This window comes from Nonomuraea sp. NPDC049646 (genome assembly GCF_044465525.1).
GTDB lineage: Bacteria > Actinomycetota > Actinomycetes > Streptosporangiales > Streptosporangiaceae > Nonomuraea.
Map to the genome: position 1 here is coordinate 1 of NZ_JBITLU010000009.1, position 55,838 is coordinate 55,838.

Consider the following 55,838-nt stretch of genomic DNA (forward strand, 5'->3'; position numbering starts at 1 on the left):
AAGTGCATCGGCCCCGCAAGGTCGACCATGTTTCCTAGATCACCTGTCGCCTATGTCCTGGGACAGAAACGTCAGGCATCTCATGGGACTAGACAGCGAAGCACTTCGGCTGACCTGCTGTTTTGTCGAGTTCTCCCGTGCTAGCGATGCGTTCGGGCTGGGAGTGCCCCCTCGGCTGCAAGCCGATCTGAGTCAGCCGGCCCCTTCGACGTACGACGCCAGGTTGGCCAGCGAAGAGGCGATCCCAGCCTCGTGCACCGCTTGGTCGATGCCGGGTGGTACGCCCGTGGCGGTGACGGTTACCTTGGTCCCCTCGCCGACGGGAGTCAGGTGCCAGGTCATCGTCATGGTGCCCGCGTACGACGGGTCATCGGCCTCGAACACCGCCCGCTGCACCACGCGCTCTGATGGAACCAGTTCGGCGAACCCGACGTCGACGACGTCCGTCGCGTCTGACGACTTGCCGGGGCTGTCAGTGGGGTCAAGGTATGTGAGGACCATCCGGAACCCGCCACCAGGCCGGGGATCCCACCGCTCGATCCGCCCACGCATGCCGTCCGGCGGCAACCAGGCTTCGAGCGAATCCCGATCAAGGAGGGCGCCGTAGACCGCTGCCGGTGGTGCCGCGATCAGCCGGCTGGCGCGGTCAGTCCTGGCCATGGCCCGAGTCTAAGGCCGAAGCTCTCCAGGCCCATCCCCGTCGAACGACAGCCAGACCAGCGCCTTTGAAGGTGTCGTGGACAGATCCTTCATCAGGGTGTCGCCCGAGATGGGCAGGCATGACTACTGCGGGGACACGATGGAGCCCTTGCCGGGCTTTGTGGTGATCAGCCCTCGTTCTCTGAGCGCTTCCATCGCCTTGCGGATGGTCACTCGTGCGACGTCGAACTCCTCCTGCAGCTTCACCTCGGAGATGAGGGTGAGGGGCGGGTAGGTGCCGTCGCCGATGCGCTCGGCCACGACGTTGGCTATCTGCTCCCACTTGTAGAGCCGCGGGTCCCATTCGATCACGGGACGACTCTAGGTATCCCTACAGCTAACGGCATAGAACAGGCATTGCTAGTAATGCTATAGACAGGTTAAGACATGCTGGGATAGGTTGTGGTCATGGCGTTGGTGAGCGGCTGTGCGGAGTCCCGCCGGGTGGGGCTCTGTTCGGGCGGTTCGGTCTGCCGCTCCGCGAGGACGCGTTGTGCGGTTGGAGACGGCTCGTCGCTCACCAACGCCTGTTCATCGATCGCGACATCCGCGAGCACTGCCGGGACGCGCCGGCGATCGCGCGTTACGAAGGACGGTGAGCCTGGTGATAGAAGTCGGAGACCTTCACGGTACGCACCCCGCCTCGCCTCGACCGCACGCGGTGTTGGTGAGGTGGCTCCCAGACTCGTGAAGAGACTCACGAGAAGTGGCTCAAGCTCCACGAGCTGGCCCGCAAGGGTCCTGTGGCCACCAAGTCGCCGAAGCTCTCGGACTACCTGACGTACTGGCTCAAAAACGTCGTGGAACCCAACCTCGCGCCCAAGACGACCGCCAACTACGAGATGTTCGCCCGGCTCTACATCACTCCGGCGCTCGGCAGTAAGCGGCTCGACAAGCTGACCGTCCGGGACGTTCAGGCGTGGGTGACCAAGATGCGCCGCTCCTGCCAATGCTGCGACCAGGGCAAGGACGCCGCCCGCCCCAAAGCCCACAGCAACCCGAAGCGCCGCCAGCACTGTTGCGCCGTAAGTAAGTGCTGTAACGCCGTCCCCTCCGACTGGACCGTCCACGACGCCTACATGACCCTGCGCGCGGCCCTGAGCAACGCCGTACGCGAGGAGGTGCTGACCCGCAACGTCGCCGCCAACATCAAGATGCCGGCTCCTCGCAAGCGCAAGGTCAAGCCCTGGTCGGTCGAAGAGGCACGGGCCTTTCTGGAGTCCGCCCGCAAGAACGAGGATCCGATGTACCCCGCCTACGTCCTGGTGCTCGTCCTCGGGCTGCGCCTTGGTGAGACACTCGGGCTGCGTTGGGAAGACGTGGACCTCGACCAGGCCGAGATGACGATCGGCTGGCAGCTCCTGCGTGTCGGCGGAAAGCTGCTGCACCGCCAGACGAAGACGGACGCGTCCGACGCCACGCTGCCGTTCCCAGAGATCGTCACAACGGCCCTTCATGCCCGTCAACGAGCACGCGACGCCGCCCGGGAAGCGGCTGGAGACGGCTGGCAGGACACAGGATTCGTCTTCACTACCGCCAGTGGCCGGCCGATCGAGCCATCCAACTTCCGGCGCAGCTTCGCGAACGCCTGCGCCAAGGGGGGAGTCCGGAAAGTCCACGTCCACGCGACTCGCAAGACCTGCGCATCCTTGCTCGTCGCCCTTGACGTCCACCCGCGGGTCACCATGCAGATCCTTCGCCACTCACAGATTTCCGTGACCATGAACGGGTACAGCGAAGTCTCGTCCGCAGAGACGCGCCGAGCACTCAAGAAGCTCGGTGATCAGTTGGAGTCGTAGTAGCGTCCAGCTCTGGCGAAGGTCAATCAGGCCATTCCCTTGATCACGGGGGGATGGCCTTCCACGTTCGCTGGTGTTCGCGATCGTCGCCGTTGGTTGTCACGCAGACGTTTGCAAACTTACTATATCACACGAACACTCTCTGCTTGAGGCCCCTTCTGCCCTTGCGTTATCACGAACTCAACACGTTGACCCTGTTCAAGGCTTCTGTACCCGTCCATCAGGATGGCCGAGTAGTGGACGAAAGCGTCCTTACCACCATCCACAGCGATGAATCCGTATCCCTTATCTACGTTGAACCACTTCACAGTCCCCGTTGATGTACCGGAGGAGGACGTATGAACGTGACCTGCCCGTAGCCGCTGCCGATCTCCAGGCTCTCCTGAGCGGGCGGGTAGCCACTGAAGGAGCGCGCCTGCAATCCGGTCTGCGTCCGCTTCAGCTATCGGACGTCTTTCTGACAACTCCACAATGAAGTTCGCGAGGTTTTCAGCATTATCTGAGGGAACCTCTGGACAGGCGTCAGCGATCAGGCCCTCCAAGACCTTCGCCATGCTCACACGCTCTGCCATGATTCCAACCTAACTCGCCATAGCGCCGACGAGAAGCTCCCGGTCAGCCACACCATGGGCAGCGACCCACCTTCGCAAGTCCCCACAGGAAGCCTTGAGCAACCGTTTCGGCCTTGCGGACGGCTTCTCTTCGACTGAGCTTCTCCATCTCCTCGGACCTGTGCAGGAGCTCCCGCACGGTACGCTCCCAGTGATCTTCTGCGATCGTCCATCTACCGCCGTGTGGATTTCCAGCAAAGAGTTCTGCGAACTTCTTCCCGCCTTCGCCCTCCCTGTGAAGGTCACGGAGCGACCTCATGGTCTGCCTCCACGCCCAGCAGGCTTGTTAGCACGTGCGCGCTTTCGCAGATCTTGAAGCACGTCGGCTTCAGACTCAGTCCGTCGAGCGTCGATCTGCCTGGTAACGAGATAACCAACCAGCCCGCCCACGAAGGCCGGAGCGATGAGCCAGCCAATCAGCGAGACTGCCCAGCTCACCGGCCCGTAGCCAACTTCCGCCGGAGACTTAATACCGATCAGCACTTCGTAAGCTAGCGACCAGCCAATCAGGTATCCGTCTAGTGCGAACAGTATTCCAACGGCCAGCAGAACCCACACTGCTCGTGTCACGAGCCAGTACCGAGGTCGGTTTAAACCCGCAAGTGACCGAAGCCGACGACGCCCCCTTGCAACGAGGGACCCCTTAGATGGAGGCGGAACGGCGGCAGCCATGGCCAGAAGATATCGGATACATCCTCACCTGGGCAGTAGTTCTGTCATGCCAACGTTCAGAGGCAATGGGAGCCCCCTCCGTCCCAGGTCGGCGTCTGGCACATATCTCAGCAAGGGGGGAGAGGGAGGCCGTTAGAGCCGTGTCAGTGGAGGCTCCGGTCAAGGGCGAATGATCTTTCCGCAGTCCGTTCCCATCTACGAGAACCGCACCTTGGAACAGCCTTCGATGGAAGGCGGAGCTGTGGCTGTACTTTGCGGCTGCACAAGATCGAAAGGGCCACTTCCCGATCATAGGAAGTGGCCCTTCACCTGCAGTGGAGCCTAGGAGATTCGAACTCCTGACATCCTGCTTGCAAAGCAGGCGCTCTGCCAACTGAGCTAAGGCCCCTTCGACGAAGATAGCTTACCGGGCCGGGGAAGCCACCCGCGTCGTCCCGAGGTCGTCGCTCAGCACCAGGCCTGGGAAGTCCGCGATGGAGTCCAGGATGTGCGTGGCGCCGCCCTTGAGCAACCGTTCTCTGCTGTGCACGCCGGTCATCACCCCCGCCACCACGGAGGCTCCGGCCCGGCGCCCGCAGAGCATGTCGCTCTCCGAGTCGCCGACGACCGCCACGTGCCGTACGTCCGCCACGCCGAGTCGCAGCACGGCGTGCAGGACCATGTCCGGCCAGGGACGGCCGCGGCCGCCCGCGTCCTCCGGGGAGATGGCCAGGTCGACCTTGTCGTGCCAGCCGAGGACGCCGAGCACGCGGCTGAGCGTCGTACGGCTGAAACCGGTGATCAGGGCGAGCTTGACCCCGGTGCCGCGGAGTTTGTCGAGCATCTCCAGGACCCCGGGCATGGGCTCCAGTCCGGCACGTTCCAGCGCGCCCTCGTAGGAGCGCTCGAACGTCAGGTTCGCCGCCTGGGCCTGGGCCTCGTTGCCGGGGAAGATGCCCCGGAAGACATCGATCTTGGGACAGCCCCGGGACCGGTGCACGTGAACCATGGCACGCGCGTACGCTCCGGTCCCGGGCACTATGCCCTGGGTGGCGATCGCCTCGGCGAAGGCGCGCTCGACCATGGCGATGTCACCGACTGTGGTGCCTGCCAGGTCCAGGCACGCCAGCTCGATGGGGACGACGTCACTCATCGCCTCGCCGGTCGGTTAGTTCTCGCTGCCGGTCGCCTCGGTCCAGAGATCGAGCTCGGCGCGGTCGGCCTGCACCTTACGCCAGATCAGCAATCCCCCAAGGGCGATCAGCGCCAGAACGAGCAGCTTCTTCACGGTGTGACCCCACTTCTTCGACGGTCTCACCTGCCGGGGTGAGACCCAACGGTTGACATGCAGCCTAGCAAGGGATGGCTGCGCTCCTTGTGTTGCGCACGAACCTGATGTGCGGCTTGTGCGTAGAACGAGCCTTCAGCTCGGCCTGGATCACCCTCTTCGACCCCGGCCTGTCTCCATCCCGTCCTGGGCAAACCTGCCAATCACTTCGGACAACATCCCGATCATGCCAAATATCCGGACGTCCTGCGCGCGCGGTATACCCCCGCAGGTATGTTACATCCCCCCGCCGTCCAGTTCATGGTGATCGCGGGACGCGTTCGACATCGGCGTCGCGTTGCCGAGGGGGTGCTGGGCGAGCTCGTACTTCGCTGGGCCGGGAGGTCGGCGGGTCGCCGGACTGCGTCCCCACGAGGACGTCCGCCATGACCGGGAAGGCGCGTCCGGAGGGGGCTGGTTCTCCGGCGGTTCTCCGGCGGTTTTCAGGCTGCCTTTCCGGGCAACGCGGTGGGGGCCGCCATGGGGACCGGAGGCGCGGGACGTCCGTACGCGAAAACCGTGAGCTGGATCTCATGCCCTCCGGAATACCCTAGGGGGGTACCGTGTTAGAGTATTCGGCAGGAACCGGAAACGCGTTGAAGGAGACCGTAATGAGCACCGCCACCTACACCGTCAAGGGCATGACCTGCGGCCACTGCGTGAGCTCGGTGAAGGAGGAGGTCAGCGGCGTGGCCGGCGTCACCGGCGTCGAGGTCGACCTGGCCAGCGGCCGGCTCACCGTGACCAGCGAGAGCCAGGTCGAGGAGTCCCAGATCGCCTCCGCGGTCGAGGAAGCCGGATACGAGCTGGTCGGGCAGTCATGAACACCGCCGCCAAGCTCGGCTCCTACGCCCTGGGGCTCGCCGTCGTCTTCGGCGGGGCCCTGGGCGTGGGCCGGGCCGTCGGCCCCGTGGCCCAGGACCCGCCGACACAAAGCCACACCGCCATGGCGAAAGGCCAGGAGAGCCAGGAGGCTCAAGAGAGCCAAGAGGGGCACGAAAGCCAAGACGCCCTCAAGGGCCAAGAGGGCCATGAGAGCCAACAGGGCCACGAAGGCGAGAAGAGCGAAGGCGAGAAGGGCCAGGAGCAGACATCCGGCGACACCCCCGGAGGGCTGCAAGTGTCTCAGAACGGATACACCCTCAACCCCCTGACCCCGATCGAGACCGGCAAGGCCACCGACTTCCGCTTCGCGGTAACCGGCCCGGACGGCCGCCCGGTAACCGCCTACCAGGTGGAACACGACAAGAAGCTGCACTTCATCGTCGTCTCCCGCGACCTGACCACCTTCCTCCACCTTCATCCGGAGATGACCCCCGACGGCATCTGGTCGGTAGGGCTGACGCTGCCGGAGGCGGGCGCGTACCGGGCCTTCGCCGACTTCGTCCCGACCGGCGGTGAGAAGCTGACGCTCGGCGCCGACCTGCAGGCGGCCGGCGACTACCGTCCGAAGCCGCTGCCCGAGGCGAGCCGCTCCTCGAAGGCCGGCGACTACACTGTGAGCCTCGACGGAGACCTGGTCCCCGGGCGGGCGAGCAAGCTCACCCTCTCGGTGGGCAAAGACGGCGAGCCGGTCACCGACCTGCAGCCCTACCTGGGCGCGTACGGCCACCTGGTCGCCCTCCGCGCCGGCGACCTGGCCTACCTGCACGTGCACCCCGAGCAGAGCGAGAAGGCCGGTCCGCAGATCACCTTCTACGCCGAGGTGCCGAGCATCGGCGACTACCGGCTGTTCCTCGACTTCAAGCACGGGGACGAGGTCCGTACCGCAGATTTCACCGTGCGCGCCACGCAGGGCGACGCGGAACCGCCGTCCCCCAAGGCCACTGAGAAGCACTGAGACGCTGAGAAAGGAGAGGTGATGTCTTCCCTCACCGAGGAAAAGGCCGTCGAGCTCACGATCGGCGGAATGACGTGCGCGTCCTGTGCCAACCGCATCGAGCGCAAGCTGAACAAGCTTGAGGGCGTGACCGCGACGGTCAACTACGCGACGGAGAAGGCGAAGGTCACCTTTCCCGACGGGCTTGACCCCCAGGCGCTGATCAGCGAGGTGGAGAAGGCCGGGTACACCGCCGCGCTCCCGGTCGTCCAGAAGCGGGAGGAGCAGGCCGAGCCCGCCGACGAGCTGCGTCCGCTGCGCGACCGGCTGATCGCCGCCGTCACGCTGAGCGTGCCGGTGATCGCGATGGCGATGGTCCCGGCGTTGCAGTTCACGAACTGGCAGTGGTTGTCGCTGGTGCTGGCCGCGCCGGTCGTCGTCTACGCGGGCTGGCCGTTCCACAAGGCCGCCTGGACGAACCTGCGCCACGGCGCCGCGACCATGGACACGCTGATCTCCATCGGCACGCTGGCCGCGCTCGGCTGGTCGCTGTGGGCGCTGTTCTTCGGCACGGCGGGCACGCCGGGCATGACGCACCCGTTCGAGCTGACCATCGAGCGCACCGACGGCTCGGGCAACATCTACCTGGAGGCCGCGGCGGGGGTGACCGCGTTCATCCTGGCCGGACGCTACTTCGAGTCGCGTTCCAAGCGGCGGGCGGGGGCCGCGCTGCGCGCCCTGATGGAGCTGGGCGCCAAGGACGTCGAGCTGGCCGACGGGCGGCGGGTGCCGGTCGAGCAGCTCAAGGCGGGCGACACGTTCGTCGTGCGGCCGGGTGAGAAGATCGCGACCGACGGCGTGATCGAGGAGGGGGCCTCCGCGGTCGACGCCTCGATGCTGACGGGTGAGTCCGTGCCCGTCGAGGTGCGTCCGGGCGACGCCGTCACCGGCGCGACCGTGAACGCGGGCGGGCGGCTGGTGGTGCGGACCACCCGGGTCGGCGCGGACACGCAGCTCGCCCAGATGGCCAAGCTGGTGGAGGACGCCCAGACGGGCAAGGCCGAGGTGCAGCGGCTGGCCGACCGCGTGTCGGGCATCTTCGTCCCGATCGTGATCGCGCTGGCCCTGGGCACCCTGGGCTTCTGGCTCGGCACCGGCAACGGCGCGGGGGCGGCGTTCACCGCGGCGGTGGCCGTGCTGATCATCGCCTGCCCGTGCGCGCTCGGCCTGGCCACGCCCACGGCATTGCTGGTCGGCACCGGCCGGGGCGCCCAGCTCGGCATCCTGATCAAGGGGCCGGAGGTGCTGGAGTCCACCCGCCGCATCGACACCATCGTCCTGGACAAGACCGGCACGGTCACCGAGGGCAGGATGACGCTGGTCGACGTGCACCTGGCCGACGGCGAGAGCCGCGAGGAGGTGCTGCGGCTGGCCGGCGCCATCGAGCACGCCTCCGAGCACCCGATCGCGCAGGCCATCGCCAGAGAGGCGAACTCCGACGCGACCGTCGAGGACTTCGCCAATGTCGAGGGGCTCGGCGTGCAGGGCATCGTGGACGGGCACGCGGTCCTGGTCGGCCGGCCGAGGCTGCTGGCCGAGTGGTCGCAGCACCTGCCCGCCGGCCTGGCGGCCACCCTTGAGGAGGAGCAGGCCAAGGGCCGCACGGTGGTCGCGGCCGGCTGGGACGGCAAGGCCAGAGCGCTGCTGGTGGTGTCCGACGTGGTCAAGGAGACCAGCGCGGAGGCCATCGCCAGGCTGCGCGCGCTGGGCCTCACCCCGGTGCTGCTGACCGGCGACAACGAGGCCGTCGCCCGGCAGGTCGCGGACGAGGTCGGCATCGACGAGGTGATCGCCGAGGTGCTGCCCGCCGACAAGGTGGACGTGGTCAAGCGGCTGCAGTCGGAGGGCAAGGTCGTGGCGATGGCCGGCGACGGCGTCAACGACGCGGCCGCGCTCGCCCAGGCCGACCTGGGCCTGGCCATGGGCACCGGCACGGACGCCGCCATCGAGGCGTCGGACCTGACCCTGGTCAGGGGCGACCTGCTGGTGGCCGCCGACGCGATCAGACTCTCCCGCCGGACGCTCGGCACGATCAAGGGCAACCTGTTCTGGGCCTTCGCCTACAACGTGGCCGCCCTGCCGCTGGCCGCGCTCGGCCTGCTCAACCCGATGATCGCAGGGGCCGCGATGGCCTTCTCCAGCGTGTTCGTGGTCAGCAACAGCCTGCGGCTACGCCGCTTCAGGTGACCGCCAGGGCCCTGCGCTGAGCCCATCTGACGGCCGGTGCCATCGCGGCGCCGGCCGTCATGAACGCCAGCCCCAGCAGCAGCCAGCCCACGGTCCCGCCGTCGAGCACGAGCGTGGTGAGCACGGCCGGGCCGAGCATCCTGGCCACCGCCGTGCCGGTGCCGAAGAACCCCTGGTACTGGCCCTGCCGGTCGTCGGGGGCCAGACCGAAGCCGATCTCCCAGGCCCCCGCGGCCAGGAGCATCTCCCCCGCGACCTGCAGACAGCCCGCCGCGATCAGGAAGACCCACCCGTGCGGGCTGAGGGCGAACACCGCGCACGCGGCGAACAGCACGACGCCCGCCCGGCGGACGGCCGTGGAGGCGTCCCGCAGGTCGCGGACCCGGCGGGCCACGCGTACCTGGAAGAGCAGCACGCTGCCGGTGTTGAGCACGAGCAGCACCGAGACCATCCAGGCGGGCCCGGACGTGCGCTGCGCGATCCACAGCGGCACCACGAGGCTGAGCAGCGGCATGTAGAACAGCATCACCGCGTTGATCACCGTGACCAGCGCGTACGGCCGGTCCCTGAGCACGGCCAGCCGCGGCCCCGGCGCGGCCGGCGCGGGCCGCACGGCGGGCAGCCTGAGCAGGACCAGCGCGGCCACCAGGAAGCTCAGGGCGTCGAGCGTGAACACCGCGAGGTATCCGGCCCGGGTGCCGACGGCCAGCGCGACGCCGCCCAGCGCGGCCCCGACGGCCATGCCGCCGTTCAGCGTGGACTGGAGCACCGCCCGCACGACCGTGCGGCGGGCCGGCTCGACCAGCCCGGCCAGCAAGGCCTGCCGGGCCGCCGACAGGCCGGTCTGCGCGGTGCCGTAGAGGCAGGCGACCAGCAGGAACGGCGCGAACGAGCGGACGAACACGAACGAGCCGGCCGCCACCGCGGTCGTGAGCGCGAGCAGCACCGCCACACCACGCGGCCCCCGCCGGTCGGCCAGGTGCCCGAGCGGCACCCCCGCCACCGAGCCGACCGCCCAGCCCAGCGTGAGGCCGAGGCCGATCTCGGTGGCCGACAGCCCGACGACGTCGGCGAAGTAGAGCGCCGAGGTGACCAGGTACGCGCCGTCGCCGATGGAGTTGGCGAGCTGCGCGGCGGCGAGCACGCGCTGGGTTTTCATGACTTGTATGACTCCGGGGTCATCCGGGTGGCGACGCCCATCCTGTTCCAGGCGTTGATGGTGGCCACGGCCACGGTCAGCGCGGCCAGCTGCTGCTCGTCGAAGTGCGCGGCGGCCTGCGCCCAGACCTCGTCGGTGACGTCGTCGGTGGACAGGCGGGTGGCGGCCTCGGTGAAGGCCAGGGCGGCGCGTTCCTGCGGGGTGAAGAAGGGGGCCTCGCGCCAGACGGCCACGGCGTGCAGCCTGGCGTCGCTCTCCCCCGCCTGCTTGGCGTCGGAGCTGTGCATGTCCACGCAGTAGACGCAGCCGTTGATCTGGCTGGCGCGCAGCCGTACGAGTTCGAGGAGGGGCTTGGGGAGGGTGCTCTGTGCCACGAACCGGTCCAGGCCGGCCATCGCCTTGTACGCCTCGCCGGCGAACTTCCCGAGTTCCATGCGTTCGGTCATATGGCCATCATGGCCGTACTCTTGTCCCGACATAAGCTCCAATTTCCGCCAAGTTGATTGGGCCAAGTTGGACGTTCACATCAGCCTTCAAGGGCGCGGTGACCTGGCCGCACAGGTCTACCGGCAGCTTCTCGACGCCATACTCGACGGACGCCTGCGCTCGGGCGAGCGGCTGCCGCCGACCAGGGAGCTGGCCGGCCGGCTGGAGATCTCCAGGAACACGGTGGCGGTGGCCTACGACCGGCTGGTGGCCGACGGCTTCCTGGTCGGCCGGGCGGGGGCGGGCACGTTCGTGTCGGCCGAGCCGGTGCGCGGCCGGGCCGCGCCCAAGGGGGTGGTCAGGCCGCGGGCGTTCTGGCGGGAGCTCGGGCAGGCCGTCGAGACGCCGCCCGCGCGGTACGACTTCCGCGTCGGCGTGCCGGACGCGCGGCTGTTCCCGATGGAGACCTGGCGCAGGCTGGTGGCCAGGGAGCTGCGGGTGGGGCTGGCGACGTACGAGCGGTCGTCCGGCTATCAGCCTCTACGTGAGGCTATTTCCCGTCATATCGGGATCAGCCGGTCGGTTCATGCGGGGCCCGACGACGTCCTGATCACCAACGGCGCGCAGCAGGCCCTCGACCTCATCGGACGCGTCCTGATCGAGCCCGGCACGACCGTCGCCGTCGAGGAGCCCGGCTACCCGCCCGCCCGCCGGCTGTTCAGCTCCCTCGGCGCCCGCGTGATCGGCGTGCCCGTGGACGCCGAGGGCCTGGACGTGGCGGCCATCCCCCGCTCGGCCGGCCTGGTCTACGTCACGCCCTCGCACCAGTTCCCGCTGGGCACGCCCATGTCGCTGGCCCGCCGCGCCGCCCTGCTCGCCTGGGCCGAACGCCGCGCCGCCGTGGTGATCGAGGACGACTACGACAGCGAGTTCCGCTTCGGCGAACGCCCGCTCGAACCCCTGCAGAGCCTCGACCGGTCGGGCCGGGTGATCTACGTGGGCTCGTTCTCGAAGACCCTGCTGCCCATGCTCAGGCTCGGCTTCCTCGTCGCGCCCGCCTCGCTGGGCCCGGCCCTGTGCGCCGCGCGACAGCTCTCCGACTGGCACGGCGACATGCCCACGCAGGCCGCCCTGGCCCGTTTCATCGACGAGGGCCTGCTGGCCAGGCACATCAGGAAGGCGACCCGCGAGTACGCCGCCCGGCACGAACTCGTCACCGCGGCGCTGGCGGGGGACGAGCGGCTGCGGCTGATCCCGTCCGCCGCGGGCCTGCACGTGTGCGCCCGCCTGGCCCCCGGCGTGTCGCTGGGAGCCGTGCCGGACCTGGCCGTCGAGCAGCTCGACGCCTACTGCGGCGAGAGCCCGGCGCAGCCGGGCCTGGTCCTCGGTTACGGCGCGATCGGGCCGCGCGACATCGGCCCGGGCCTGCGCCTGCTCACCGGCAACCTGAGGACGACGCCTGGTCAGTAGTCGCGCCGGCTCCAGAACCGCCGCGCCCGCTCCCCCGACAGCTCCGGATCGTCCGGCGGCGAGGGCTGCTGCACGATGACGACGGTCGTCTTGGCGTGCCGGGCGCAGTACATGCTGGTGGAGGGCAGCAGGATCCTGCTCAGCAGCCGCCGCCGGCCCCGGCCGAGCACCAGCAGGTCGCCCTCGCGGGCCAGATCGACGAGGTGGTAGCCGGGGTCGCCGACCTTGCTGAGCGTCGCCACGCGCAGGTCGTCGGGGACGCCCCCGGCGACGTCCTCGAACACGCCCGCGATCACCTCCGCGCAGCGCGACTCCTCGCCCTGCCGGATCGCGTGCTGCACGGGCAGCGCCTCGGGGAAGGGATGGACGGGCGCACGACTGACGTGAACGGCCACCAGAGCCATCCGGTGCAGCCTGGCCGCGCCGATGGCCCAGGCGAGTGCCCAACGCGAGGCCGGGGACTCGTCCACCCCCACGATCAGCCTCACACCGCCAGGCAGATCCTGTTCCACGGTGCCTCCTGGAAATGAAGTACGACCATAGTGCGCCAACCGGCGAGTTACCGGGAGGTGGCACTTTGCGAACTCTGGAGTCCCCCGCGAGCCCGGGCGTAGCATGCGGGGGTGGAACGAGGGTGGGTGCAACCCCGTCCCGCCCTCGACCGGCGGCTCGACGGGGCGCTTACGCACAGGCTCACCACGCTCGTGGCCTCTACAGGCTACGGGAAGTCGATCGCGCTCGCCGGTTGGAGCCACGCCGTGGGCGGCGTCCTGCACCTGCTCGGGCCCGCCGACCGCGACCTGCCGACGCTGGCGGGCTCGGTGGCGTCGGCGCTGGCCGAGGCCGTCCCGGGGCTGCCCGCCGACCTGCTGGCCGCGGCCGGGGCGCCGCTCGGCCCCGGCGCCGACGAGCTGTCCAGGGCCGCCGCGCTGGCGGGCGCGCTGGCCGAGGCGCTGGCCCGGCGGCTGACCAGGGGGCTGGCGCTGGTCTTCGACGGCGTCGACGCGATCATCGGCGCGCCCGGCTCGGTGCGTTACGTCGAGACGCTGGTCCGCGCCGCGCCCCGGCACCTGCACCTGGTCACCGCCTCGCGGGCGCCGCTGCCGTTCCCGACGGCCCGGCTGCGCCAGGACCACGAGGTGCTCGATCTCGACGCCACCGACCTCGCGCTCACCCCGTCCGAGAGCGCCGCCTGGGCCAGGGAGCGGCTGGGCGAGCAGGGGGCGGGCATCGCCGCCCGGCTGCACGAGGCGTGCGCGGGCTGGCCGGCCGCCGTCCAGGCCGCGCTCGACGCGCTGGCCCGCGAGGAGCCGGCGAGCTGGCCGCGTACCGCGGCGAGCCTGGCCGCCAACTCGGCCACGCTCGAACACCTGACGCTCGCCGCGTTCAAGGACCTGCCGGCGGGCATGCGGGAGCTGCTGCGCGCGGCGACCGTCCTGCCGGTGCTGACGTCCGGCCTGGCCGCCACGCTCGGCGCGCCGCCCGACACGCTCGCGGCGCTGACCAGCCGCGGCCTGTTCATCGAGGCCGACCAGGACGGCCACCGGCTGACCTCGACCAGCAGGCACGTCCTGGCCAGGCACGCCCCGCTCGACCGGCACGAGGCCCACGACGTGGCCGCCGTCGCCGCCCGCTGGTACGTCGAGCACGACCAGCCCGAGCTGGCCCTGCGTGCCGCCGTCGCGACCGCCCACCCCGACCTCGCCGCGTCGCTGCTCAACTCCCACGGCCCCCGCCTGGCCGAGCGCGGCGACGTGATCGCGGCCCTCGACCTGCTGCCCGAGCAGGCCAGAGGCTCGCCGCCGATGCTCAGGCTGGCCGGCATCGCCGAGCAGAACCGCGGCCACTGGACCCGCGCCCACGACCTGCTGGCCCGCGTCGCCGACGGCCCCGCCTTCGACGCGTTCCTGGCCAGGCGGCTCGGCTTCATCGACCACCTGCGCGGCGACCTCGACGCCGCCATGGCGATGTACGCCAAGGGCCACGCCTACGGCTCGCCGCCCGCCGACGCCGCCATGTGCGCCGCCTCCATGGCCTCGGTGCTGTGGCTGAAGGGCGACCGGGCGGGCTGCGCCGAGCTGGCCGACCGGGCGCTGGAGCAGGCCGGCGGCCTCGGCGACCCCGGCGCGCTGGCGATGGCCAACACGGTGCTGGCCATGCTCGCCGCGCTCGACGGCGACCGCCGCGCCAACGACGCCTACTACCTGCGCGCCCTGGAGTACGCCGAACGCGCCGGCGACGTCGTCCAGCTCATCAGGATCCGGGCCAACCGGGCCTCCCGCCATCTGGACGAGGGCGCCTACGCCGAGGCGCTGGCCGAGACGGAGGCCGCGAGCAGGCTGTGCGACCTGGTGTCGTTCGCGCCGTACGCCGCGCTCAACGTGGCCAACCGGGCCAAGGCGCTGGTCGGGCTCGGCCGGCTGGAGGAGTCGGCGATCGACGCCGCCGACGCGGTGGCCAGGTGGGAGGCGATGGGGTCGCGGCTGGTCAGCGTCGGGCTGGTCCGGCTGGGCGAGATCCACGCGCTGCGCGGCGACCGCGGGCAGGCGGCCGCCGTCTACCGCCGGGTGATCGCCGAGACCGGGCCGCTGGGCGAGGTGCAGACCCGCTCCAACGCGCTCAACGCGCTGGCCGAGCTGCTGGCCGAGGACGATCCCGAGGAGGCGGCCCAGGTGGCCGGGCAGGCGCTCGCGTACGCCGGCGGCATCGCCGGGGTCTCCGCGCGGGTGGCCGCGGCGCACGTGGCCTTGGCCGCCGGCCGTCGCGACGAGGCCGCCCGGCTGGTCGGCGAGACCGAGCCGATCGCCGTGGAGCGCAGGGACCACGCGGCCCAGGCCGTGCTGTGCGAGCTGCGCGCCCGGCTCGACGGCGATCCCGCGCAGGCCGACGAGGCGGTGCGCAGGTGGGCGGCGCTCGGCGACCCGATCGGGCGGGCCAGGGCCGAGCTGGTGCGGGCGGCCCTGTCCGACCCGGTGAGCGGGGGTGAGGTGGCCGTACGGGTGCGCGAGCGGCTGCACGCGATCGGCTGCCGGGCGCTCGACGACCGGATCGACGAGCTGATCGCCCGCGCGGCGCCCGTGCCGGGGGCGGCGGTGGTGATCGAGACCATGGGAACGTTCCGGGTGCTGCGCGGCGCGGTGCCGGTCCCGCGTACGGCCTGGCAGTCGCGCAAGGCCCGCGACCTGCTGAAGATCCTGGTCAGCCGCCGGGGCGGCGCGATCAGCAGGGAACGGCTGGTGGAGATTCTGTGGCCCGAGCAGCGCGACGACGCGGTCGGGCTGCGGCGGCTCAACGTCATGGTCTCCACGCTGCGCGCGGTGCTCGACCCGGCCCGCGAACGGCCCGCCGACGACGTCGTGGTCTCCGAGGAGGGCGCGCTGCGCCTGGACCTGGCGCACGCCGACGTCGACGTGGAGCGCTTCCTCGACCTGACCGCCGGCGCCGTACGGCTGGAGCAGGCCGGCCGCGCCGCCGAGGCGCTGGAGCGGTGGACGGCGGCCGAGAGCGCCTACGGCGGCGAGTTCTGCGAGGAGGACCCCTACGCCGACTGGGCGGTGGGCCTGCGCGAACAGGCGCGGCTGGCCTACGTGCAGGCGGCCGCCCGGCTGGCCGCGGCGCGCACCCGCGAGCGGCGCTACGACGAGGCCGCCCGCTACTGGCTGCGTCTGCTGGAGCGCGACGGCTACGACGAGCGCGCCCACCTGGGCCTGGTGCGCGTGCTCGACCTGGCGGGCCGGCGCGGCGACGCCCGCAGGCGCTACCACCTCTACGCCGAGCGCATGCGGGAGCTGGAGGTCGAGCCCGCGCCCTACCCCACCTGAACCAGACCTGAACCGTCCGGGGTGATGGTGATCCGATGAGGACGGTCATCGTACGGCTGGTCGAGCCCGAGCAATCCGGCGGCCAGCTCCGCGGGCTGCTCGAAGAGGTGGGGGGCGAGCCGGTGCCGTTCAGCGGCGCCGACGCCGTGATCACCCTGTTGCTGAACGCGGCCGGCCTGAACCGCGATCCCGCCTGAACCTCGCGCGAACCTCGGCTCGCCACCATCTGTGGTGAGAGGAGGCACGATGAGCGAGCAACTGGGGAGTGGATGGCCGTTCGTCGGGCGAGGGGGATCGATCGCGACCGTGCGCGCGGCGCTGCGGTCGGGAGCGGGCGCGATGATCGCCGGTGAGGCGGGCGTCGGCAAGAGCAGGCTGGCCGCGCAGGCGCTGGCCGGCCTCGACGGGTACGAGGTCGTGCGCGTGCTGGGCACGGAGACCGCGTCGACGATCCCGTTCGGGGCGTTCGCCCATGTGTTGACGGGGCCGCCGCGGGGCGGCGAGAACCTGCTGCGCTGGGCCGCCCGGCACCTGCGCAGGGGAGAGGGAGAGCTGCTGGTGAGCGTGGACGACGCCCACCGGCTGGACGCGGCGTCGGCGGCGCTGGTGCACTACCTGGCCGCGGGTGGGGAGGCCAGGGTGCTGGTCACGGTGCGTACGGGCGATCCGCTGCCCGCGCCGGTGGCCGCGCTGTGGAAGGACGAGCTGCTGACCAGGGTCGAGCTGCCGCCGTTCGGCCCCGACGAGGTCGGCCAGGTGCTGGCGGGCGCGCTCGGCGGCGAGGTGGCGGAGGGGACCGTACGGCGTCTGGCGGCCGTCACCGGCGGGAACGTGCTCTACCTGCGCGAGGTCGTCCATGCCGGGCGCACGTCCGGCTGCCTGGCCGAGAGCGGCGGCGAGTGGCGCTGGCGGGGCGAGCTGTCGATGACGACCCGGCTGCGCGAGCTGGTCGGCGCCCGGATCGGCCACCTGGACCAGGACGAGCGGGAGGTGCTTGAGCTGGTGGCGTACGGCGCGCCGGTGGGCGCCGAGCTGCTGGTCGCGCTGACCTCGCCGCGCGCGGTCGAGCGGGTCGAGGCCCGCGGCCTGGTCACGGTCACCGGCGAGGGCAGGCGCGAGCAGGTACGCCTCGGCCACCCCCTGTACGGCGAGGTGATCCGCGGCGACTGCGGCACCCTGCGGGCCAGGCGGCGGCTGCGGACGCTGGCCGAGGCCCTGGAGGCCAGCGGCCTGCGGCGGCGCGAGGACGAGCTGCGCGCGGCCGTCTGGCGGCTGGACAGCGGGTCGGCCGCCGCGCCGGAGCTGCTGTTGTCGGCCGCGGGCCTGGCCTGGGCCAGGCGTGACCCGCGGCTGGCCGCCCGGCTGGCCAGGGCCGCGATCGAGGCGGGCGGGGGCGTGGCGGCGGTCGCGCTGCTCGGCCAGGTGCTGATGGTGCTGGGCGACCAGGACACGGCGCTGACGGCGCTGCGGCAGGCGGCCAGGAACGCCGTCACCGAGGGCGAGCGCGCCCAGCACGCCTTCAGCCAGGGCATGAACCTCGCCTGGGCGGGCGCCGACGCCGAGGCGTGCCGGGTGCTCGACCTGGCCGCCGGGTCCCTGACCGATCCGGCCTGGCGGCAGGAGGCGCACGTCTACCGGGGCGTCGCCGACTTCTTCGCCGGTCGGCTGGCCGGGGCCGCGGAAGCGCTGGAGCGGGCGCGCGCGTGCGAGCCGACGACCGTGCGCGGCGCGGCGCACGCGGCCGCGCTGGAGTCCTGGACCGACGCCTACGCCGGGCGTACGGAGAGCGCGCTCGCCGTGGCCGGGCGGGCCCTCGCGAACCGGGACGACTGGGACGACGACGCCCCGTACGCGCTCCCGGCGCTGCTGGACGCGCGCTGCGCCGCCCAGGTGTTCGCCGGCCGCCTGGACGCGGCGGAGCGGACGGCCGCGGAGGGCATGGAGCCGGCGGCGGCCGAGCAGCCGGTGTCGGGGTTCGGGGCGTACCGGGCGATGGTCGGCAGGCTGCGCGGCGACGCGGCCGGCGCGGCCCGCTGGGCCAGGGACGACGCGGCCCGGCTGCCCCCCGGGACGCCGTACCGGGGGCGCTGCCTGGCCGAGCTGGCCCACGCGCGGGCGCTGCTGGGGGAGACGGCGGCGGCGCGGGCCGCGCTGGCCGAGGCCGAGGGGCCGGCCGCGCGGTGGGCGTTCACCCGGCAGCCGGCGTTGCAGGCCGCGGTCTGGGTGACGGCCTCGGCGGGCGACCTGGACCAGGCGGTGAGCCTGTGCCTGACGGCCGCCGGGCTGGCCGAGCGGCACGAGCAGTCCGGGCACCTGATGTTCGCGCTGCACGACCTGGTGCGGCTGGGCGCGCCGGCCCTGGCGGCCCGGCGGCTGTCCGCGCTCGCCGAACGGGTGGACGGGCCGCTGGCCGGGCTGTTCGCGCGGCACGCGCGGGCCGCGGGCGACCCCGCCGAGCTGCGGGACGTCGCCGCCGAGTTCGAACGGCTCGGCCTGATCCTTTACGCCGCCGAGGCCCTCGCCCAGGAGTCGGCGGCCCACCGCCGGGACGGCCGGGGCACGCTGGCCAGAGGGGCGCAGACCAGGGCGTGGGCGCTGGCCAGGCGGTGCCCGGGGGTCTCGACGCCCGCGCTGGTCGAGCTGGCCACGCCGGAGCTCACGCCGCGCCAGCGGGAGATCGTCAAGCTGGCGGCGGCCGGGCTGACGAACCGGCAGATCGCCGACCGGCTGACGCTGTCCACCCGCACGGCGGCCAATCACCTGCAGGCGGCCTACGAGAAGCTGGGAGTCAACGACCGCACGCAGGTGGGCCGCCTGCTGGCGGCACTCTAGGCCGGGCCGTCCACGGCCCTGCCGAAGAGGCTCCTCCCGAAGGGGCTCCTCGTGGCGCTGTCGTAGTGGCTCCTCGCGGTGCTTCAGACGAGCCCGCGGAGGCCGTCGTACAGGGCCTGGCGGTCGTCGTCCGTCATGGCCCGGTACGGGTCGGCGGCCCGCCGGTTCGTCTCGGCCTCGATCGCGGCCCGGACGGGACCGTCCTTCAGCGCGACGATCCCGTCCGCGGTCAGCCCGGCCGCGCGCCAGGACTCGGCGTGCGCGTCGGCCCGGTGGTAGCGCAGCGCGGCGAGCCGGTTGAACAGCAGCAGGCCGGCGGGGGCGGCGTCCGGTTCGTACGGCGGCGCCATCACCTCCAGGGCGCCGCCCGGCACGCGTACGGCCCGGTCGAGCACCCCGCCGACCGACGCGGCGAGACCGGCCACGTCATGGCCCGCCCAGACGCGGCCGGCCGCCTCGGCGTGCGCGGCGTACAGGCCGTCCACGAACGCCCGTCCCTCGGAGGTGAGCCGCAACGCGCCTCCGGCGTCCCGTTCGAGCGTGCCCTCGCGCAGGTGGACGCCGACGGCTTCGGTGACGTCGCCGTACCGGTGGACGGCGGCGAGCGCGGCCGCGGTCACCGGGCGCAGCGGGAGCACGAAGCGCAGGTCGTTGAGGAGGCCGCAGGTCAGGCCGGTGCGCTCGGCCAGGTCCAGGACGGCTCTGCCGGCGGCGGCGTGCACGTCGACGTGGGCCGCGTCGATGACGGGGGCGATCGCCGCGGCAAACTCCCCCAACCCCTGAAATTTCGGCATTGAGCGTCATTATGGCGCTGAATCCGTAGCCCATCAGCAGGAAACCGTAATCGCCTGGCTCCAGGGTGAGGGACGTGACCTGGGCACTGGCAGCCGGGGTCAACCGTCCGGCGTCCGCCGGTGTTCTTCCACCGCCCGGTTCCTCCCTCCCCTGGAGTCCCTGATGTCCCTCGGTCCTCGCTGGGCGGCCCTGCCCGTGGTGCTGGTCGCGGTGTTCATGACCACGCTCGACTTCTTCGTCGCGAACGTGGCCGTGCCCTCGATCCGCGCCGACCTGGGAGCGGGCGACGCGGCGAGCCAGTTCGTGGTCGCCGGGTACGGGCTGGCGTACGCGGCGGGCCTGATCGTCTCGGGACGGCTCGGCGACCTGTACGGGCCGCGCCGCCTCTTCGCCGCCGGGCTGGCCCTGTTCACGCTCGCCTCGGCGGCCTGCGGCGGCGCGCCGGACGCCGCCGCGCTCGTGCTCGCCCGGGTGGCGCAGGGCGTCGCGGCGTCGCTGCTCGCGCCGCAGGTCCTGACGCTGATCGGGACGCTGTTCCCGGGCGCGGGCCGGGCCAGGGCGTTCGGCTGGTACGGCACGGTGGTGGGCCTGGCCGGGATGAGCGGCCAGGTCGTGGGCGGGCTGGTGGTGGCGGCCGATCCCCTCGGGCTCGGCTGGCGGGCGTGCTTCCTGGTCAATGTGCCGATCGGCCTGGCGGCGCTGGCGGTGACCGGGCGGCTGGTCCCCCGGGTCGCCGGGGCCGGGTCGCGTGCGGGGCTGGACCTGCCGGGGGCGGCGCTGGTCGCGGCGGGGCTGGCAGGCGTCGTGCTGCCGCTGGTCCAGGGCCGCGAGGAGGGCTGGCCGCAGTGGACGTGGGCGTGCCTGGGCGGCGCGGCGCTCATGCTGGCGGCGTTCGTCCGGCGGCAGCGGCGGCTGGCGGCGACCGGCCGGGAACCGCTGCTGGACCTGGCGGTGTTCGGCGAGAAGGGGTTCACGGCCGGGCTGGCGGCGGTCGCGCTGCTGTTCGGCACCTCCGCGGGCCTGTCGTTCGTTCTGGCCCTCCACCTCCAGGACGGCCTCGGCCTCGGTCCCCTGGCCGCCGGGGCGGTGTGCACCGCGCTGAACGTGGGCTTCTTCCTGGCCTCGCCGCGCGCGGCCCGGGTCCCGCGCCCGGCCGGCCCGCTGGCGCTGCTGCTCGGGCTCGGTCTTCTCCTCCAGGCGGGGGAGTCGCCGTACCTGGTGGCGGGCGCGCTGCTGGTGGCGGGCGCGGGGATGGGGCTGGTCATGTCGCCGCTGCTGTCGTCGGTCCTCGCGTCCGTACGCCGGGAGCGGGCGGGCGCGGCGGCCGGGGTGCTGGGGACCGTGCAGGAGACCGGCGGCGTGCTCGGCGGGACGATCACCGGCGCGGTGTTCTTCGGCTCCCTGGACGCCGGCTGGCCCGCGGCCACCAGTGCGGCCCTGCTCGTGCTCATCGTGGGCGCGCTGGGCGTCCTGGCCCACTCGGTAAGCCGCCCGCGGCGCCCCCGCCGCCCCGAGCCGTGCCCGGCGATGTCCCTGGAGCCGAACCGCTGATCGCGGGGCCTGCCCGGGACGTCAGCCGTACCGGCCGGACGTGGGCGGGCGCAGGGCGGCGGCCAGGTCGTCGGCCAGGCGCGGCAGCTCGCCGGGCCGCAGCGTGGAGACCGTCAGCCGCAGCGCGGGCGGCGTGCGGACGCGGTTGCGCGCGCCCGGCGCGGCCGCCCAGCCGAGGGCCAGCAGCCGGGTGACGGCGGTGGTCTCGTCGGCGACCGGGACCCAGACGTTGAGCCCGCTGCGACCGTGCGCCCGCAGGCCACGCGCGGCCAGCGCGTCGATCAGGCCGTCCCGCCGACCGGCGTACGCGGCGGCCACGGCGGCGGTGTCCACAGCCTGTGCACGCCACAGGTGGGCGACCGCGCGCTGGAGCAGATGACTGACCCAGCCGGCGGCCAGCCGCTGCCGCCCGCGCAGCCGGTCGAGCGTGACGGGATCGCCGGTGACCAGCGCCAGCCGCAGGTCGGGGCCGAACGCCTTGGCCGTCGAGCGGGTGAGCAGCCAGCGGGTGGTCACGCCGGCCAGCGGATGGAGGGGCAGGTCCACCAGGCTCGCGCCGTGGTCGTCCTCGATCAGCACCACGTCGGGGCGGGTGGCGAGCAGGGCGCGCAGGCCCGCTGCCCGCCGGGCGGTGACGGCCGCTCCGGTGGGGTTCTGGGCGCGGGCGGTGATCACCACCGCTCGTACGCCCGCCCGCAACGCCCGGTCGAGCTCGTCCGGCAGCGGGCCCTCGTCGTCCAGCCGCATCGGGACCGGCCGCAGCCCCAGGGCGGCGACCAGGTCGAGCAGGGCCGTCCAGCCGGGGTCCTCGACGCCGATCGCGTCACCGGGACGAAGGTGGGCGTTCAGGACGCGTTCCACCGCGTCGAGGGTGCCGGAGGTGATCGCCAGCGGCGCGGCGGGCACGCCGTCCGCACGCAGCCGGGCGGCGGCCAGCGAGAGCAGCTCCTCGTCGTCACCCGTGCCGTACATGGCCGGACGCTGCTCGTGCGCCCTGGCGGCGGCGGCGAGCGCCTCGTGCAGCGGCGGCAGCAGGGCCGGGTCGGGGTTGCCGTGCGACAGGTCGCGCACGCCCGGCGGCACCTCGATGCGGATCTCCTCTCGGGTCGTGGTGGCCGGGCGCGGCCGGACCCGCGTGCCGCGGCGGCCCGCCGTCTCGACGATCCCGCGCTCGCGCAGCAGCCGGTAGGCGGCCGCGGCGGTGTTCGGGCTGACCTCGGCCGTGGCGGCCACCTCGCGCACGGGCGGCAGGTGCGCCCCGGGCGGCAGCAGGCCCGCGGACACGGCGGCCTCGACGCCCGCCGCGATCTCGCTGGCCGTCCCACCGACGATCCTGTATGTTTCTGACACAAAGTACATACTGTACTAATACAAAGCTCGGCGGGAGGGTTTCACGTGCTCATTCACCCCTGGGACGCGGCACGCGACGACGACGAGTGGCGCGCCTGGCTGGCCACCCGCGACTTCGGCCAGCTGGCCGCCAACGGCCCCGGCGGCGGCCCGCCCGTCGTCGTCCCCACCCACTTCCTCTTCGACGCCGCCGCCGGGGAGGTGCTGCTCCACCTGGCCAGGCCGAACCCGGTGTGGGCGGCGATCGAGCGCGATCCGGCGGTCCTGCTGAGCGTGCACGACGACTACGCCTACATCCCCGGCGGCTGGCGCACGGGCGACCCCGAGACCGGCGTGCCCACCAGCTATTACGCCTCCGTCCAGCTCGCCTGCCGGGCCGAGGTGGTGGACGACCCCGAGGTCAAGGCCGAGATCCTGCGCCGCCAGCTCGCCCACTTCCAGCCCGACGGCGCGCACGGCGTCGTGGCGGCCGGCGAGGGCCCGTACCACCGGCAGCTGCCCGGCCTGCGCGGGCTGCGGCTGACGGTGGTGGAGGCGCGTGCCAAGTTCAAGTACGACGGCCGCCAACCCGTCGAGGTCCGCGAGCGCGTCGCCGGGCTGCTGGCCGAGCGCGGCCTGCCGGGCGACGCCGGAGCCAGGGAGCAGCAGCTCAGGCGGATGGCCGAGCGCTGAAGCAGGTGCGCGACATGCGGACGAGGGCCCGTTTCTCCCGGTAGGCGCCCTCCGCCTCTCTCCAGGACGCATGAACCGCTCGCGCGAACACCCCCGACGATCACGGCTCCGGCCTCAGCAGGGCACCCCGCGTTGCTCCTAGTATGTGACGACTCACACAGAGCGATGTCGATGGAGAGGGTCCCACATGCAGTCGCCGGACGGTCCGGGCCGGGAGCAGCTGCTCGACTGGGTCGAGCGGGTGGCGGACTTCGTCTCCGAGGAGTGGGGGCTGGCTCCGATCACCGGCCGCGTCCTGGGCTGGCTCATGGTCTGCGACCCGCCCGCGCAGACGGCCTCCGACCTCGCCGACGCCATCGGCGCGAGCCGCGCGTCCCTGACGACGACCATGCAGCTCCTGACGTCGATCCGGGTCGTCCACAAGCTGCGCAGGCCGGGGGAGCGCAACGTCTACTACCGGATCGAGGACGACGCCTGGCCGAAGGTCCTGCGCCAGAAACTGGCCGCGTTCACGGCCTTCGACGCGCTGGCCGAGGAGGGCCTGCGCCTCGGCTGGACGGACGAGTCCCAGACCGCCCGCATCCGCTCCGCGCACGACGCCGTCGCGGCCGTCGCCACCGCTCTCGACAGCCTGTGGAAAACCGACGAGCCTGTGGATAACTAGCCTTCGGCGTCCGGGTACTGGAAGACGTCGTCCAGAGGCACCCGGAACACCCGGGCGATCTGAAAGGCCACCTCAAGAGAGGGTGAATACCGGCCCTGCTCGATGGCGATGACGGTCTGCCGCGTGACGCCGACCCGCTGGGCCAGCTCGGCCTGCGTCATCTCCCCGTGCGCGAACCGCAGGGCCCTGATGGAGTTGGTGACCTTGGTCGGTTTGCCCATGCCTACAGGCCCCTCCGGTAGGCGAGCAGCCGCAGCGGGGTGGCCACCAGAGTGGACAGGACGAGCGCGGCGTAGATGGCGTTGGCGATCCAGAAATGGTCGGCTTCCGCCATGGTCAGGCCAAGGGGGACCACCATGGAGGCGGCCAGGACGACACCTCCGACATGTTGGGCGGAACGGTTGATTTCCCTGTCTCGCACGTCGCTCTTGTGACTCTCGCTGGGCTTCACGATCTCGACCACGATACGGCCCGCGATGGACAGCACGACGCTGATCCCGATCGCCCACGCCATCGGCGCGACATAGGGGACGGCGCTGATCGGGCCCTCGCCGGCCCGGCCCAGGATGACGATGACGTAGGCCACGTAGGCGCCGGCCGTCGCCACGAGATGGACCCAGGCGCCCTTTTCCTCGTACGACATCACAAGCAGGGAAGGTAAAACAATCCAGACATCGTGTCAATGATTTCAGACTTGTCCACGACTGTGGACAACTACCCCCAACCTGTGGATAACTTTGCGCCGTTTCCGCAGCGGCCCGGAGCCCCAACGGCGAAACAGCCTCCGCCGGGCGGGCCCGTCCACCATGCTTGCACCTGTCCCAGGACAGGAGGCCGATCATGCGCTACTTCCTTGAGGTACCCCTCGACGACGGCGGCACCGTGCTCGTGGAGGTCAACGAGCGGCCCGGCGACGAGCCCCTCCCCGCCGGACGGGCCCGCGCGACCGTCGAACGCATGCCGGAGGCGCTGGGCGCGGGCCTCCAGCGCGTCCAGACCTTCGCCACCGACGTCCTGCGCCGGATGCGGTCCTGCCCGGAGCCGCCCGACGTGGTCGCGGTCGAGTTCGGGATGAAGCTGACCGCCAAGGCCGGAGTGGTCGTCGCCGAATCGACGGGGGAGGCCCACCTCAAGGTCACCGCGGAATGGCGGAAGCCGGAGGGCGGCTGACCCGGCTTTCCGCCAGGGAGCAGGTCACGCCTTGATGGCCGTGCCCTGCGCCGAGACCAGCCGCCAGTTCCCGTCGTGGCCGACGGCGTACACGTGCGTGTACCGGCTGCCGGCGCTGAACGTGCTGCCGTCAGGGTTCGTGAAGTTCATCCCGGTACGCCCCACGACGATCCCGACGTCCCCGATCACCCGCACGATGGCCTCGTCGGGGAACGAGTCGATCTTCGGGAACTGCAGGCTTCCCGACGTCACCAGGTCGAGCAGGACGTCCTTGCCGGCGACCGCGCCGTCCTCGACGCCCACTAGGACGAAGTCGTCCGCCAGCAGGTCCCTCAGCCGGTCGTGGTCGTCGGCCACCAGGGCGTCGAAGAAGCTCTGGTCCAGCTCGACCAGGGTGGTGCGGTGGGTGCTCACGGGCGTCGTCCGTTCTCGTCGATGTGCGGGCAACGAGGGTAAACGCTGACGCCGGTGACAGGGTCAAACCGTCAGGCCGCGAACCGCTTCAGCAGCAGCTCCAGCCTGCGTTCGTGCTGCTCGGCCGGCAGCCGCTTGCCGCGCATGAGCGTGACCAGGCCGTGCAGGGCGGCCCAGTAGGTCTCGGTGAGCAGGGGCAGGTCCTCCCCCTCGCCGGCGTGCGGGCGCAGCCCCTCGACCAGCTCGCCGAACGCCGCGTGCAGGGCCGCGGGAGCCTCCGGCGTGGCGAACGGCAGATCGACGTTCTGGCTGAAGATGACGTCGTAGAGCGCCGGACGCCGCTCGGCGAACGCCGTGTAGGCCGCGCCGACGGCCGCGAGCGCGCTGCCGGCGTCCGGAGCCGCGGTACGGGCCGCGCGCAGCTCGTCGGCGAGGATCGCGCACCCCTCCACGGCCACGGCCGCCATGATCGCGCCCTTGCCCTTGAAGTGGCTGTAGAGCACCGGCTGGCTGTACTCGATGCGCTCGGCCAGCCGCCGCGTCGTCACCGCCTCCCAGCCCTCGGCCTCGGCCAGCTCGCAGGCGGCCGTGATGATCAGCTTCTCGCGTTCCGCACGCTCGCGCTCCCGGCGCGCCTGTATCGACATGCTCCCAATTCTAGCACCGCTAGCGCTTCTGTCATTGTTCTGCTAGCGTCGTCCTCGTTCCTAGCAACGCTAGCTCTTGGAGACGGACATGCTCACCACCATTGCCTACGGCCTGGCCATCGCCCTCAACCTGATGGTCGTGCTCATCGGCGCGCGCTTCCTGTTCGTCCCGATCGCCGCGGCCACCGGTTACGGCGTCCCCGCCAAGCAGGACGGCGACCGGGCCTACCTGACCATCAAGGGGCTGCGCGACGGCACGTACGGGCTGCTCGGCCTGGCCCTGCTGGCCTTCGTCGGCGCCCAGGCCGAAGCCTGGTTCATGCTGATCGTCGCGCTGCTCCCGCTGGGCGACACCCTGATCGTGCTGCGCAACGGCGGCACCAAGGCGGTCGCCTTCGGCGTGCACTTCGCGACCGCCGTCGCCCTCCTGGTCAACGCCGCCCTGCTCTTCGCCGTGTGACCCGGCGATCCCGGAGCTACCCCGCCGTCGCCGTCCGTACGTCCCGCTCGATCTCCCGCCGGGACGTGCGCAGCGGCGAGAACCACATGACCACCGGACCGGCCAGCATCCCGGCCGAGAACACCACAAGCGTGGCGCGCATGCCGATCCCGCCAGCCAGCGCCCCGGCCAGCACCGCGCCGACCGGCGTGGCGGCCCAGGTGAGCCAGCGGGACGTGGCCGCCAGCCGCCCCTGCATCTCCTTGGGCGTCAGGAGCTGCCGCAGACTGCGCTGGGTGCTCTGGAAGACGAGCGTGACGATGATCATCAACGTCCACGAGACGCCCACCACGAGCTGCCCGGCCAGTCCAGGACCCACCAGCCCGATCGACCCGCTGCACAACGGGTACGCGAAGGCGGCCCCGAGCAGCACGCGCGGCATGCCGCACCGGTCGGTGAGCGGCCCCGCGACCGTCCCGGCCGCCAGCCCGCCGGCCATGCTCACCCCGAACACCAGGCCGGTCGCCAGCCCCGACCAGCCGAGCTCCCGTACGACGTAGTTGACCTCCAGCGCGCTCAGCCCGGCGATGCAGAAGCTGACCGTGGCCATGTAGAGCACCAACGGCCCGATCACCCGATGGCGGACGACGTACCGCAGCCCCTCCCCGATCTGCTCGCGCAGCCGAGGGGCCCGCTCCTTCCGCTCCGGCCTGGCCTCCGGCGACCGGATCAGCGCGAGCGCCAGCGCGCCTCCCAGGTAGGACAGCGCGTCGGCGAGCACCGCCTTGGCCGGCCCGAACAGCGAGATCAACAGCCCGCCGACCGGCTGCCCCGCCATCCCCGCGACCGTGACCGTGCTGGTGAGCTTGGCGTTCCCCGCCATCAACCGCTCAGGCCCGAGCAACGTCAGCGGGTACGTCTGGTAGGCGGGCGTGAAGAACACCTCGCACGTCGCGACCACCAGCGCCACGGCGTAGAGCTGGCCGAGCGTGAGCCCTCCGGCCACGGCCGCCAAGGGGACCGTCCCCATCGCGCACCCGGACACGAGGAACGTGACGATCATCACCGGCCGCTTGCGCCACCGATCGCTCAGGGCCCCCGCCGGCAACGACGCGAACAACACCGGCAACCGGCGCGCCGCCGTCAGCAGTCCGAGCTCCATCGGCGAGGCGTCCAACATGAGCCCCGCGACCAGGGGTAACGCCAGATAGGAGATCTCGTTCCCGAGGGAACTGGTGGTCTGGCTGCTCCACAGAAGCACGAAATCCCGATGCCGCCACAACGACCCCGCTCCCAACATCCGCGACATTCTGCCACCCCGTTCGACGTGGCCGGTTCGGTTTGGGGCCGGTTCGGTTTGGGGCCGGTTCGGATCGGGGCCGGTTCGGATCGGGGCCGATTCGGATCGGGGCCGGTTCGGCGCTAGGTCGCCAGCCAACCGAGGTCCGGCGCCGGGACGTCGAGGACCGTCCCTTCACGGATGTGCCAGCATCGCGCCTGGCCGCGCTCGTCGGTGACCACGAACACTCCCCGCGGACGGTCTCCGTCCTCGTCCACAGGCGGCAGGGCGGCCAGCCGTTCGACCTTGGCCCGGATCTCGTGCAGCGCGCCCTCTCTGACGTCGCCACCGTAGAACAGGTAGAGCGTCCAGTTGAAGGGCTTCCCCGGCCACGCCCACCCGCCGGAGTAGGGGTCGTCGTCCGCGACGATGCGCTCGGCCGCCGGCTTCTGAGCGAACCCCAACTCAATCCACCCTCTGACCGAGACGTACATCCCCATGGGCCAGATCCTACGAACGCTTCGCGAATCACCCCCTTCACCGGAGGGACCAGCACGCACCCTGGCATTGTCCACAGCCGTCGCTGCTAACTTTCCGGCGGCTGCCAAAGAAGAATGGCCCATCTGGCCCCCTTGGGCGCCTCGACCTTGACGCTACGGACGGCCACGGGGTCGGGGACCACGCTGACGCGCACACCCCCAGGCTCGGCATTGCACTGATGAGGAAGCTGCGATCCGTCTACGCGGACGATCATCGTCCCGCTCGCCCCCAAGCAGTCGACCTCCAGACGAAACGATTTCCCCATGCTGAGTTTCGTGGCCCAGCGGTGCGTCTGCCCGTCCTCTTCGACATGATGAAGCAACACCTTGCCCTTGGCGCTTCTCGAAAGATCTGCGAGCACGCGATTGACAGGGGGAGGATCGATCACGAAGTGAGGCGGTGATTCCGCGCGCCGTCCTGGAAAAGAAATCGCACAACCGGCCAAGAGCGACGAGACGGCGGCAACGGCCACCACGTATTTGCGCATGTCCCCCCTCAGTCGATCAAGCCGCGACAAGGCTACGGCAGCAATACGATCCCCACCGGCCCTCGTAGGCGGTGCGGACGTCCACCCGAGCTCGGCCGCCGTCTCCCTGGAGCTCAGGTTCCGTGCATGCGGACGGCACGCCGCAACATCACGCTTGGCCTGGTGAAATTCGGCCTTGCTGTAATGCGGCGATAATCCGGACCCGCTTCGTAGCCCGCTGGGCGGTAATTAGGCATTCAACGTATTGCTATCACGGACGGTTGTAATGCGTACGCGGTTGAACCGGCCGCCCGCGGGGGCCCTGGGCCGGGTGCCGTACATCTCAATCACCGGAACGAGGGGCAAGCGACCATGGCGACCTCATTTGGAGCGGCCGAGACCGTCCTGAACAGCGACAGCAGATGGATCGCCTACGTCGACGCGGCCAATCTGTACTACGGGATCTGCGAAAGTGCGGGCGCCGCCTACTGGCGGGTGGACGTCGTCAGAATGTGCGACCAGCTATTGAAGGCGTACAACGGCAAGCTGGCCAAGGTGAAGTACTTCACCACCGCGCTGAGCGGCAGGGCCGGGGTGGATCAGAAGCAGTTCGAACAGGACACCATCCGCGTCTACGGCAAGCAGTTCCAGCCGTTCATGGGGAAGACCAAGTACGACGACAAGACCGGCAGCTTCAAGGAGAAGCAGGTCGACGTTCGGCTGGCGGCTCACCTGGTCGGCGACCTGTGCACCAAGGCGTGCGAGGCGGCACTGGTGGTGAGCTCTGACTCCGACCTGGCCGCGGCGATCGGCGAGGCCAGGTACTACGCGCCGGGCAGGACCATCGTGGCGGCTCACCCCGACGGCGTGCTTTCCGGTGCCTACACCGATCTCGTCAACGAGGCCATCCCGATCGACGCCGGCATGTACAAGAACGCCGCCCGCCTGGACGTGACCCTCACGAAATACCGCAAGTAGGAAGCGGATTCGCGCTCCCGCCGTTCCGCCCGAGACGAGCAGGCCCTCAGCCGGGTGCGGTGGTAGCCGACCGGGGATCGGGTGATGGGCCGGCCGGCGGATCGTCCGACCCACCGTCCTTCGACCTCACCCGAAATCCCCACGCCGAGCGCCGCCGCGCCCCCGGCTGGTGTCGATGCGAATTTGCCGCCAAACGCTCAAAAGGCCGTCTCCCGATCTTCGGGAAACGGCCTCTGTATTGAGAGAAACTGTGGGGCTACCAGGACTTGAACCTGGGACCTCTTCCTTATCAGGGAAGCGCTCTAACCGTCTGAGCTATAGCCCCGCGCACACCGAACGGTATCGCATTCGCCTCTGGGAGGCGAACCAGTTGTTCGGACGAGAAAAGCTTACCGTGTCCGACGGGCTGCTCGTGCCGTACCAGCCACCCCGGTACGGCACGAGCCCCCGCCCGAACCTGTTATTCGGCCTCGCTGAACGTCACCTCAACGCCCCCGACCAGGTCGGAAGCGATGTTGTAGATGACCGCGCCCAGCGTGGACAGAGCGGTGATCAGCACCACGTTCACGGCGCCGATCAGCGCGGTGTACCCGAGGATGCGCACCGGCTCGAACCACGAGGCGATGTTGATCGGGATCGAGCTCTGTCCCTGCTCACCCTTGCCGAGCTGGTTGACCAGGTCGACGAGTGAGTCGAACACCCCCAAGGCCGACAGCACGCCGTACAGGACGGCCACTGCCACGAAGAGCACCACGAAGCAGACCAGGGACACCACGAAGCTGAACTTCATGGCCGACCACGGCTCGATGCGGCGCAGCACCAGGTGTGCCTTGCGGGGCAGCCTGGACCCCGCGTTGTTCGACGACTTCTTCTTGGGCATCTCGACGGGCGGAGGCGCCTCGCTGGTGAGCGACGGACGGATGCGCACCGTCTCGTTGCCCTCCGCCTGCGGCTCGTCCTTGGAGCGGGGCTGAGCGGCGGCGCCCTTCGCGGGCGTCCTGTCCTGCTCGCCGTCGACCGAATGGAAGATTTCCGGCTCAGTGGACTTCTTCGGCTGCTGTCCGTTACCCGACGCCGCCTGGGCTCTGGCGGTGCCACCCTGGGCGCTCATGATTTACTCTCCTCCCCCGTCTTCCTCATTCTCCACCGGAGTCTCCATCGACTCCGCGTTCCGGGCGAGGGCAACCACGCTGTCGCCTTCGGCGAGGTTCATCAATCGCACTCCCATGGTCTGGCGGCCGGACTGCTTGATCTCGCCGGCACTCGTCCGGATCACCCCGCCGGCAGACGTGATCGCGAAGACCTCGTCCTCTGGGTTGACCATGACGGCTCCGACCAGCTTGCCACGGGAACTCACGATTTTCGCAGTCAGCACGCCCCTACCGCCACGTCCTTGAACTGGATACTGCTCCACTGGCGTCCGTTTTGCGTACCCAGCCTTCGTGGCGATAAGCACATCTTGACCGTCGGCGATCCGATTCATGGCGAGAAGTTCGTCTCCTTCGAGGAACCTCATGCCGATGACACCGCTGGTCGCGCGGCCCATGGGCCGCAGCGCCTCGTCGGAGGCGGTGAACCTGATCGACTGCGCGCCCTTGGAGACGAGCAGCAGATCGTCGGTCTCGGAGACCAGGCGGGCGCCGATGACCTCGTCGTCCTCGCGCAGGTTGATCGCGATCAGACCGCCGGACCTGGGGGAGTCGTACTCGGACAGGCGCGTCTTCTTGACCAGGCCGCTGCGCGTGGCGAGCACCAGGTAGGGGGCGACGTCGTAGTCGCGGAGGTCGAGAACTTCCATGACTGTTTCGTCGGGCTGCATGGCCAAAAGGTTCGCGAGATGCATGCCACGGGCGTCACGTCCGGCATCAGGCAGCTCGTACGCCTTGACCCGGTACACCCGGCCCTTGTTCGTGAAGAACAGCAGCCAGTGGTGCGTCGTGGTGACGAAGAAGTGGTCGACGATGTCGTCCTGGCGCAGCTGGGCGCCGCGGACGCCCTTGCCGCCCCGCTTCTGCGCCCGGTAGAGGTCGGTACGGGTGCGCTTGGCATAACCGCCGCGGGTGATCGTGACGACGATCTCCTCCTCGGCGATGAGGTCCTCGATCGACATGTCGCCGTCGTAGGCGATGATCTCGGTCTTGCGCTCGTCGCCGTAGCGGTTGACGACCTCGGCCAGCTCGTCGCCGATGATCTCGCGCTGGCGGGCCTCGCTGGCCAGGATCGAGTTGTACTCGGCGATCTGGGTCATCAGGGCGTCGTACTCGTCCTGGATGGCCTGCCGCTCCAGGGCGGCCAGCTTGCGCAGCTGCATGTCCAGGATGGCCTGCGCCTGGACCTCGTCGATCTCCAGGAGCCCCATGAGGCCCTGCTGGGCGTGCGAGGCCGACTCCGAGGCCCGGATGAGGGCGATGACGTCGTCGAGCCGCTCAAGGGCCCTCAGCAGCCCGCGCAGGATGTGCGCGCGCTCCTCGGCCTTGCGCAGCAGGTAACGCGTCCGGCGGACGATGACCTCGACCTGGTGGGCCACGTAGTGCCGGATGAACTGGTCGAGCCGCAGCGTGCGCGGCACGCCGTCGACCAGCGCCAGCATGTTGGCGCCGAAGGTGTCCTGGAGCTGGGTGTGCTTGTACAGGTTGTTGAGCACGACCTTGGCGACCGCGTCGCGCTTGAGCACGATCACCAGGCGCTGCCCGACCCGCGAGGAGCTCTCGTCGCGTACGTCGGCGATGCCCGTGAGCTTGCCCTCGCGGACCAGCTCGGCGATCTTCAGTGCCAGGTTGTCCGGGTTGACCTGGTACGGCAGCTCGGTGACGACGAGCGCCTGCCGGCCCTTGTCCTCCTCGACCTCGACCACCGCGCGCATGGTGATCGAGCCGCGCCCGGTGCGGTACGCGTCCTCGATGCCCCGGCGTCCGACGATCAGCGCCTTGGTCGGGAAGTCGGGCCCCTTGACCAGCCTGATCGAGGCTTCGAGCAGCTCCTCGTCGTCGGCCTCGGGGTTCTCCAGGTACCACCGGACGGCGGCCGAGACCTCGCGCAGGTTGTGCGGCGGGATGTTGGTGGCCATGCCGACCGCGATGCCGCCCGAGCCGTTGACCAGCAGCTGCGGGAAGCGCGCCGGCAGGACGTCGGGCTCCTGCGACTTGCCGTCGTAGTTCGGGCGGAAGTCGACGGTGTCCTTGTCGATGTCGCGCAGCATCTCCATCGCGATGGGCGCGAGCTTGCACTCGGTGTACCGCATCGCGGCCGCCGGGTCGTTGCCCGGCGAGCCGAAGTTGCCCTGCCCGTCGACCAGGGGATAGCGCAGCGACCACGGCTGGGCCAGACGGACCAGCGCGTCGTAGATCGAGGTGTCGCCGTGGGGGTGGTAGGTGCCCATCACGTCGCCGACGACGCGGGCGCACTTGAAGTAGCCGCGGTCGGGACGGTAGCCACCGTCGTACATCGCGTAGAGCACCCGCCGGTGCACCGGCTTGAGACCGTCGCGCACGTCGGGCAGCGCCCTGGACACGATGACGGACATCGCGTAGTCCATGTAACTGCGCTGCATCTCGGACTGGATGTCCACCGGTTCGATGCGGTCAGCCGGGGGAGTGGTGTTCACGTCCGTCACAGGTTTAGGTCCTTCTTAAACGTCGAGGAAGCGAACGTCGCGCGCGTTGCGGATGATGAAGTCGCGCCGCGCCTCGACGTCCTCGCCCATGAGCACGCTGAACAGGTCGTCGGCCTGGGCCGCGTCGTCGAGCGTGACCAGGCGCAGCAGTCGCGTCGCCGGGTTCATGGTGGTCTCCCAGAGCTGGCCGGCGTTCATCTCGCCGAGGCCCTTGAACCGCTGGACGTTGTCCCGCGGGCGCGGGTCTGCCTTGCCCTGCGCGATGCCGTCGTTGATGACCGCGTCGCGCTCGGCGTCGGAGTAGGCGTAGGAGGCGTCCTCGCCCTTCCGGTCCCACTTGATCTTGTAGAGCGGCGGGCAGGACAGGTAGACGTGCCCGGCCTCGATCAGCGGCCGCATGAACCTGAACAGCAGCGTCAGCAGCAGGGTGTTGATGTGCTGGCCGTCGACGTCGGCGTCGGCCATCAGGATCACCTTGTGGTAACGCAGCTTGGCGATGTCGAACTCGTCGTGCACGCCCGTGCCCAGGGCGGTGATGAGCGCCTGGACCTCGTTGTTCTTCAGGACCTTGTCGATCCGCGCCTTCTCGACGTTGAGGATCTTGCCGCGGATGGGCAGGATCGCCTGGAAGCGCGAGTCGCGGCCGCCCTTGGCCGAGCCGCCGGCCGAGTCGCCCTCGACGATGAACAGCTCGCACTTCTCCGGGTCGTTCCACTGGCAGTCGGCCAGCTTGCCGGGAAGGCCGCTGCCGGACTCCAGGAGCGACTTGCGCCGGGTCAGGTCGCGGGCCTGGCGGGCCGCTATGCGGGCGCGGCTGGCCTGCAGCGACTTGTTGATGATGTCCTTGGCCTCGCCGGGGTTGCGCTCGAACCAGTCGCGCAGGTGGTCGTTGCAGGCCTTCTGCACGAACGACTTGGCCTCGGTGTTGCCCAGCTTGGTCTTGGTCTGGCCCTCGAACTGCGGGTCGGACAGCTTGACCGAGATGATCGCGGTCAGCCCCTCGCGGACGTCCTCGCCGGAGAGGTTGTCGTCCTTGCCCTCCTTGAGGAACTTCTGCTCGCGCGCGTAGCGGTTGACGATGGTCGTCAGCGCCGCGCGGAAGCCCTCCTCGTGGGTGCCGCCCTCGGCGGTGTTGATCGTGTTGGCGAAGGTGTACACCGACTCCGCGTAGGAGTTGTTCCACTGCATCGCGATCTCCACCGCGATGCCGTCGCCCTCCTCCTCGAAGGCGACGATCGACGCGTGCGCCGGCTCCTTCTTGGCGTTGAGGTGCTTGACGAAGTCGGCCAGACCGCCCTCGTAGTGGTATTCGACCGTGCGGGGCTCGCCGTTGACGTGGTCGGGACGCTCGTCGGCGAGCGTGATCGTCAGGCCCTTGTTGAGGAAGGCCATCTCCTGGAAGCGGCGCGAGAGCGTCTCGTAGTTCCAGGTGGTGGTCTCGAAGATCTCGGGATCGGGCCAGAACGTGATCGTGGTGCCGGTCTCGTCGGTCTCCTCGCCCCTGGCCAGCGGGGCCAGCGCCTTGGAGTTGACGAGGTTCAGCCGCCAGTAGTGGCCGTTCTGCTTGACCTCGACGTCCATGGCGGTGGACAGCGCGTTGACGACGGCCGAGCCGACGCCGTGCAGGCCGCCGGAGACCGCGTAGGACTGGCTGTCGAACTTGCCGCCCGCGTGGAGCGTGGTCAGCACGACCTCGACGGCCGAGCGCTTCTCCACAGGGTGGATGCCCGTGGGGATGCCGCGGCCGTTGTCGACCACGCGCACGCCGCCGTCGGCCAGCAGCGTGATGTCGATCCTGGTGGCGAAACCGGCCAGCGCCTCGTCCACCGCGTTGTCCACGATCTCGTAGACGAGGTGGTGCAGGCCGCGCTCACCGGTGGAGCCGATATACATACCCGGGCGTTTGCGAACCGCCTCAAGTCCTTCGAGTACGGTGATTGAGCTAGCGTCGTAGGACAACTGCGAAATCCTCCTGCCGCGGACACGCGGCGGGGGAGGCCGTCAACTTCATGCTGCCCCTACCGTGCCCGTCACCGTCGTGAGTGCCCCGATGCGCGGTCACCCGGGGGAGTCGGCTTGCTGCCGGGGTGACACGCAAGCGGACGTGTCCGGAATCCTTTTTCATTCTACCGCTTCCCGGAGCCCGTGGTGGCAATACACGCGCCTGTGATGCGCCCTAGCTCGATTTGCCCCCCACTCAAGCATCCCCCCTTCGGAAAGGGGGCTTATCGCGTCTGCGGCGGTCTGATCGCCCCCGGCGCCTAACCATAGGTGTCGCCGGGCCCCCTGCTTCCGGTCACCCGCAAACCCCCTGTGGGGCGGGGCGCGTTCTGCGGCCCCCTGACCTTGACCTTTGTCACGGAACCGTCACCCAGCTCCTCGTTGAGCCTGCGGATGAGGGTGCGCGCGAGCAGCCTGACCTGCGTCGCCCAGGCCGTGGAATCGGCCGCGATGAGCACCTCGCCGTCGTCGAAGGACTCCGGCCGGGTGTGGGCGGCCAGGTCGGGGCCGACGATCTCCTTCCACCGGCCGAACACCGCGCCGACGGCCGCCGAGCGCTCCCAGCCGCGGTCGGCCAGCAGGTCGGCGATGGCCCGGCCGAAGAGCTGGGGATCGCCGGCCTCCCTGCGCGGGCCGGCCTTGCGCCTGGGCTCGCGGCGCGGGAGCTGGCCGCGCTTGGCCGCGTCGGCCTTGGCCTGCGCGAGCTTCTCCCTCGCCATGGCGGCCCCCCTGGCCGCCGCGTTGTGCTGCTCATCGGACACGGGTCACGCTCCCCTCAGCGACGTCGAAACGGGCCCCCGCCAGCTCCTTCGGCACGTCGTCTGGCACGGCGGCGGTGATCAGCACCTGTTCGGCCGGCGCGACGATCTCGGCCAGCCTGCGCCGGCGCTGGCTGTCGAGCTCGGCGAACACGTCGTCGAGGATCAGCACCGGGTCGCCGCCGTCGGCCCGCAGCAGGTCGTAGGCGGCCAGCCGCAGCGCCAGCGCGAACGACCACGACTCGCCGTGGCTGGCGTAGCCGCGGGCGGGCAGGTCGCCGAGGCCCAGGATCAGGTCGTCGCGGTGTGGGCCGACGAGGGTGACGCCCCGTTCCAGCTCGGCCTGGCGGACCTCCGACAGCCGGTCACGGAGCTGCTGTTCAAGGGTTTTCCCCAAGTCTGTGGATAACGTCTGCGCCTCGGGAGATCCCCGCTCACCGGCGACTTCGTCCTCCGCGCCGTCCCCACCTGTGGACAACGTGCTGCGGTAGGCCAGCGTCGCGGGGGCGCTCGTGGGGGCCAGCGCGGCGTAGGCCCCGGCCACCAGCGGACGCAGCGCCTCGATGAGCTCCAGCCGCGCCCGCAACAGCTCCGCGCCGTGCCTGGCGAGGTGGGCGTCCCACACCTCCAGCGTGCTCAGGACGTCGCCGGCGCCCGCGGCGGCGAACGCGGTGTCACTCTCGGCCCGCCGGGCGCTCCTGCTGCCCCTGCGGGCCTGCGCGGCCGTGCGCAGCAGGGCGCCGCGCTGCTTCAGCACCCGGTCGTAGTCGGCCCGGACCCCGGCGAACCTCGGGGCCCTGGCCACGAGCAGGTCGTCGAGGAATCGGCGGCGCTCCGACGGGTCGCCCTTGGACAGCGCCAGGTCCTCCGGCGCGAACAGCACCGTGCGCAGCAGCCCGATGACGTCGCGCGGCCTGGACACGGGGGAGCGGTTGAGCCGCGCCCGGTTGGCCTTCCCCGGGTTGATCTCCAGCTCCACCAGCGCCCGCCGGTCGTCCCTGTGGACGGCGCAGCGCACGATGGCCCGCGCGGCCCCCTGCCGCACCAGCGGCGCGTCGTTGGCCACGCGGTGGCTGGAGTGCGTCGCGACGTAGCCGAGGGCCTCGACCAGGTTGGTCTTGCCCTGGCCGTTGGGCCCGACGAGAGCCGTGACGCCCGGTTCCAGACCGAGCTCCACGGACGCGTAGGACCTGAAGTCGGTCAGCGAGAGGTGGGCGACATGCACCCCACGAAGGTTAGTCCGCCGCGGGGGCCGCCCGTGTCACCGGCGTGCCGTCCTGTGGAAAACCCCGGGCTTCCCCGGACGGCCTGTGGACCACGCGGCCGGACCGACCCGGCTGGGCCGGGCTATTCGGCTTCGCGCGGCGGGGTCACGTCGGCGCCGGGCGAGTCGGCGCCCTTGCCGGTGCTGCCCTCGGTCGAGGTGATCGCGTGGCCGCCGAACTGGTTGCGCAGCGCGGCGACGACCTTCATCGCGGGGGAGTCGTCCTGGCGCGAGGCGAACCGCGCGTAGAGGGCGGCGGTGATCACCGGCAGCGGCACGGCGTGGTCGACGGCCGCCTGGACCGTCCAGCGGCCCTCACCGGAGTCCTGGGCGTAACCGCGGAGCTGGTCGAGGTGCTCGTCGTCGTCGAGCGCCCGGACCATCAGGTCGAGCAGCCAGGAGCGGATGACGGTGCCGGTGCGCCAGCTGCTGAAGGAGCCCCTGACGTCCTTGACGACGTCGGACGCCTCCAGAAGCTCCCAGCCCTCCGCGAACGCCTGCATCATGCCGTACTCGATGCCGTTGTGGACCATCTTCGCGAAGTGGCCGGCACCGACGTCACCGGCGTGGACGAAGCCGTCCTCGCCCTCGGGCTTGAGCGTCTCGAAGATCGGCATGAGCCGCTCGACGTCGGCCTGCTCGCCGCCACACATGAGGGCGTAGCCGTTCTGGAGCCCCCACACGCCGCCGCTCACGCCGCAGTCGACGAAGCCGACGCCCTTCTCGCGCAGCTCGGCGGCGTGCTTCTGGTCGTCCACATAGTGTGAATTGCCGCCGTCGACGACGATGTCGCCCTCGTCGAGCAGCTCGCCGAGCTCGTCGATCGTCTGCTGGGTGGGCTTGCCCGCGGGAACCATGACCCACACCGCGCGCGGCGCGGACAGCCGTCCGACCAGCTCCTTCAAGCTGGCCACGTCGCTGATGCCGGGGTCGCGGTCGTAACCGACCACCTCATGGCCGCCGCGGCGCAGCCGCTCGGCCATGTTGCCGCCCATCTTGCCCAGTCCCACCATGCCGATCTGCATGACGCTCCTCTACCCCCTTGTCAGGCTTCCATCATCCCCGATGACGGGATCAGCCCGACAGGCGGATGGGCATGATCAGGTAACGGTAGTCCGTACCTGCGCCTTCGTCCACAGGCTTGCCCCCTGTGAGGATGGCGGGTTTGGTCGAGGTCGTCATCTGCAGGCGCGCCACGTCGGAGTCGATCGCGCCGAGCCCCTCCAGCAGGAACTGGTGGTTGAAGGCGATGTTCATCTCCTCGCCCTCGTAATCCACAGGCAGTGCCTCGACGGCCTGCGCCTCGTCGCCGCTGCCGGCCTCCAGCACGACCTCGCCGCTCCTGAACGCCAGGCGGACGGGGGTGTTGCGCTCGGCGACCAGGGCCACGCGCTTGACCGCCTCGACGAACGGGCCTGTGGACAGGTCGGCGCGCGCGGAGAACTCCGTGGGCAGCAGCGAGCGGTACTTGGGGAACTCGGGGTCGAGCAGCCGGGTCGTGGTGCGCCGGCCCGCGCTGGAGAAGCCGATCATGCCCTCGCCGGTGCCTCCGGCCGAGCTGAGCGCGATCTCCACCTCGGCGCCGGTGGTGCCGAGGGCCTTGGCGGTGTCGGCGAGCGTCTTGCCGGGGATCATCGCGATCGCGGCGAAGTCGGGCTGGCCGGGCTGCCACTTGAGCTCGCGCACGGCGAGCCTGTAGCGGTCGGTGGCGGCCAGGGTGACGGTGTCGCCCTCGATCTCCATGCGCACGCCCGTGAGCATCGGCAGCGTGTCGTCCCGGCCCGCCGCGACGGCGACCTGGCTGACGGCGGAGGCGAACACGTCGCTGCCCACCCGTCCGGCGGCCGGCGGCATGGCCGGCAGCGACGGGTAGTCCTCCACGGGCATGGTCAGCAGGGTGAACCGCGCGCTGCCGCACGTGACGACGGCCTTGGCGCCTTCCACCACGAAGTCCACAGGCTGTGCGGGAAGCGCGCGCGTGATCTCGGCGAGCAGCTTGCCCGAGACCAGGACGACGCCCGCCTCACCGGTGTGGAGTTCGAGCGTGACCTCGGCGGAGACCTCGTAGTCGAACCCCGACAGCTTGAGCTGCTGGCCCTCGGTCACCTCCAGGCGCATGCCGGCGAGCACGGGCACCGACGGGCGCGCCGGGAGACTGCGTGCCGTCCATGCCACCGCCTCAGCGAGGACGTCTCGCTCGATTCGGAACATCACGGTGATCAGCCTCCTGGGTTCGTCGTTGATTCAAGTGTTCACTCTCCCGCACCGCGGTTCGGGGAGAACCCCTCTATGGGTCTTTGATTTTCTTAGTAAGAGAGATAAGAGGTCATCACACTAGGGGCTGTGGGAACTGTGGACAACTGATGTCCTCGCAGCTCAGTGCCCCTGTTTTCATCCACCGAGGGTGTGGGTGACGCCTGGGGGAAACTTCGCCGCCTGGGGATGAAGTTTCGTTGCCCACAGGCCGTCCCCAGATCATGGGGTGTTCATCCACCGGTTATCCACGAGGTTTCCACAGGTTGTCCACGGGGTAAGAGGGGGCCTTCTGGAGTCCCAGATCGACTGTTCACAGGCCGTCCACACGTTATCCACGAGTCATCCCCAGGTTCTCCTCAGGATGTCCCCAGATTCGTCCCCAGCCCTTGTGGGTGGATTTTTCCCGGCATTGGTGGTCGTACCGACGCGCCGATTTTGCGTTTCCGCTGGTCCACAGTGTTTTCCACAGGCTGTGTACGAGCATCAAGATCCACGCTTGCTCTGTTTGATACGCATTGTCAGCTCGTTGACCTGGTTGTACATCGACCTGCGCTCGGCGATGAGCGACCGGATCTTGCGCTCGGCGTGCATCACGGTGGTGTGGTCGCGGCCGCCGAACTGCTGCCCGATCTTCGGCAGCGACAGCTCGGTCAGCTCGCGCGCCAGGTACATGGCGATCTGCCGGGCGTTGACGAGCGCGCGGCTGCGCGAGGTGCCGCACAGGTCTTCGATGCTGATGCCGAAGTAGTTGGCGGTCTCGGTCATGATGGCCGCGATCGTGATCTCGGTGTCGGACTCCGAGGTGATCAGGTCCTTCAGCACGACCTCGGCGAGCTGCAGGTCCACACCCTGCCTGTTGAGGCTGGCGAACGCGGTCACCCTGATCAGGGCGCCCTCCAGCTCGCGGATGTTGGTGGAGATCCGGCTCGCGATGTACTCCAGCACCTCGGGCGGCGCGGCCAGGCCCTCCTGGATGGCCTTCTTCCGCAGGATCGCGATGCGGGTCTCCAGCTCGGGCGGCTGGACGTCGGTGATCAGGCCCCACTCGAACCGGTTGCGCAGCCGGTCCTCCAGCGTGATGAGCTGCTTGGGGGCGCGGTCGCTGGAGATGACGATCTGCTTGTTGGCGTTGTGCAGGGTGTTGAAGGTGTGGAAGAACTCCTCCTGCGTCTGCTCCTTGCCCTCCAGGAACTGGATGTCGTCCACAAGCAGGATGTCGATCGCCCGGTAGCGGCCGCGGAAGCCGTCGGCCTTGTGGTCGCGGATGCTGTTGATGAAGTCGTTGGTGAACTCCTCCGAGCTCACGTACCTCACCCGGGCGCCGTCGTACAGGCTCTGCGCGTAATGCCCGATCGCGTGCAGCAGGTGGGTCTTCCCCAGGCCGGAGTCGCCGTAAATGAAGAGCGGGTTGTACGCCTTCGCGGGGGATTCGGCCACCGCCACGGCCGCGGCGTGCGCGAACCGGTTGCTGGCGCCGATGACGAATGTCTCAAATGTGTACTTCTGGTTGAGCCGCGCCGGCTCGCTGGGCTTGTTGCTCTTCGCTTCCCAGCGATTCGGCGCCGGCTCCGGCGCTTTCTCCACAGGCGGTGTGTACGGCTGCACCTGTTCAAAAGAGAACGAAGGCTGTGGATATTCGGTGGACGCCGGAGGCTGCTCGGGCTGTGGAGAATAGAACTGCGGAGGCTCGGATGCCTGGTAGTGCTGGGGTTGCACCGGCTGTGTGTAACGCGGCTGGCTATCCACACTCTGGGGATAAGGCACATTCACAGGCTGTTGATGGGTGTCTGGCAAAGGCTGTTCTGGAGCCGTGGTGTCGATCATCACGGCCAGCCGCATCGTCATCCCCAGTTCCTGGGACAGCGCGTGGGCCACCAGCGGGCGCAACTTGCCCTCGATGAGGTCCTTGAGGAAGTCGTTGGGGACGCCGAGCACGATCGTGTCGTCCGCGAGGGCGATCGGACGGACCATCGACAGCCAGGTGCGCTGCTGGATGGGCACGTTCTCGTTGAGGAAGTTGCCCAGGGCCCTCGCCCATACCGTGCCGAGGTCGACACCACTCATGGTGCGGCTCCCCTCCTTCCTCTCGCGGCCCCCCGCGATCGTTTATCCACATGACCGTGGTCGCCCCGAGCGGTCGGCGACCCCTTCGTCCACAGCGTGGCGGCAGGGCTTCGTACCCAGGTCCTCCACAGGAGATCCACAGGCTGTGCACGGTGTTTCCGGTGGTCCAGAAGGGCCGACAGTATCCATGTGCACAGCTGTGTTCAAGACGTTGTCCACAGCGTAGTGGCACCTGGATGCACAAACTGTGGACGTGGGCCCGGCGGTGGAAAAGTCGCCTGTGGATCAGTGGATAACCCGTTCGGTTTGACCTGAGACGCCGTTGGCCCGTAACGTACGACGGTCGGCTTGCCACGCGACGGCTATTTCGCGTGCCCTCGCTCCCACGGCAGGCCAGCCATGTGTGTATAAGCGCCCCTGGGCGCACCTTCAAGCCTGGAGCCCACCCGTGAGCAAGCGTACTTTCCAGCCGAACAACCGTCGCCGCGCGAAGACCCACGGCTTCCGGCTGCGGATGCGCACCCGGGCCGGTCGCGCCATCCTCGCCGCCCGTCGCCGTAAGGGCCGCGAGAAGCTGTCGGCCTGATCGACCCGCGCCCGAAGTCTGGCCCGTCGGTGTACCTCGCCGACGGGCGTTAGGCGTATACGGTGCTGTCCCGTCAATCCCGCATGCGGCGCGGGGACGAATTCGAAGCGGCCGTCCGGCGCGGCAAGCGCGCCGGACGCCCCACTTTGGTGGTGCATCTCAACCTTTCTGGGGAAGAGACACCTCTGGTTGGTTTCGTGGTGAGCAAGGCCGTTGGTGGCGCGGTGACCCGGAACAAGGTCAAACGACGGCTCCGACACCTGATGCGCGACCGTCTCGACCGGCTGCCGCGAGGTAGCCTGCTGGTGGTACGCGCCAATCCACCGGCCGCGTCCGCGTGCGTCGAGCAACTGGCCGCCGATCTCGACGCCGCGCTGGATCGTTTGCTGAGGCGGCGCGAGTCCTCGACGGGTGGACACAGATGACGGAGCAGCCGCAAGGGATGCCGGGCCTCGCCGCCCGGGCGCTGATCATCCCCATTCGGTTCTACCGGGCCTTCATCAGCCCGATGCTCGGTCCACGCTGCCGGTTCTACCCGTCGTGCAGCGCGTATGGGCTCGAGGCGATTGCCGTACATGGGGCATTGCGCGGCACATGGCTGACTGTCCGGCGCATCGGGCGGTGCCACCCATTCCATCCCGGAGGTATAGACCCGGTGCCCCCACGCCCGGTCCGGTCCCACGAAACGCAAGGGAGCTAGCTCGGTGGAGCTGTCCTGGCTCAATTGGCTGTACACGGCCGTCGCCCAAGTCATCACCTGGATCCACCAGGTCTACAGCACTTTCCTCGACCCCAACAGCGGGTTGACCTGGGCGCTGACCATCGTCACGCTGACCGTCTGCATGCGGATCCTCATCTTCCCGCTGTTCCTCAAGCAGATGCGGTCGTCGCGGAAGATGCAGGAGCTGGCACCGAAGGTCCAGGAGCTCCGCAAGCGCTACAAGAACGACAAGCAGCGCATGAACCAAGAGGTCATGGCGCTGTACCAGGGCGCGGGCGCCAACCCCCTCGGTGGCTGCCTCCCCGTCGTGGCGCAGTTCCCGATCTTCATCTCGATGTTCACCGTGCTGCGGGCCATCGCCGCCGACCAGGCCAAGTTCGGCATGTCGCAGGAGCTGGTCGACAGCGCCAAGCACGCGCTGATCATCAACGCCCCCCTGCCCGCCACGTTCTTCGAGGCGCCGGACATCGCCCAGAAGGTCGTCATCGGCTTCTTCGTGGCGATCAGCTCGCTGACCACGTTCCTCACCGTCCGGCAGAGCGTGACCCGCTCGATGGCGCAGATGCCGGACAACCCCATGGCGCAGCAGCAGAAGATCCTGATGTACATCTCGCCGCTGTTCGCCTTCTTCAGCCTCAACTTCCCGCTGGGCCTGATCCTCTACTGGGTCACCACCAACCTGTGGACGCTGGGCCAGCAGCACTGGTTCTACAGCCGGCACCCGATGCCGCAGTTCGACGCCAAGGGCAACGCCATCCCCGTGACGCCCAAGCCCGGCCTTGTGGCCAAGATGCGCAAGACCACCCCGGCAGAGGAAGCCCCTCCCGCCGCTCCGGAGCCTAAGATCATTAGGCAGCAGCCCAGCCGCCAGTCCCGCAGCAAGCGCACCGGCAGCAAGAAGTCTTGAACACGAAGGAGAGGCCGGCCATGACCGAGGCCGAGCAGGAGAAGGCTCCTGATCTCAACGCGCTTGAGCAGGAAGGCGAGATCGCTGCCGACTACGTCGAGGGCCTTCTCGACATCGCCGACATCGACGGCGACATCGACATGGACGTCGAGGGCGACCGTGCCATGGTCTCCGTCGTGGGGCTCAAGGGCAACGAGCTGGTGGGCCCCGCGGGCGAGGTCCTGGAGGCGCTGCAGGAGCTGACCCGGCTGGCCGTCCACCGGCAGACCGGGGAGCGGTCGCGGCTCATGCTCGACGTCGCCGGCTACCGCGAGCGGCGCCGGGCGGAGCTGAGCAAGCTCGGCACCGAGATCGCCAACCAGGTCAAGGAGAAGGGTGAGCCGAAGGCGCTGCACCCGATGACTCCGTTCGAGCGGAAGATCGTCCACGACGCGGTGGCGGCCGCCGGGCTGCGCAGCGAGTCCGAGGGTGAGGAGCCGCAGCGGTACGTGGTGGTCCTTCCCGCCTGAAACGTGCATGGTGAGCCGGTTCGGCCGTCTGTCGGCGCTTGGGTGCGCTGATGGGCGGCCGTTTCCGTGTCTATAGCTGTACGTACGGGATGCGGGGGTTGTGTGGCCTTCTAGCGGGATTGCTGGCTTGCCTCCGTGCTTGTGCGGATCGATCCCTGTTCTTGTTGTGGGGGAGTTGTTCGGGGCTTTCGTGCGCTGGCGTTCTGGCTTGATGCTGTTAGCGGGGGAGTGAGCGGGTTTGTGCGCTTGCCTTGGCAGTCATCCCGAAAAGTGTCTCTAAGTGCTTCTTTCGGGCTATATGCGCTTAATGTCGTTTGTAGGGGATCTGGTGTCGAGGGTGGATCGGGAGGGGTACGCGGCGGCGTGCTCGACCGTCACCCACATGCCAGCCCGCTAGTCTTCCAGTGTGATCTCACATCTAGCCTTGGGTGGACACCGCCCCTAGAACGTCGAGACACCCACCGTCGAACGCCCACCGGCATCACCGCCGAGCAGGCAACCTGAGTACGAACACCACCTGAGACCGAGAAAGGGCCAGCATCCAGTGAGCGAAGAGCTTCCGGCGCCGCCGGACATAGCGCGGGACGTCTTCGCCGGGGAGGCATGGGACCGCGCGAACGCGTTCGCCGCGATGCTGGCGGGCCCGGGCGTCGTCCGGGGACTGCTGGGGCCGCGTGAGGTGCCGCGGATCTGGGATCGCCACCTGCTCAACTGCGCCGTGGTCGCCGAGGCCGTGCCGCAGGACGTGCGGCTGGTGGACATCGGCTCGGGGGCGGGGCTGCCGGGGCTGGTGCTGGCCATCGTCCGCCAGGACATCGAGGTCACGCTGCTGGAGCCGTTGCTTCGCCGTACGGTGTTCCTGGAGGAGTGCGTCGAGGCGCTCAAACTGGACAACGTCGAGGTGCTGCGTGGGCGGGCCGAGGATCTGGCGGGGGAGCGGGAGTTCGACGTCGCCAGCGCTCGGGCGGTCGCACCGCTCGACCGGCTGCTGAAATGGGCCATGCCTCTTCTGCGTGAGGGCGGCGAGCTGATAGCCATGAAGGGCGAGCGCGCCGCCGGCGAGCTGGCCGAGGCCGAGTCCCAATTGCGGGCCTGCGGGGCCCGAACGGCCGAGCTTGTGACCGTCGGGCACGGTAAGGTCGAGCCGCCTGCAACATTGGTTCGGGTGGTAGCGGGTCGCGCGCCGGAGAGAGCCAGGCGGCGACGAAGGAGGTGACGGTTGTGCCAGTCGCGTCTTGCGGTCTTGGCTGGCCGGACAGCCGTCTGTCCGAGAGCCCAACCGGGGTTGGATGGCCCGAAATGGGCGTGTCGCAACAGCAAATTCCCGGCACCGGCACACCACTGGTTGAAAGGATGGCCAACGTGACCCAGACCCCCCTGAACCCCGGTGATTCGCCGTTGGTACGAGAGGCGCTCAGTTCAGTGGTTTCACGTGAAACACCTGCCACCACCCAACCGGCCGCCACCCAGCCAGCCGCCGAGCAGCCGGCCGCCACCCAGCGGGGTGGCACCGGTGGTGACGGCGACAACTCCTGGCCTCGGCCGGCGAAGTGCAGAGTGATCGCGGTGGCCAACCAGAAGGGCGGCGTCGGCAAGACCACCACGTCGGTGAACATCGCCGCGGCCCTGTCGATGCACGGCCAGCGCGTCCTCGTGGTGGACCTCGACCCGCAGGGCAACGCCTCGACGGCCCTGGCCACCGAGCATCGCGGTGACGTACCGGATGTCTACCAGGTGCTCGTCGACGATCTGCCCATGGTGGAGATCGTCAAGCAGGTCCCCGAGATGCCGAACCTCTACTGCGCGCCCGCCACGATCGACCTGGCCGGCGCCGAGATCGAGCTCGTCTCGCTGGTGGCGCGGGAGGCCCGGCTCCGGCGGGCGCTGGCGGCGTACGAGGCGGAGTTCGACTACATCGTCATCGACTGCCCGCCGTCCCTCGGCCTGCTGACGGTCAATGCCCTGGTCGCGGCGGAGGAGGTCATGATCCCGATCCAGTGCGAGTACTACGCGCTGGAGGGGCTGGGGCAGCTCCTCAGGAACGTCGACCTCATCAAGGCGCACCTGAACCCGGCTCTGCGGCTCTCCACGATCGTCCTGACGATGTACGACGGGCGTACCCGGCTGGCTTCGCAGGTCGCCGACGAGGTGCGGTCGCACTTCGGGGAGACGGTGCTGAAGACGGTCATCCCGCGTAGCGTCCGGCTCTCGGAGGCGCCCAGCTATGGGCAGTCGGTCATGACGTACGATCCGGGGTCGAGCGGGGCGATGGCGTACATGGACGCGGCCCGGGAGATCGCCCACCGCGCCACCGTGGCCTGACCTCCGGTCGCTCGCTGGTCTTTCGTGGGTACGGCTTGAGGGCGTAGCTGCCATGCCCGTGCCCCGGTGTGTCTGCGCCGGGTTGGTGCGGTGGACGTCGGCGGTGGGTGGTCTCGTCCGGCGTGGGTCGTGAGTTGGGCAGATTTGTAACCGTGTCGGCGTAAATCCCACAGGACTGTGTGTGGCGTGGGGGCACCCCGCTGGGCCCGCAACGGTAACCTCTCCTGGAGTGACCGGAATCGACCGGCTGGATGAGGAGACGCAGTTGAGTCAGCAGCGGCGGGGATTGGGCAAGGGACTCGGGGCGCTCATCCCGACCGGACCCATCGTTGACGGCCCGGGTACGGCGCCCGCTCCCTCGAACGGTTCCACGGTCGAGGCAGGCCCGATGCCGATCGCCGGTGCGTACTTCAAAGAGGTCGCGCTGAGCGCGATCGTGCCCAACCCTCGTCAGCCGCGTGATGTGTTCGACGACGAGCGTCTCAAGGAGCTTGCCGACTCCATTCGCGAGGTCGGCCTTCTGCAGCCCATCGTGGTGCGTTCCGTGGGTGGCGGCCAGTACGAACTGATCATGGGGGAGCGGCGCTGGCGGGCGTGCCAGCAGGTCGGTCTCGACCCGGTGCCGGCGATCGTCCGGAACACCCAGGACACCGACCTCCTCCGGGACGCGCTCATCGAGAACCTCCAGCGCGAGCAGCTGAACGCGCTGGAAGAGGCTGCGGCCTACCAGCAGTTGCTGGACGACTTCCAGGCGACCCACGAGCAGCTGGCCACCAAGGTCGGGCGCTCTCGGTCCCACATCACCAACACGCTCCGGCTGCTGAACCTCCCGCCGGAGGTTCAGTCCCGCGTGGCCGCCGGCATCATCAGCGCCGGGCACGCTCGCGCCCTGCTCGGGCTGAGCAGTGCGGAGGAGCAGGTCGAGTTGGCCAAGCGCATCGTGGCGGAGCTGCTGTCCGTGCGGGCGGTGGAGGAGATCGTCGCCATGGGCAGCGCGAAGGCCGCTCAGAAGGCGCCGCGTGAGCGGCAGGCGCCCAAGCCTACGGCTCCTGGCCTGACCCATCTGGCGGACCGGCTCTCCGACCACTTCGAGACGAAGGTCAAGGTCGACTTGGGGCGACGTAAGGGGCGGATCGTGGTGGAGTTCGCGACGATCGACGACCTTGAGCGCATCATCGGGACGATGGCGCCTGAGGCGGCACGGGCGATGCGAGAGCGCGAGGACTGACCTCGCCTGTTTCACGTGAAACCACTCGCTGTTTCACGTGAAACCCCATTCCTCGGGACTCCTCTCCTTTCCCGCCTTCTCTTATCCTCTCCACTTCGGTTCCTTTCTCTTCTTGGTTCGCCTGTATCCGGTCTTGCTGCGTCTTGTGAGAAGCGGTGGCAGGGCTGCGTCGTGGGTGTGGCATGCCGGGCGAGCGTGATTGCTTACTGGGCTAGAGCCTTGGGGCCTTTTCCGAGCGCTCCCCGTTCTCCGAGCGCTCCCCGTTCTCCGAGCGCTTTCGCTCGCCCGACTTTCCGGCTCTTGCCTAGGTCGCTCGGTGCCATGTGGTGAGTGCTCGGTGGCTTCCTTCGCTTCTAAGCGGCGTGGCTGTGGCCGCGCCTGGTGATCTCTGATTAGCCTCGGCCTCTTTCGAGATGAGTCTCGGATAGGTCGGCTCCCCGCTGTTCCACGCCCACGCATCCGCTCCTGGATGGGCGAGGGCACGTGTTTCACGTGAAACCCCTGCGGGACTCCGGCTGAAGAGGCGTGGCGGGAGGTGGTGTTTCACGTGAAACGGTGCGGGAGGAGGTCAGGAGGTGGCTGCCTTGCGGAGGGCGGCCAGGAAGTCGTCCACGTGTTCTTCGGTGGTGTCGAAGGCGGTCATCCAGCGGACCGTGCCTGCGGGCTCGTCCCAGTAGTGGAAGAGGTAGTCCTGCAGGAGCGATTCGGAGATGGCGTGGGGGAGGGTGGCGAAGACGGCGTTGGATTCCACGGGATGGGCGAGGGTGACGCCGGGGACGTCCGCAAGACCGTTCGCCAGGCGGAGTGCCATCTGGTTGGCGTGGGAGGCGTTGCGGTGCCACAGGTCGTCGGTCAGGAGAGCGGAGAGCTGGGCTGAGACAAAGCGCATCTTGGAGGCGAGCTGCAGCGACTGGCGGCGGAGGTAAGGGACTGCGTCCGTCAGGGACGGGTCCAGGACGACCACCGCTTCGGCGGCCATGGCGCCGTTCTTGGTGCCGCCGAAGCTGAAGACGTCGACGCCTACGTCCGTGGTGATGGCTTTCAGGGAGCAGTTCAGGTGGGCGGCGGCGTTGGCGAGACGGGCGCCGTCCACGTGAAGGCGTAGGCCGGAGGCGTGGGCCGTTTCGGCCAGGGCGGAGATCTCGGTGGGGGAGTAGCAGGTGCCCAACTCGGTCACCTGGGAGATGGAGACGACCGTCGGTTGCGGCTCGTGGTGCTGGCCGATGAGGTGGAGGTGGGCCTTGATGTCGTCCGGGTGGAGCTTGCCCTGAGGGGTGGGGATGGTTCGGAGCTTCACGCCCAGGAGGCGTTCCGTGGCGCCCGTTTCGTGGGTGGCGATGTGGGCGGTGTCGGCGCAGAGGATGGCGTCGTAGCGGCCGAGCATGAGGGCCAGGCCGACCATGTTGGCGCCGGCTCCGTTGAGTACGGCGAAGCCTTCCGCTCCGGGGCCGAACGTTTCCTTGATCTTGTGCTCGAAGGTTGAGGTCCAGGTGTCGTCACCGTAGGCGGGGGCGTCTCCCTGGTTGGCGGCGGTCATGGCGTTGAGGATGTCGGGGTGCACGCCTGCGTGGTTGTCGCTGGCGAAGCTCTTCGGGTGGGCGGGATTGATCGGCACACCGTAAGGCTATGCAAGGCGCCTGGGCGGAGGCAGTAAGGGGCGGGGGCGCCGGAGTAGTTCTCGCGGATGCCTCGCGGGTCGTTGGTGGTGGTGTTAGGGATGCACCGCACGAGGGACAGTGGCAGCAGCCGCCGTACAGGGCCGACAGCGATTGTTGCCAGGCGGGCCAAGGAGGACTGCCGTGCGGCGGGCAAGGTGAGGCGCCGAGCGGGGGACCGGAGCAGCATCACGCGAAGCACCCGGAAGTGGTTGCCTGGCGGACTAAGAGAGCTGTCGTGCGGCCACATTACGGGATGCGCCGCTCGGCGGACGAGAGCAGCAGCCGCGTGGGAGACGAGAGTGGCGGTCGCCTGGCGGGACGAGGGAGACGCCGCACAAGGGGCGAGGGAGCAGCAGCCGCGCGGCGGGACGGGGAGCACGAGAAGCGAGGGGGTAGCAGCCGCGCGGCGGGATGCGAGCGGTGAGTGCCCCGAGGCCAGAGGGAACTGTCGGGCGGCGGGCAACAGGAGGCACCGCACAAGGGGCGAGCAAGCAGCAGCTGTGCGCGGGACGAGAGCAATCACCGCCTGACGGACCATGGGGCCGGTCGCGCCGCGGACAACAGGCGGCGCCCGCAGCCCGACAACAAGGCAGTAGCCGCGCGGCAAAGAAGACCCGCCGCTGCACGGCGACGAACACTAGCCGCTGCGCGGCGAAGAAGACCCGCCGCTGCACGGCGACGAACACTAGCCGCCGCGCGGCGAAGAAGACCCGCCGCTGCGCGGCGACGAATAACAGCCACCACGCCGCGAAGAAGACCAGCCGCCACGCGGCGAAGGGAAGGGGGCGCCGCGTGGCGAAGAGGAACAGTTGCCCGTGAAGGAGAACAGTCGCCGCGCCGTGAAGGAGAACAGTCGCCGCGCCGCGAAGGAAACAGTCGCGGCGCGGCGGAGGAAAAGAGGTTGCTGCTAGAGGAGGTAGGTCAGGGGCGGGGGCGGTGGGCGGCGGTTTGGAGGAGGGTGCGGCAGAGGTCGCCGAGGTCGCGCCCCGCCGCCTCCACCGCCATAGGCAGCAGCGACGTCTCCGTCATCCCCGGCGCCACGTTCACCTCAAGGAAGTGCGGGTCGTCGGCCGCGTCCACGATCAGGTCGGTACGGGAGATGTCCCGCAGCCCCAACGCCGTGTGCGCCGTCACGGCCATCCGGGCGCACGCTTCGGCGGCGGCCGCGGAGAGGCGGGCGGGGGCGAAGAACTCGGTGTGCCCGGCGGTGTAGCGGGCGGCGTAGTCGTAGACGCCGGCGTCGGGGACGATCTCCACGGCCGGCAGCGCCACGGGCCCCTCGCCGAGGTCGACGACCGAGACCGACACCTCGACCCCCTCGACGTACCGCTCGATGAGAGCGGTGTCGCCGTAGGCGAAGCAGCCGACCATGGCGGCGGGCAGGTCTTCGGCCGTACGGACGATGGATGCGCCGAGCGCCGAGCCGCCGCGGGCGGGCTTGACGAACAGGGGGAGGCCGAGCCGGTCGATGATGCGGCCGAGCACGACGGTGGCGCCGAGATCGTGGAAGGTCTCCCTGGGGAGGGTGACGGACTCGGGGGTGCGCAGGCCGACCGAGCGTACGACGGCCTTGGCGGTGGGCTTGTCGAAGGCCACGCGGCAGGCGTCGGGGCCGGCGCCGACGTAGGGCACGTCGAGGAGTTCGAGCACGGACCGGATCGCGCCGTCTTCGCCCGCGCCGCCGTGGAGGGTGACGAACACCGCCTCGGGCGGGTCGGCGAGGATGGCGGGCACGAGGGAGGCGTCGGTGTCGCGGGCCTCCACGTCGATGCCCGTGGCGCGCAGCACCTCGCTCACCCGGCGGCCGGAGCGCAGGGACACCTCCCGCTCATAGGAGAGGCCCCCGGCCAGCACGAGCACGTGGCCCAGATCGCTCATCACATCTCCTCCGCTGATCGTACGCGTCCAACCGTACCGGCGGCTGGCGGCGAATGGTGTAGGTGAGGCCCGCACACGAGTACGGCCGGCGTCCCCGTCCCCGGGGAGCGCCGGCCGTACCGAGGAAGCTAGGCCAGTTCGGGCCCCGGCGTGTCAACGCCGGCCCGCTCGGGACCGGAGCCGGTGCCGAACATGTCCCGGAGCTGCATCTCCTGCTCGATCACCCCGGACAGGCGCCGGACGCCCTCGCGGATGCGGTCGGGCTCGGGGAAGCAGTAGGACAGTCGCATGTGCCGGGCGCCGCTGCCGTCGGAGAAGAACCCGGTGCCGGGCACGAACGCCACCCGCTCGGCCACGGCTCGCGGCAGGATCGCCTTGGAGTCGAGCCCTTCGGGCAGGGTCGCCCAGACGAAGAAGCCGCCGGCCGGCCGGGTCCAGGTGACCTCGGGCGGCATCAGGGCCTCCAGGGAGTCCAGCATGGAGTCGCGCCGCTCGCGGTAGAGCTCCTTGAAGGACTTGATCTGCTCCCGCCACGGCTGCGTGGCCAGGAACTGGCCCACGGCGAGCTGCGTGAACACCGAGTGCGACAGCACGGCCGACTCCATGGCCAGGATCAGCTTGTCGCGGATGGCGTGCGGCGCGAGCGCCCAGCCGACGCGGAAGCCGGGGGCGAGCGTCTTGGAGAACGACCCCAGGTAGACCACGCCGTCGGGGTTGTCGGCGCGCAGCGCGCGCATGGGCTCGCCGTCGAAGCCGAGCAGCCCGTACGGGTTGTCCTCGATGATGAGGATGCCGGCCCGCTGGCAGATGTCGAGCACCTGCTGCCGCCTGGCCAGGTTGAGCGTGACGCCGGCCGGGTTCTGGAAGGTCGGGATCGTGTAGAGGAACTTGACGGGAGCTCCGGCGGTCTCCAGCGCGTAGATGGTCTGGGCCAGCGATTCGGGCACGATGCCCTGATCGTCCATGGCGATGTGGACCACTTTGGCCTGGTAGGCGGAGAACGTCCCCAGGGCCCCGACGTACGAGGGGCCTTCGGCGAGCACGACGTCGCCCGGGTCGATGAAGATCCGGGTGATCAGGTCGAGCGCCTGCTGCGAACCGACGGTGACGACGACGTCGTTCGCCCCGGCCTCGATCCCCTCCAGCCGCATGACCTCGCAGATCTGCTCGCGCAGGTGCGGGTCACCCTGGCCGGAACCGTACTGCAGCGCGACCGTGCCGCGCGTGGTGACCAGGTCGGAGACCAGCTCGCCGACCATGTCGAGGGGGAGCGCCGTGACGTACGGCATGCCGCCGGCGAGCGAGACCACCTCGGGTCTCGACGCGACGGCGAAGAGAGCTCGGATCTCGGAGGCGACCATCCCGGTAGCTCGCGCGGCATACCGGTCGACGTAGGCGTCGATGCGCGACCCTTGGGTCGCGGGTGTCTGACCGTGATCAAGCTCTTCCGTCACGGCCCACCTCCTAGGTGTCATATCGGACCGAAATACCAGATTACGCCAGTCGGACATGTCCTTCGTGACCGGGCTCGACCGTCGTGGTATCCGCTGGCTGCATCTTCACTGAGCTACCATGCCACCAACGGACGCGGTTTTCGCGCGCTTTTCTGGGTCGACGATAGGGGCCGTAGTTGTCGCGCCGGCTGGTCAACATAACCCTGGACAATCTCGAAGATCTGCCACGCCGCTGCCGGCGATGCGTGTTCTGGGAGCTCGATCCCGTCAGCGGCGAGCGTGCCATCCACTCCGGCGACTCCGGCCTGGAGAAGGAGGCCTGGATCTCCGGCACGCTGCTGGAGTGGGGAAGCTGCGGGAAAATCGCCTACGTCGACGGGGTTCCAGCGGGGTTCGTGCTCTACAGCCCGCCGCTCTACAGCCCGCGGTCGCTGGCCTTCCCCACCTCGCCGGTGAGCGCCGACGCGGTGCTGCTGATGACGGCCCACATCATCCCCGAGTTCTCGGGCGGCGGGCTGGGCCGCATGCTGATCCAGGGCGTCGCGAAGGACCTGACCCGGCGCGGGGTGAAAGCCATCGAGGCGTTCGGCGACCTGAAGTGGGAAGAGCCTAGTTGTGTAGTTCCTGCGGAATACTTGCTTTCTGTGGGTTTTAAGACGGTTCGACCGCATTTGCGGTTTCCGCGCTTGCGTTTGGAGCTGAAGAGCGCCATCTCGTGGCGTGAGGACGTCGAGGTGGCCCTCGAACGCCTTCTGGGGTCCATGAGCCCGGAGCGCGCCCTTCGTCCCGTCTGACGGCTCTTGGGGGCCGAAGAAGGGCAAACGAAAGCCCCCCGCGGGCACCGCCGCAGGGGGCTCTCACATGAGGGCGACTAGATGATGCCGTCGAGCTCGCGCAGCAGCATGGCCTTCGGCTTGGCGCCGATGATCTGCTTCACGACCTCGCCCCCCTTGTAGACGTTCAGCGTGGGGATCTGGAGCACGCCGTACTGGCGGGGAACCTCGGGGTTCTCGTCGATGTTCAGCTTGACGATCTCCAGCTTGTCGCCGTGCTCGTTCGCGATCTCCTGGAGGATGGGCGCGACCTGACGGCACGGGCCGCACCACTCGGCCCAGAAGTCGACCAGCACAGGCTTGTCGCTCTTGAGGACCTCTGTCTCGAACGTGGCGTCGGTAACTGCCTTCACGGTGCGCTCCTTACTTCTCGTTGTTGGCCAGCCAGCGCTCGGAGTCGAGCGAGGCGGCACAGCCGGTGCCGGCCGCGGTGATGGCCTGGCGGTAGGTGTGGTCGACGACGTCGCCGGCCGCGAACACGCCGTCGATGTTGGTGGCGGTCGACGGCGAGGCGACCTTGATGTACCCGTTCTCGTCGAGCTCGACCTGGCCCTTGACCAGGTCGGTGCGCGGGTCGTGACCGATGGCCAGGAACAGCGCGTCGGTGGCCAGCTCGCACTCCTCGCCGGTCTTGACGTTGCGCAGCTTGACGGCCTCGACCTTGGTGTCGCCGAGCACGTCGACGACCTCGGAGTCCCAGACGAACCGGATCTTCTCGTTGGCGAACGCGCGCTCCTGCATGATCTTGCTGGCGCGCAGCTCACCACGGCGGTGGACGACCGTCACCATCCGCCCGAACCGGGTCAGGAACGTCGCCTCCTCCATGGCGGTGTCGCCGCCGCCCACGACCACGATGTCCTTGTTGCGGAAGAAGAAGCCGTCGCAGGTGGCGCACCAGGACACGCCGTGGCCGGACAGGCGCTTCTCGTTCTCCAGGCCGAGCTCGCGGTAGCCCGAGCCCATGGTCAGGATCACCGACTTGGCGTAGTAGGTGTCGGTGTGGGTCTTGACGACCTTGGGGTTGGCCTCCAGGTCGACCTCGACCACGTCGTCGGCCACCAGCTCGGCGCCGAAGCGCTCGGCCTGCTTGCGCAGGTTGTCCATCAGGTCGGGGCCCATGATGCCGTCGGGGAACCCGGGGAAGTTCTCCACGTCGGTGGTGTTCATGAGCGCACCGCCCGCCGTCACGGAGCCCTCGAAGACCAGCGGCTTGAGTTCGGCGCGCGCGGAGTAGACGGCCGCGGTGTAGCCCGCAGGGCCCGACCCAATGATGATCACGTTACGAACGTCGCTCAACGCTCCCACGCCTTCCTCGTCTGCTGTTTGCTTCGGGCTCAACAGATCCTAGGCCGCGCTGATTCCCGGCCTTGCCCGCGAAACGAAAGAGCCCGCCGAAGCGGGCTCTGACGTGGGCTTTCGATTACCAGCGGCCCAATGTGGGCTTGCGCAGGTTCTTGCAGTTGAACGGGTCGACGATGTCGATGCGCAGCTTCTTGGCGGCCTGGTCCTTCCAGGAGGCCACGATCAGCGCCTCCTGACCGTTGTACTGGCCCTGGTCGACCGCGAACGTCTTCAGCTTCGAACGGGCGGCCACCTTGCCGACGCATCGGTCGACCCTGGCGGTGTCCGTGGGGCCTTCGAGGGCCGGAGCGGCGCCGAAGTACCCGAGCAGCGGCTGGCGCAGCTCCCGGTCGCTGTAGTTGTAGTTGCTGTCGGTCAGCGCGTAGGCCTTGGCCCGCTGGTGGGGCTTGGACGGCGTCACCGGCTGCGCCACCGTGGGCCCGGACGAACCGCCCGGTCCGCTCCCGCCGGCCAGCAACCCGCCCGAGACCGCCAGCGTGCCGACCACCACCGCGGCCGCCGCCGACGCCGCCACGGCGGGCATCGCCCACCTGCGCCGCCGTGCGGACCTGGTCCGGGCCGGGACGATCGTGCCGTCGTCGGAGACCACCCCGAGACG

Annotated in this window: 56 protein-coding genes and 2 tRNA genes (1 of these 58 running past the window's edge); 23 read left to right on the top strand and 35 right to left on the bottom strand. The window is 69.8% G+C overall.

What is annotated here, in order from left to right:
- Positions 1–192 precede the first annotated feature (192 nt).
- Positions 193–660, bottom strand: coding sequence for an SRPBCC family protein (locus tag ACIBQ8_RS26330; protein WP_397193226.1), 468 nt, complete (start codon positions 658–660; stop codon positions 193–195).
- Positions 661–783: 123 nt separating this feature from the next.
- On the bottom strand, positions 784–1,011 hold the full coding sequence (locus tag ACIBQ8_RS26335) for a GntR family transcriptional regulator (RefSeq protein WP_352365806.1): 228 nt from the start codon (positions 1,009–1,011) through the stop codon (positions 784–786).
- A 431-nt stretch (positions 1,012–1,442) separates the two neighbouring features.
- Between ACIBQ8_RS26335 and xerC the strand changes: the two genes are divergently transcribed.
- On the top strand, positions 1,443–2,498 hold the full coding sequence (xerC, locus tag ACIBQ8_RS26340) for a tyrosine recombinase XerC (RefSeq protein ID WP_397193227.1): 1,056 nt from the start codon (positions 1,443–1,445) through the stop codon (positions 2,496–2,498).
- Positions 2,499–2,620: 122 nt separating this feature from the next.
- On the opposite strand, the gene ACIBQ8_RS26345 is transcribed toward xerC, so the two are convergent.
- The 6 genes from ACIBQ8_RS26345 to ACIBQ8_RS26370 all read right to left on the bottom strand — a co-directional run bounded on the left by ACIBQ8_RS26345 (position 2,621) and on the right by ACIBQ8_RS26370 (position 5,048).
- Entirely contained in the window at positions 2,621–2,806 is a 186-nt protein-coding gene (locus ACIBQ8_RS26345; protein WP_397193393.1) for a cold-shock protein, read from the bottom strand.
- Positions 2,807–3,113: 307 nt separating this feature from the next.
- Complete coding sequence (locus ACIBQ8_RS26350) at positions 3,114–3,368, bottom strand: DUF6313 family protein (protein WP_387671849.1); 255 nt, start codon at positions 3,366–3,368, stop codon at positions 3,114–3,116.
- A complete protein-coding gene (locus ACIBQ8_RS26355; RefSeq protein WP_397193228.1) occupies positions 3,365–3,781 on the bottom strand; it encodes a DUF6313 family protein in 417 nt (138 codons plus the stop codon). Before ACIBQ8_RS26355 ends, ACIBQ8_RS26350 begins: the two co-directional genes overlap by 4 nt.
- 315 nt (positions 3,782–4,096) lie before the next feature.
- Positions 4,097–4,169 (bottom strand) — tRNA-Ala (locus ACIBQ8_RS26360).
- 15 nt (positions 4,170–4,184) lie between these two features.
- Positions 4,185–4,913 carry an HAD-IA family hydrolase gene (locus tag ACIBQ8_RS26365; protein ID WP_397178805.1) on the bottom strand — a complete coding sequence of 243 codons (729 nt, stop codon included), beginning with the start codon at positions 4,911–4,913 and terminating at the stop codon, positions 4,185–4,187.
- A gap of 15 nt (positions 4,914–4,928) precedes the next feature.
- Positions 4,929–5,048, bottom strand: coding sequence for a DLW-39 family protein (locus tag ACIBQ8_RS26370; protein ID WP_020542320.1), 120 nt, complete (start codon positions 5,046–5,048; stop codon positions 4,929–4,931).
- A 650-nt stretch (positions 5,049–5,698) separates the two neighbouring features.
- Here ACIBQ8_RS26370 and ACIBQ8_RS26375 point away from each other — a divergent pair.
- From ACIBQ8_RS26375 to ACIBQ8_RS26385, 3 genes are read left to right on the top strand one after another with little or no spacing between them, the layout of a single operon-like run.
- Complete coding sequence (locus ACIBQ8_RS26375; RefSeq protein WP_397178804.1) at positions 5,699–5,911, top strand: heavy-metal-associated domain-containing protein; 213 nt, start codon at positions 5,699–5,701, stop codon at positions 5,909–5,911.
- Positions 5,908–6,927 carry a hypothetical protein gene (locus ACIBQ8_RS26380; RefSeq protein ID WP_397193229.1) on the top strand — a complete coding sequence of 340 codons (1,020 nt, stop codon included), beginning with the start codon at positions 5,908–5,910 and terminating at the stop codon, positions 6,925–6,927. Before ACIBQ8_RS26375 ends, ACIBQ8_RS26380 begins: the two co-directional genes overlap by 4 nt.
- A gap of 21 nt (positions 6,928–6,948) precedes the next feature.
- Positions 6,949–9,153: a heavy metal translocating P-type ATPase gene (locus ACIBQ8_RS26385; RefSeq protein ID WP_397193230.1), complete on the top strand. Its 2,205-nt coding sequence runs from the start codon at positions 6,949–6,951 to the stop codon at positions 9,151–9,153.
- On the opposite strand, the gene ACIBQ8_RS26390 is transcribed toward ACIBQ8_RS26385, so the two are convergent.
- Both ACIBQ8_RS26390 and ACIBQ8_RS26395 read right to left on the bottom strand, forming a co-directional pair.
- Positions 9,146–10,312, bottom strand: coding sequence for an MFS transporter (locus ACIBQ8_RS26390; protein WP_397193231.1), 1,167 nt, complete (start codon positions 10,310–10,312; stop codon positions 9,146–9,148). The genes ACIBQ8_RS26385 and ACIBQ8_RS26390 overlap by 8 nt on opposite strands.
- Entirely contained in the window at positions 10,309–10,758 is a 450-nt protein-coding gene (locus ACIBQ8_RS26395) for a carboxymuconolactone decarboxylase family protein (protein WP_397193232.1), read from the bottom strand. Before ACIBQ8_RS26395 ends, ACIBQ8_RS26390 begins: the two co-directional genes overlap by 4 nt.
- 67 nt (positions 10,759–10,825) lie before the next feature.
- Between ACIBQ8_RS26395 and ACIBQ8_RS26400 the strand changes: the two genes are divergently transcribed.
- Entirely contained in the window at positions 10,826–12,208 is a 1,383-nt protein-coding gene (locus tag ACIBQ8_RS26400; protein ID WP_397178799.1) for a PLP-dependent aminotransferase family protein, read from the top strand.
- On the opposite strand, the gene ACIBQ8_RS26405 is transcribed toward ACIBQ8_RS26400, so the two are convergent.
- Positions 12,202–12,720: a universal stress protein gene (locus tag ACIBQ8_RS26405; RefSeq protein WP_397193233.1), complete on the bottom strand. Its 519-nt coding sequence runs from the start codon at positions 12,718–12,720 to the stop codon at positions 12,202–12,204. The two genes, ACIBQ8_RS26400 and ACIBQ8_RS26405, sit on opposite strands and share 7 nt — an antisense overlap.
- A 111-nt stretch (positions 12,721–12,831) precedes the next feature.
- On the opposite strand from ACIBQ8_RS26405, the gene ACIBQ8_RS26410 reads away from it, so the two are divergent.
- Genes ACIBQ8_RS26410 through ACIBQ8_RS26420 form a run of 3 tightly spaced genes read left to right on the top strand, consistent with a single transcriptional unit; the run spans position 12,832 to position 18,861 of the window.
- On the top strand, positions 12,832–16,029 hold the full coding sequence (locus tag ACIBQ8_RS26410) for a BTAD domain-containing putative transcriptional regulator (protein ID WP_397193234.1): 3,198 nt from the start codon (positions 12,832–12,834) through the stop codon (positions 16,027–16,029).
- A 35-nt stretch (positions 16,030–16,064) separates the two neighbouring features.
- A complete protein-coding gene (locus ACIBQ8_RS26415; RefSeq protein WP_185844989.1) occupies positions 16,065–16,226 on the top strand; it encodes a hypothetical protein in 162 nt (53 codons plus the stop codon).
- 49 nt (positions 16,227–16,275) lie between these two features.
- Entirely contained in the window at positions 16,276–18,861 is a 2,586-nt protein-coding gene (locus tag ACIBQ8_RS26420) for a LuxR C-terminal-related transcriptional regulator (protein WP_397193235.1), read from the top strand.
- A gap of 83 nt (positions 18,862–18,944) precedes the next feature.
- Here ACIBQ8_RS26420 and ACIBQ8_RS26425 read toward each other — a convergent pair whose 3' ends face one another.
- Positions 18,945–19,637: a hypothetical protein gene (locus ACIBQ8_RS26425; protein WP_397178795.1), complete on the bottom strand. Its 693-nt coding sequence runs from the start codon at positions 19,635–19,637 to the stop codon at positions 18,945–18,947.
- A 181-nt stretch (positions 19,638–19,818) separates the two neighbouring features.
- Between ACIBQ8_RS26425 and ACIBQ8_RS26430 the strand changes: the two genes are divergently transcribed.
- Positions 19,819–21,207 (top strand): MFS transporter, encoded by a 1,389-nt coding sequence (locus ACIBQ8_RS26430; protein ID WP_397193236.1) that lies wholly within the window; start codon positions 19,819–19,821, stop codon positions 21,205–21,207.
- A gap of 21 nt (positions 21,208–21,228) precedes the next feature.
- On the opposite strand, the gene ACIBQ8_RS26435 is transcribed toward ACIBQ8_RS26430, so the two are convergent.
- Positions 21,229–22,557: an aminotransferase class I/II-fold pyridoxal phosphate-dependent enzyme gene (locus ACIBQ8_RS26435; protein ID WP_397193237.1), complete on the bottom strand. Its 1,329-nt coding sequence runs from the start codon at positions 22,555–22,557 to the stop codon at positions 21,229–21,231.
- Positions 22,558–22,602: 45 nt separating this feature from the next.
- On the opposite strand from ACIBQ8_RS26435, the gene ACIBQ8_RS26440 reads away from it, so the two are divergent.
- Positions 22,603–23,229, top strand: coding sequence for an FMN-binding negative transcriptional regulator (locus ACIBQ8_RS26440; RefSeq protein ID WP_397193238.1), 627 nt, complete (start codon positions 22,603–22,605; stop codon positions 23,227–23,229).
- Between the two features lie 187 nt (positions 23,230–23,416).
- Positions 23,417–23,893, top strand: coding sequence for a GbsR/MarR family transcriptional regulator (locus ACIBQ8_RS26445; protein WP_397193239.1), 477 nt, complete (start codon positions 23,417–23,419; stop codon positions 23,891–23,893).
- Here ACIBQ8_RS26445 and ACIBQ8_RS26450 read toward each other — a convergent pair.
- Together ACIBQ8_RS26450 and ACIBQ8_RS26455 are read right to left on the bottom strand one after the other, a co-directional pair.
- The gene (locus ACIBQ8_RS26450; RefSeq protein WP_357974147.1) at positions 23,890–24,114 is read right to left on the bottom strand and encodes a helix-turn-helix transcriptional regulator; all 225 of its coding nucleotides are present in this window, start codon (positions 24,112–24,114) and stop codon (positions 23,890–23,892) included. The genes ACIBQ8_RS26445 and ACIBQ8_RS26450 overlap by 4 nt on opposite strands.
- Before the next feature lie 2 nt (positions 24,115–24,116).
- Positions 24,117–24,536: a hypothetical protein gene (locus ACIBQ8_RS26455; protein WP_397193240.1), complete on the bottom strand. Its 420-nt coding sequence runs from the start codon at positions 24,534–24,536 to the stop codon at positions 24,117–24,119.
- Positions 24,537–24,733: 197 nt separating this feature from the next.
- Between ACIBQ8_RS26455 and ACIBQ8_RS26460 the strand changes: the two genes are divergently transcribed.
- Complete coding sequence (locus ACIBQ8_RS26460; protein ID WP_397193241.1) at positions 24,734–25,063, top strand: CU044_2847 family protein; 330 nt, start codon at positions 24,734–24,736, stop codon at positions 25,061–25,063.
- A gap of 24 nt (positions 25,064–25,087) precedes the next feature.
- Here ACIBQ8_RS26460 and ACIBQ8_RS26465 read toward each other — a convergent pair whose 3' ends face one another.
- Both ACIBQ8_RS26465 and ACIBQ8_RS26470 read right to left on the bottom strand, forming a co-directional pair.
- On the bottom strand, positions 25,088–25,477 hold the full coding sequence (locus ACIBQ8_RS26465; RefSeq protein WP_397178788.1) for a YybH family protein: 390 nt from the start codon (positions 25,475–25,477) through the stop codon (positions 25,088–25,090).
- 71 nt (positions 25,478–25,548) lie between these two features.
- Complete coding sequence (locus ACIBQ8_RS26470) at positions 25,549–26,124, bottom strand: TetR/AcrR family transcriptional regulator (RefSeq protein ID WP_397193242.1); 576 nt, start codon at positions 26,122–26,124, stop codon at positions 25,549–25,551.
- A gap of 88 nt (positions 26,125–26,212) precedes the next feature.
- Here ACIBQ8_RS26470 and ACIBQ8_RS26475 point away from each other — a divergent pair, with 88 nt between their 5' ends.
- Positions 26,213–26,584 (top strand): DUF4267 domain-containing protein, encoded by a 372-nt coding sequence (locus ACIBQ8_RS26475; RefSeq protein ID WP_397178786.1) that lies wholly within the window; start codon positions 26,213–26,215, stop codon positions 26,582–26,584.
- Between the two features lie 16 nt (positions 26,585–26,600).
- On the opposite strand, the gene ACIBQ8_RS26480 is transcribed toward ACIBQ8_RS26475, so the two are convergent.
- The 3 genes from ACIBQ8_RS26480 to ACIBQ8_RS26490 form a co-directional block, all read right to left on the bottom strand.
- Complete coding sequence (locus ACIBQ8_RS26480; RefSeq protein ID WP_397193243.1) at positions 26,601–27,863, bottom strand: MFS transporter; 1,263 nt, start codon at positions 27,861–27,863, stop codon at positions 26,601–26,603.
- Between the two features lie 122 nt (positions 27,864–27,985).
- A complete protein-coding gene (locus ACIBQ8_RS26485) occupies positions 27,986–28,306 on the bottom strand; it encodes a hypothetical protein (protein ID WP_397193244.1) in 321 nt (106 codons plus the stop codon).
- Between the two features lie 122 nt (positions 28,307–28,428).
- Entirely contained in the window at positions 28,429–28,869 is a 441-nt protein-coding gene (locus tag ACIBQ8_RS26490) for a hypothetical protein (RefSeq protein ID WP_397193245.1), read from the bottom strand.
- Positions 28,870–29,220: 351 nt separating this feature from the next.
- Between ACIBQ8_RS26490 and ACIBQ8_RS26495 the strand changes: the two genes are divergently transcribed.
- Positions 29,221–29,826 (top strand): NYN domain-containing protein, encoded by a 606-nt coding sequence (locus ACIBQ8_RS26495; protein WP_397193246.1) that lies wholly within the window; start codon positions 29,221–29,223, stop codon positions 29,824–29,826.
- A 251-nt stretch (positions 29,827–30,077) separates the two neighbouring features.
- Here ACIBQ8_RS26495 and ACIBQ8_RS26500 read toward each other — a convergent pair.
- From ACIBQ8_RS26500 to dnaA, 9 genes are all read right to left on the bottom strand, one after another.
- Positions 30,078–30,151: transfer RNA gene (locus ACIBQ8_RS26500), tRNA-Ile, on the bottom strand.
- A 135-nt stretch (positions 30,152–30,286) separates the two neighbouring features.
- Entirely contained in the window at positions 30,287–30,937 is a 651-nt protein-coding gene (locus ACIBQ8_RS26505; protein WP_397178782.1) for a DUF3566 domain-containing protein, read from the bottom strand.
- A gap of 3 nt (positions 30,938–30,940) precedes the next feature.
- Complete coding sequence (gene gyrA, locus ACIBQ8_RS26510) at positions 30,941–33,439, bottom strand: DNA gyrase subunit A (protein ID WP_397178781.1); 2,499 nt, start codon at positions 33,437–33,439, stop codon at positions 30,941–30,943.
- A gap of 15 nt (positions 33,440–33,454) precedes the next feature.
- Positions 33,455–35,377: a DNA topoisomerase (ATP-hydrolyzing) subunit B gene (gene gyrB / locus ACIBQ8_RS26515; protein ID WP_397178814.1), complete on the bottom strand. Its 1,923-nt coding sequence runs from the start codon at positions 35,375–35,377 to the stop codon at positions 33,455–33,457.
- Positions 35,378–35,700: 323 nt separating this feature from the next.
- Positions 35,701–36,201: a DUF721 domain-containing protein gene (locus ACIBQ8_RS26520; RefSeq protein ID WP_397178780.1), complete on the bottom strand. Its 501-nt coding sequence runs from the start codon at positions 36,199–36,201 to the stop codon at positions 35,701–35,703.
- A complete protein-coding gene (gene recF, locus ACIBQ8_RS26525) occupies positions 36,191–37,423 on the bottom strand; it encodes a DNA replication/repair protein RecF (RefSeq protein WP_397178779.1) in 1,233 nt (410 codons plus the stop codon). Before recF ends, ACIBQ8_RS26520 begins: the two co-directional genes overlap by 11 nt.
- A gap of 122 nt (positions 37,424–37,545) precedes the next feature.
- On the bottom strand, positions 37,546–38,487 hold the full coding sequence (gnd, locus tag ACIBQ8_RS26530; protein WP_397193247.1) for a phosphogluconate dehydrogenase (NAD(+)-dependent, decarboxylating): 942 nt from the start codon (positions 38,485–38,487) through the stop codon (positions 37,546–37,548).
- 49 nt (positions 38,488–38,536) lie between these two features.
- On the bottom strand, positions 38,537–39,676 hold the full coding sequence (dnaN, locus tag ACIBQ8_RS26535) for a DNA polymerase III subunit beta (protein ID WP_352324554.1): 1,140 nt from the start codon (positions 39,674–39,676) through the stop codon (positions 38,537–38,539).
- Between the two features lie 525 nt (positions 39,677–40,201).
- Positions 40,202–41,782 (bottom strand): chromosomal replication initiator protein DnaA, encoded by a 1,581-nt coding sequence (gene dnaA, locus ACIBQ8_RS26540; RefSeq protein ID WP_397178777.1) that lies wholly within the window; start codon positions 41,780–41,782, stop codon positions 40,202–40,204.
- A gap of 448 nt (positions 41,783–42,230) precedes the next feature.
- On the opposite strand from dnaA, the gene rpmH reads away from it, so the two are divergent.
- The 8 genes from rpmH (at position 42,231) to ACIBQ8_RS26580 (ending at position 48,055) form a co-directional block, all read left to right on the top strand.
- Complete coding sequence (gene rpmH / locus ACIBQ8_RS26545; RefSeq protein WP_043614899.1) at positions 42,231–42,368, top strand: 50S ribosomal protein L34; 138 nt, start codon at positions 42,231–42,233, stop codon at positions 42,366–42,368.
- A gap of 83 nt (positions 42,369–42,451) precedes the next feature.
- On the top strand, positions 42,452–42,793 hold the full coding sequence (gene rnpA / locus ACIBQ8_RS26550; protein WP_387671795.1) for a ribonuclease P protein component: 342 nt from the start codon (positions 42,452–42,454) through the stop codon (positions 42,791–42,793).
- A gap of 17 nt (positions 42,794–42,810) precedes the next feature.
- Positions 42,811–43,068: a membrane protein insertion efficiency factor YidD gene (gene yidD, locus ACIBQ8_RS26555; protein WP_352322972.1), complete on the top strand. Its 258-nt coding sequence runs from the start codon at positions 42,811–42,813 to the stop codon at positions 43,066–43,068.
- Between the two features lie 4 nt (positions 43,069–43,072).
- A complete protein-coding gene (gene yidC, locus ACIBQ8_RS26560; protein WP_397178776.1) occupies positions 43,073–43,996 on the top strand; it encodes a membrane protein insertase YidC in 924 nt (307 codons plus the stop codon).
- 20 nt (positions 43,997–44,016) lie between these two features.
- The gene (locus ACIBQ8_RS26565; RefSeq protein WP_397178775.1) at positions 44,017–44,505 is read left to right on the top strand and encodes a protein jag; all 489 of its coding nucleotides are present in this window, start codon (positions 44,017–44,019) and stop codon (positions 44,503–44,505) included.
- Positions 44,506–45,049: 544 nt separating this feature from the next.
- Positions 45,050–45,721: a 16S rRNA (guanine(527)-N(7))-methyltransferase RsmG gene (gene rsmG / locus ACIBQ8_RS26570; protein WP_397193248.1), complete on the top strand. Its 672-nt coding sequence runs from the start codon at positions 45,050–45,052 to the stop codon at positions 45,719–45,721.
- A gap of 137 nt (positions 45,722–45,858) precedes the next feature.
- Positions 45,859–46,827 (top strand): ParA family protein, encoded by a 969-nt coding sequence (locus ACIBQ8_RS26575; RefSeq protein ID WP_397178773.1) that lies wholly within the window; start codon positions 45,859–45,861, stop codon positions 46,825–46,827.
- A gap of 265 nt (positions 46,828–47,092) precedes the next feature.
- On the top strand, positions 47,093–48,055 hold the full coding sequence (locus ACIBQ8_RS26580; RefSeq protein WP_397178813.1) for a ParB/RepB/Spo0J family partition protein: 963 nt from the start codon (positions 47,093–47,095) through the stop codon (positions 48,053–48,055).
- 568 nt (positions 48,056–48,623) lie between these two features.
- Here the strand turns inward: ACIBQ8_RS26580 and ACIBQ8_RS26585 are convergent.
- From ACIBQ8_RS26585 to ACIBQ8_RS26595, 3 genes are all read right to left on the bottom strand, one after another.
- Positions 48,624–49,670: a threonine aldolase family protein gene (locus ACIBQ8_RS26585; protein WP_397193249.1), complete on the bottom strand. Its 1,047-nt coding sequence runs from the start codon at positions 49,668–49,670 to the stop codon at positions 48,624–48,626.
- A 964-nt stretch (positions 49,671–50,634) separates the two neighbouring features.
- Complete coding sequence (locus ACIBQ8_RS26590) at positions 50,635–51,591, bottom strand: D-alanine--D-alanine ligase (protein ID WP_397178771.1); 957 nt, start codon at positions 51,589–51,591, stop codon at positions 50,635–50,637.
- 128 nt (positions 51,592–51,719) lie between these two features.
- Positions 51,720–53,045 (bottom strand): PLP-dependent aminotransferase family protein, encoded by a 1,326-nt coding sequence (locus tag ACIBQ8_RS26595; RefSeq protein ID WP_397155121.1) that lies wholly within the window; start codon positions 53,043–53,045, stop codon positions 51,720–51,722.
- Between the two features lie 176 nt (positions 53,046–53,221).
- On the opposite strand from ACIBQ8_RS26595, the gene ACIBQ8_RS26600 reads away from it, so the two are divergent.
- Positions 53,222–53,839 (top strand): GNAT family N-acetyltransferase, encoded by a 618-nt coding sequence (locus tag ACIBQ8_RS26600; RefSeq protein WP_364333084.1) that lies wholly within the window; start codon positions 53,222–53,224, stop codon positions 53,837–53,839.
- A gap of 77 nt (positions 53,840–53,916) precedes the next feature.
- On the opposite strand, the gene trxA is transcribed toward ACIBQ8_RS26600, so the two are convergent.
- The 3 genes from trxA to ACIBQ8_RS26615 all read right to left on the bottom strand — a co-directional run.
- Entirely contained in the window at positions 53,917–54,231 is a 315-nt protein-coding gene (gene trxA, locus ACIBQ8_RS26605; protein WP_397178770.1) for a thioredoxin, read from the bottom strand.
- A gap of 10 nt (positions 54,232–54,241) precedes the next feature.
- Complete coding sequence (gene trxB / locus ACIBQ8_RS26610) at positions 54,242–55,174, bottom strand: thioredoxin-disulfide reductase (protein WP_397178769.1); 933 nt, start codon at positions 55,172–55,174, stop codon at positions 54,242–54,244.
- A gap of 124 nt (positions 55,175–55,298) precedes the next feature.
- Positions 55,299–55,838: the 3' portion of an anti-sigma factor family protein gene (locus ACIBQ8_RS26615; RefSeq protein ID WP_397178768.1), read on the bottom strand. The gene runs 333 nt beyond the window's last position; 540 of the gene's 873 nt are visible here — the last part of the coding sequence; the start codon falls outside the window, past its right edge — the gene reads right to left on this strand; it ends in the stop codon at positions 55,299–55,301.

What these genes read in the sequence shown, in the direction of transcription:
- ACIBQ8_RS26565 (WP_397178775.1), top strand. Translation starts at nt 44,017, where the DNA reads ATGACCGAGGCCGAGCAGGAGAAGGCTCCTGATCTCAACGCGCTTGAG.
- ACIBQ8_RS26575 (WP_397178773.1), top strand. Translation starts at nt 45,859, where the DNA reads ATGGCCAACGTGACCCAGACCCCCCTGAACCCCGGTGATTCGCCGTTG.
- ACIBQ8_RS26375 (WP_397178804.1), top strand. Translation starts at nt 5,699, where the DNA reads ATGAGCACCGCCACCTACACCGTCAAGGGCATGACCTGCGGCCACTGC.
- ACIBQ8_RS26390 (WP_397193231.1), bottom strand. Translation starts at nt 10,312, where the DNA reads ATGAAAACCCAGCGCGTGCTCGCCGCCGCGCAGCTCGCCAACTCCATC.
- ACIBQ8_RS26505 (WP_397178782.1), bottom strand. Translation starts at nt 30,937, where the DNA reads ATGAGCGCCCAGGGTGGCACCGCCAGAGCCCAGGCGGCGTCGGGTAAC.
- rnpA (WP_387671795.1), top strand. Translation starts at nt 42,452, where the DNA reads ATGCGGCGCGGGGACGAATTCGAAGCGGCCGTCCGGCGCGGCAAGCGC.
- ACIBQ8_RS26430 (WP_397193236.1), top strand. Translation starts at nt 19,819, where the DNA reads ATGTCCCTCGGTCCTCGCTGGGCGGCCCTGCCCGTGGTGCTGGTCGCG.
- ACIBQ8_RS26380 (WP_397193229.1), top strand. Translation starts at nt 5,908, where the DNA reads ATGAACACCGCCGCCAAGCTCGGCTCCTACGCCCTGGGGCTCGCCGTC.
- ACIBQ8_RS26355 (WP_397193228.1), bottom strand. Translation starts at nt 3,781, where the DNA reads ATGGCTGCCGCCGTTCCGCCTCCATCTAAGGGGTCCCTCGTTGCAAGG.
- ACIBQ8_RS26455 (WP_397193240.1), bottom strand. Translation starts at nt 24,536, where the DNA reads ATGTCGTACGAGGAAAAGGGCGCCTGGGTCCATCTCGTGGCGACGGCC.
- ACIBQ8_RS26385 (WP_397193230.1), top strand. Translation starts at nt 6,949, where the DNA reads ATGTCTTCCCTCACCGAGGAAAAGGCCGTCGAGCTCACGATCGGCGGA.
- ACIBQ8_RS26445 (WP_397193239.1), top strand. Translation starts at nt 23,417, where the DNA reads ATGCAGTCGCCGGACGGTCCGGGCCGGGAGCAGCTGCTCGACTGGGTC.
- yidD (WP_352322972.1), top strand. Translation starts at nt 42,811, where the DNA reads ATGCCGGGCCTCGCCGCCCGGGCGCTGATCATCCCCATTCGGTTCTAC.
- ACIBQ8_RS26350 (WP_387671849.1), bottom strand. Translation starts at nt 3,368, where the DNA reads ATGAGGTCGCTCCGTGACCTTCACAGGGAGGGCGAAGGCGGGAAGAAG.
- ACIBQ8_RS26460 (WP_397193241.1), top strand. Translation starts at nt 24,734, where the DNA reads ATGCGCTACTTCCTTGAGGTACCCCTCGACGACGGCGGCACCGTGCTC.
- ACIBQ8_RS26365 (WP_397178805.1), bottom strand. Translation starts at nt 4,913, where the DNA reads ATGAGTGACGTCGTCCCCATCGAGCTGGCGTGCCTGGACCTGGCAGGC.
- ACIBQ8_RS26330 (WP_397193226.1), bottom strand. Translation starts at nt 660, where the DNA reads ATGGCCAGGACTGACCGCGCCAGCCGGCTGATCGCGGCACCACCGGCA.
- ACIBQ8_RS26590 (WP_397178771.1), bottom strand. Translation starts at nt 51,591, where the DNA reads ATGAGCGATCTGGGCCACGTGCTCGTGCTGGCCGGGGGCCTCTCCTAT.
- ACIBQ8_RS26495 (WP_397193246.1), top strand. Translation starts at nt 29,221, where the DNA reads ATGGCGACCTCATTTGGAGCGGCCGAGACCGTCCTGAACAGCGACAGC.
- ACIBQ8_RS26475 (WP_397178786.1), top strand. Translation starts at nt 26,213, where the DNA reads ATGCTCACCACCATTGCCTACGGCCTGGCCATCGCCCTCAACCTGATG.
- ACIBQ8_RS26415 (WP_185844989.1), top strand. Translation starts at nt 16,065, where the DNA reads ATGAGGACGGTCATCGTACGGCTGGTCGAGCCCGAGCAATCCGGCGGC.
- ACIBQ8_RS26420 (WP_397193235.1), top strand. Translation starts at nt 16,276, where the DNA reads ATGAGCGAGCAACTGGGGAGTGGATGGCCGTTCGTCGGGCGAGGGGGA.
- gnd (WP_397193247.1), bottom strand. Translation starts at nt 38,487, where the DNA reads ATGCAGATCGGCATGGTGGGACTGGGCAAGATGGGCGGCAACATGGCC.
- dnaA (WP_397178777.1), bottom strand. Translation starts at nt 41,782, where the DNA reads ATGAGTGGTGTCGACCTCGGCACGGTATGGGCGAGGGCCCTGGGCAAC.
- ACIBQ8_RS26450 (WP_357974147.1), bottom strand. Translation starts at nt 24,114, where the DNA reads ATGGGCAAACCGACCAAGGTCACCAACTCCATCAGGGCCCTGCGGTTC.
- ACIBQ8_RS26395 (WP_397193232.1), bottom strand. Translation starts at nt 10,758, where the DNA reads ATGACCGAACGCATGGAACTCGGGAAGTTCGCCGGCGAGGCGTACAAG.
- ACIBQ8_RS26490 (WP_397193245.1), bottom strand. Translation starts at nt 28,869, where the DNA reads ATGCGCAAATACGTGGTGGCCGTTGCCGCCGTCTCGTCGCTCTTGGCC.
- ACIBQ8_RS26470 (WP_397193242.1), bottom strand. Translation starts at nt 26,124, where the DNA reads ATGTCGATACAGGCGCGCCGGGAGCGCGAGCGTGCGGAACGCGAGAAG.
- ACIBQ8_RS26480 (WP_397193243.1), bottom strand. Translation starts at nt 27,863, where the DNA reads ATGTTGGGAGCGGGGTCGTTGTGGCGGCATCGGGATTTCGTGCTTCTG.